55 protein-coding genes and 2 pseudogenes (1 of these 57 only partly in view) are annotated in these 56,648 nt (G+C 52.0%); 18 read left to right on the forward strand and 39 right to left on the reverse strand.

Annotation, left to right across the window (positions count from 1 at the left end; translation table 11 throughout):
• Positions 1–61: 61 nt before the first annotated feature.
• The 7 genes from nrtS to BJL95_RS06415 all read right to left on the reverse strand — a co-directional run bounded on the left by nrtS (position 62) and on the right by BJL95_RS06415 (position 4,751).
• A complete protein-coding gene (nrtS, locus tag BJL95_RS06385) occupies positions 62–361 on the reverse strand; it encodes a nitrate/nitrite transporter NrtS (RefSeq protein ID WP_071156396.1) in 300 nt (99 codons plus the stop codon).
• 229 nt (positions 362–590) lie between these two features.
• Positions 591–1,553 carry an arsenosugar biosynthesis radical SAM (seleno)protein ArsS gene (gene arsS, locus BJL95_RS06390; protein ID WP_071156398.1) on the reverse strand — a complete coding sequence of 321 codons (963 nt, stop codon included), beginning with the start codon at positions 1,551–1,553 and terminating at the stop codon, positions 591–593.
• Positions 1,554–1,555: 2 nt separating this feature from the next.
• Positions 1,556–2,203 carry a DUF3047 domain-containing protein gene (locus BJL95_RS06395; RefSeq protein WP_071156400.1) on the reverse strand — a complete coding sequence of 216 codons (648 nt, stop codon included), beginning with the start codon at positions 2,201–2,203 and terminating at the stop codon, positions 1,556–1,558.
• A 2-nt stretch (positions 2,204–2,205) separates the two neighbouring features.
• Positions 2,206–2,682, reverse strand: coding sequence for a DoxX family protein (locus BJL95_RS06400; RefSeq protein WP_083385715.1), 477 nt, complete (start codon positions 2,680–2,682; stop codon positions 2,206–2,208).
• Between the two features lie 95 nt (positions 2,683–2,777).
• Positions 2,778–3,539, reverse strand: a complete 762-nt coding sequence (locus tag BJL95_RS06405; protein WP_071156404.1) for a DUF2063 domain-containing protein — start codon at positions 3,537–3,539, stop codon at positions 2,778–2,780.
• The gene (locus BJL95_RS06410; RefSeq protein ID WP_071156406.1) at positions 3,536–4,408 is read right to left on the reverse strand and encodes a DUF692 domain-containing protein; all 873 of its coding nucleotides are present in this window, start codon (positions 4,406–4,408) and stop codon (positions 3,536–3,538) included. The genes BJL95_RS06405 and BJL95_RS06410 overlap by 4 nt, the downstream gene beginning before the upstream one ends.
• A gap of 16 nt (positions 4,409–4,424) precedes the next feature.
• A complete protein-coding gene (locus BJL95_RS06415; protein WP_071156408.1) occupies positions 4,425–4,751 on the reverse strand; it encodes a hypothetical protein in 327 nt (108 codons plus the stop codon).
• Between the two features lie 297 nt (positions 4,752–5,048).
• On the opposite strand from BJL95_RS06415, the gene tnpA reads away from it, so the two are divergent.
• Together tnpA and BJL95_RS06425 are read left to right on the forward strand one after the other, a co-directional pair.
• Complete coding sequence (tnpA, locus tag BJL95_RS06420) at positions 5,049–5,480, forward strand: IS200/IS605 family transposase (protein ID WP_071156410.1); 432 nt, start codon at positions 5,049–5,051, stop codon at positions 5,478–5,480.
• A 158-nt stretch (positions 5,481–5,638) separates the two neighbouring features.
• On the forward strand, positions 5,639–6,508 hold the full coding sequence (locus tag BJL95_RS06425) for an HD-GYP domain-containing protein (RefSeq protein ID WP_071156412.1): 870 nt from the start codon (positions 5,639–5,641) through the stop codon (positions 6,506–6,508).
• On the opposite strand, the pseudogene BJL95_RS25885 reads toward BJL95_RS06425, so the two are convergent.
• The 15 genes and pseudogenes from BJL95_RS25885 to mobH form a co-directional block, all read right to left on the reverse strand.
• Positions 6,505–6,675, reverse strand: a pseudogene (locus tag BJL95_RS25885) (GDCCVxC domain-containing (seleno)protein); the annotation flags it as partial. The gene BJL95_RS06425 and the pseudogene BJL95_RS25885 overlap by 4 nt on opposite strands.
• Positions 6,676–6,690: 15 nt before the next feature.
• A pseudogene (locus BJL95_RS25890) lies at positions 6,691–6,918 on the reverse strand (cation transporter); the annotation flags it as partial.
• 172 nt (positions 6,919–7,090) lie between these two features.
• Positions 7,091–8,440: a hypothetical protein gene (locus tag BJL95_RS06430; protein ID WP_139306153.1), complete on the reverse strand. Its 1,350-nt coding sequence runs from the start codon at positions 8,438–8,440 to the stop codon at positions 7,091–7,093.
• Positions 8,441–8,481: 41 nt separating this feature from the next.
• Positions 8,482–9,045, reverse strand: a complete 564-nt coding sequence (locus BJL95_RS06435) for a carboxymuconolactone decarboxylase family protein (protein ID WP_071156416.1) — start codon at positions 9,043–9,045, stop codon at positions 8,482–8,484.
• Positions 9,042–11,321, reverse strand: coding sequence for an FAD-dependent oxidoreductase (locus BJL95_RS06440; RefSeq protein ID WP_083385718.1), 2,280 nt, complete (start codon positions 11,319–11,321; stop codon positions 9,042–9,044). The genes BJL95_RS06435 and BJL95_RS06440 overlap by 4 nt, the downstream gene beginning before the upstream one ends.
• A 28-nt stretch (positions 11,322–11,349) precedes the next feature.
• Entirely contained in the window at positions 11,350–12,090 is a 741-nt protein-coding gene (locus BJL95_RS06445) for a glycosyltransferase family 2 protein (protein WP_071156418.1), read from the reverse strand.
• 12 nt (positions 12,091–12,102) lie between these two features.
• Positions 12,103–12,951, reverse strand: a complete 849-nt coding sequence (locus BJL95_RS06450; protein ID WP_139306154.1) for a transporter — start codon at positions 12,949–12,951, stop codon at positions 12,103–12,105.
• Positions 12,952–12,976: 25 nt separating this feature from the next.
• Positions 12,977–13,294, reverse strand: coding sequence for a hypothetical protein (locus BJL95_RS06455; protein WP_071156422.1), 318 nt, complete (start codon positions 13,292–13,294; stop codon positions 12,977–12,979).
• Positions 13,295–13,592: 298 nt separating this feature from the next.
• On the reverse strand, positions 13,593–13,793 hold the full coding sequence (locus BJL95_RS25895) for a zf-HC2 domain-containing protein (protein WP_083385720.1): 201 nt from the start codon (positions 13,791–13,793) through the stop codon (positions 13,593–13,595).
• Positions 13,786–14,388 carry a sigma-70 family RNA polymerase sigma factor gene (locus BJL95_RS06460; protein WP_071157018.1) on the reverse strand — a complete coding sequence of 201 codons (603 nt, stop codon included), beginning with the start codon at positions 14,386–14,388 and terminating at the stop codon, positions 13,786–13,788. Before BJL95_RS06460 ends, BJL95_RS25895 begins: the two co-directional genes overlap by 8 nt.
• An 8-nt stretch (positions 14,389–14,396) precedes the next feature.
• Positions 14,397–15,512: a methyltransferase domain-containing protein gene (locus BJL95_RS06465; protein WP_071156424.1), complete on the reverse strand. Its 1,116-nt coding sequence runs from the start codon at positions 15,510–15,512 to the stop codon at positions 14,397–14,399.
• A gap of 20 nt (positions 15,513–15,532) precedes the next feature.
• Complete coding sequence (locus BJL95_RS06470) at positions 15,533–16,657, reverse strand: inorganic phosphate transporter (RefSeq protein ID WP_071156426.1); 1,125 nt, start codon at positions 16,655–16,657, stop codon at positions 15,533–15,535.
• 156 nt (positions 16,658–16,813) lie between these two features.
• Positions 16,814–17,446, reverse strand: coding sequence for a DUF4400 domain-containing protein (locus BJL95_RS06475; RefSeq protein ID WP_071156428.1), 633 nt, complete (start codon positions 17,444–17,446; stop codon positions 16,814–16,816).
• Positions 17,443–19,287: a conjugative transfer system coupling protein TraD gene (gene traD, locus BJL95_RS06480; RefSeq protein WP_071156430.1), complete on the reverse strand. Its 1,845-nt coding sequence runs from the start codon at positions 19,285–19,287 to the stop codon at positions 17,443–17,445. Before traD ends, BJL95_RS06475 begins: the two co-directional genes overlap by 4 nt.
• Positions 19,284–21,710 carry a MobH family relaxase gene (gene mobH, locus BJL95_RS06485; protein WP_071156432.1) on the reverse strand — a complete coding sequence of 809 codons (2,427 nt, stop codon included), beginning with the start codon at positions 21,708–21,710 and terminating at the stop codon, positions 19,284–19,286. The genes traD and mobH overlap by 4 nt, the downstream gene beginning before the upstream one ends.
• Positions 21,711–21,841: 131 nt before the next feature.
• Here mobH and BJL95_RS06490 point away from each other — a divergent pair, with 131 nt between their 5' ends.
• Together BJL95_RS06490 and trfA are read left to right on the forward strand one after the other, a co-directional pair.
• Positions 21,842–22,306: a hypothetical protein gene (locus tag BJL95_RS06490; protein WP_071156434.1), complete on the forward strand. Its 465-nt coding sequence runs from the start codon at positions 21,842–21,844 to the stop codon at positions 22,304–22,306.
• 10 nt (positions 22,307–22,316) lie between these two features.
• Positions 22,317–23,186: a plasmid replication initiator TrfA gene (gene trfA / locus BJL95_RS06495; protein WP_071157020.1), complete on the forward strand. Its 870-nt coding sequence runs from the start codon at positions 22,317–22,319 to the stop codon at positions 23,184–23,186.
• A 537-nt stretch (positions 23,187–23,723) separates the two neighbouring features.
• On the opposite strand, the gene BJL95_RS06500 is transcribed toward trfA, so the two are convergent.
• The 7 genes from BJL95_RS06500 to mobI all read right to left on the reverse strand — a co-directional run bounded on the left by BJL95_RS06500 (position 23,724) and on the right by mobI (position 30,546).
• A complete protein-coding gene (locus BJL95_RS06500; RefSeq protein ID WP_071156435.1) occupies positions 23,724–25,082 on the reverse strand; it encodes an IS5/IS1182 family transposase in 1,359 nt (452 codons plus the stop codon).
• A gap of 190 nt (positions 25,083–25,272) precedes the next feature.
• Complete coding sequence (locus tag BJL95_RS06505; protein ID WP_083385724.1) at positions 25,273–26,592, reverse strand: ThiF family adenylyltransferase; 1,320 nt, start codon at positions 26,590–26,592, stop codon at positions 25,273–25,275.
• Positions 26,592–26,993, reverse strand: coding sequence for a hypothetical protein (locus tag BJL95_RS06510; RefSeq protein WP_139306155.1), 402 nt, complete (start codon positions 26,991–26,993; stop codon positions 26,592–26,594). The genes BJL95_RS06505 and BJL95_RS06510 overlap by 1 nt, the downstream gene beginning before the upstream one ends.
• A 253-nt stretch (positions 26,994–27,246) precedes the next feature.
• Positions 27,247–27,792, reverse strand: a complete 546-nt coding sequence (locus BJL95_RS06520) for an NYN domain-containing protein (RefSeq protein WP_071156442.1) — start codon at positions 27,790–27,792, stop codon at positions 27,247–27,249.
• A gap of 228 nt (positions 27,793–28,020) precedes the next feature.
• Complete coding sequence (locus BJL95_RS06525) at positions 28,021–28,623, reverse strand: hypothetical protein (protein ID WP_071156444.1); 603 nt, start codon at positions 28,621–28,623, stop codon at positions 28,021–28,023.
• A gap of 1,139 nt (positions 28,624–29,762) precedes the next feature.
• Positions 29,763–29,915, reverse strand: a complete 153-nt coding sequence (locus BJL95_RS23715; RefSeq protein ID WP_175463657.1) for a LexA family transcriptional regulator — start codon at positions 29,913–29,915, stop codon at positions 29,763–29,765.
• Positions 29,916–30,060: 145 nt separating this feature from the next.
• The gene (gene mobI / locus BJL95_RS06530) at positions 30,061–30,546 is read right to left on the reverse strand and encodes a conjugative transfer protein MobI(A/C) (RefSeq protein ID WP_071156446.1); all 486 of its coding nucleotides are present in this window, start codon (positions 30,544–30,546) and stop codon (positions 30,061–30,063) included.
• A gap of 487 nt (positions 30,547–31,033) precedes the next feature.
• Here mobI and BJL95_RS06535 point away from each other — a divergent pair, with 487 nt between their 5' ends.
• From BJL95_RS06535 to BJL95_RS06545, 3 genes are read left to right on the forward strand one after another with little or no spacing between them, the layout of a single operon-like run.
• Positions 31,034–32,044, forward strand: a complete 1,011-nt coding sequence (locus BJL95_RS06535; protein WP_071157022.1) for a conjugal transfer protein TraF — start codon at positions 31,034–31,036, stop codon at positions 32,042–32,044.
• A complete protein-coding gene (locus BJL95_RS06540; protein WP_071156448.1) occupies positions 32,041–33,492 on the forward strand; it encodes a conjugal transfer protein TraH in 1,452 nt (483 codons plus the stop codon). Before BJL95_RS06535 ends, BJL95_RS06540 begins: the two co-directional genes overlap by 4 nt.
• A gap of 30 nt (positions 33,493–33,522) precedes the next feature.
• Positions 33,523–36,720, forward strand: a complete 3,198-nt coding sequence (locus BJL95_RS06545) for a conjugal transfer protein TraG N-terminal domain-containing protein (RefSeq protein ID WP_071156450.1) — start codon at positions 33,523–33,525, stop codon at positions 36,718–36,720.
• Between the two features lie 10 nt (positions 36,721–36,730).
• On the opposite strand, the gene BJL95_RS24505 is transcribed toward BJL95_RS06545, so the two are convergent.
• The 4 genes from BJL95_RS24505 to BJL95_RS06565 form a co-directional block, all read right to left on the reverse strand.
• Entirely contained in the window at positions 36,731–37,306 is a 576-nt protein-coding gene (locus tag BJL95_RS24505) for a hypothetical protein (protein WP_071156452.1), read from the reverse strand.
• A gap of 625 nt (positions 37,307–37,931) precedes the next feature.
• A complete protein-coding gene (locus tag BJL95_RS06555; RefSeq protein WP_071156454.1) occupies positions 37,932–38,243 on the reverse strand; it encodes a flagellar transcriptional regulator FlhD in 312 nt (103 codons plus the stop codon).
• An 18-nt stretch (positions 38,244–38,261) separates the two neighbouring features.
• The gene (locus tag BJL95_RS06560; RefSeq protein WP_254786704.1) at positions 38,262–38,918 is read right to left on the reverse strand and encodes a transglycosylase SLT domain-containing protein; all 657 of its coding nucleotides are present in this window, start codon (positions 38,916–38,918) and stop codon (positions 38,262–38,264) included.
• Between the two features lie 409 nt (positions 38,919–39,327).
• Positions 39,328–40,740, reverse strand: a complete 1,413-nt coding sequence (locus BJL95_RS06565; RefSeq protein WP_071156457.1) for a PLP-dependent aminotransferase family protein — start codon at positions 40,738–40,740, stop codon at positions 39,328–39,330.
• A gap of 147 nt (positions 40,741–40,887) precedes the next feature.
• Here BJL95_RS06565 and BJL95_RS06570 point away from each other — a divergent pair, with 147 nt between their 5' ends.
• The 5 genes from BJL95_RS06570 (at position 40,888) to BJL95_RS06590 (ending at position 45,088) form a co-directional block, all read left to right on the forward strand.
• The gene (locus BJL95_RS06570) at positions 40,888–41,814 is read left to right on the forward strand and encodes a DMT family transporter (RefSeq protein ID WP_083385732.1); all 927 of its coding nucleotides are present in this window, start codon (positions 40,888–40,890) and stop codon (positions 41,812–41,814) included.
• A 29-nt stretch (positions 41,815–41,843) separates the two neighbouring features.
• Complete coding sequence (gene ilvE, locus BJL95_RS06575; RefSeq protein WP_071156459.1) at positions 41,844–42,722, forward strand: branched-chain-amino-acid transaminase; 879 nt, start codon at positions 41,844–41,846, stop codon at positions 42,720–42,722.
• Entirely contained in the window at positions 42,719–43,219 is a 501-nt protein-coding gene (locus BJL95_RS06580; RefSeq protein ID WP_071156461.1) for a DinB family protein, read from the forward strand. Before ilvE ends, BJL95_RS06580 begins: the two co-directional genes overlap by 4 nt.
• Before the next feature lie 32 nt (positions 43,220–43,251).
• The gene (locus BJL95_RS06585) at positions 43,252–43,743 is read left to right on the forward strand and encodes a cupin domain-containing protein (protein WP_071156463.1); all 492 of its coding nucleotides are present in this window, start codon (positions 43,252–43,254) and stop codon (positions 43,741–43,743) included.
• Positions 43,744–44,077: 334 nt separating this feature from the next.
• Positions 44,078–45,088: a hypothetical protein gene (locus BJL95_RS06590; RefSeq protein ID WP_071156465.1), complete on the forward strand. Its 1,011-nt coding sequence runs from the start codon at positions 44,078–44,080 to the stop codon at positions 45,086–45,088.
• 1,123 nt (positions 45,089–46,211) lie between these two features.
• Here the strand turns inward: BJL95_RS06590 and BJL95_RS06595 are convergent.
• Together BJL95_RS06595 and leuA are read right to left on the reverse strand one after the other, a co-directional pair.
• Entirely contained in the window at positions 46,212–47,024 is an 813-nt protein-coding gene (locus tag BJL95_RS06595) for a methyltransferase domain-containing protein (protein WP_071157028.1), read from the reverse strand.
• Positions 47,025–47,038: 14 nt separating this feature from the next.
• Entirely contained in the window at positions 47,039–48,769 is a 1,731-nt protein-coding gene (gene leuA, locus BJL95_RS06600; protein ID WP_083385736.1) for a 2-isopropylmalate synthase, read from the reverse strand.
• 162 nt (positions 48,770–48,931) lie between these two features.
• Here leuA and BJL95_RS06605 point away from each other — a divergent pair, with 162 nt between their 5' ends.
• From BJL95_RS06605 to BJL95_RS06615, 3 genes are all read left to right on the forward strand, one after another.
• Entirely contained in the window at positions 48,932–49,399 is a 468-nt protein-coding gene (locus tag BJL95_RS06605) for an Lrp/AsnC family transcriptional regulator (RefSeq protein ID WP_071156469.1), read from the forward strand.
• 198 nt (positions 49,400–49,597) lie between these two features.
• Positions 49,598–51,373: a serine hydrolase gene (locus BJL95_RS06610; protein ID WP_071156470.1), complete on the forward strand. Its 1,776-nt coding sequence runs from the start codon at positions 49,598–49,600 to the stop codon at positions 51,371–51,373.
• A gap of 160 nt (positions 51,374–51,533) precedes the next feature.
• Entirely contained in the window at positions 51,534–51,905 is a 372-nt protein-coding gene (locus BJL95_RS06615) for a TfoX/Sxy family protein (RefSeq protein ID WP_071156472.1), read from the forward strand.
• A gap of 10 nt (positions 51,906–51,915) precedes the next feature.
• On the opposite strand, the gene BJL95_RS06620 is transcribed toward BJL95_RS06615, so the two are convergent.
• The 3 genes from BJL95_RS06620 to BJL95_RS06630 form a co-directional block, all read right to left on the reverse strand.
• A complete protein-coding gene (locus BJL95_RS06620) occupies positions 51,916–52,401 on the reverse strand; it encodes an ATP-binding protein (RefSeq protein WP_071156474.1) in 486 nt (161 codons plus the stop codon).
• 1 nt (position 52,402) lies between these two features.
• Positions 52,403–52,801, reverse strand: coding sequence for a nuclear transport factor 2 family protein (locus tag BJL95_RS06625; protein ID WP_071157030.1), 399 nt, complete (start codon positions 52,799–52,801; stop codon positions 52,403–52,405).
• A 353-nt stretch (positions 52,802–53,154) separates the two neighbouring features.
• A complete protein-coding gene (locus BJL95_RS06630) occupies positions 53,155–53,592 on the reverse strand; it encodes a hypothetical protein (RefSeq protein ID WP_071156476.1) in 438 nt (145 codons plus the stop codon).
• 120 nt (positions 53,593–53,712) lie between these two features.
• Here BJL95_RS06630 and BJL95_RS06635 point away from each other — a divergent pair, with 120 nt between their 5' ends.
• Together BJL95_RS06635 and BJL95_RS06640 are read left to right on the forward strand one after the other, a co-directional pair.
• Positions 53,713–54,519: an AraC family transcriptional regulator gene (locus tag BJL95_RS06635; protein WP_071156478.1), complete on the forward strand. Its 807-nt coding sequence runs from the start codon at positions 53,713–53,715 to the stop codon at positions 54,517–54,519.
• A 281-nt stretch (positions 54,520–54,800) separates the two neighbouring features.
• Positions 54,801–55,721: an EamA family transporter gene (locus tag BJL95_RS06640; protein ID WP_071156480.1), complete on the forward strand. Its 921-nt coding sequence runs from the start codon at positions 54,801–54,803 to the stop codon at positions 55,719–55,721.
• Between the two features lie 287 nt (positions 55,722–56,008).
• On the opposite strand, the gene BJL95_RS06645 is transcribed toward BJL95_RS06640, so the two are convergent.
• On the reverse strand, positions 56,009–56,425 hold the full coding sequence (locus BJL95_RS06645; RefSeq protein WP_071156482.1) for a helix-turn-helix domain-containing protein: 417 nt from the start codon (positions 56,423–56,425) through the stop codon (positions 56,009–56,011).
• Between the two features lie 108 nt (positions 56,426–56,533).
• Here BJL95_RS06645 and BJL95_RS06650 point away from each other — a divergent pair, with 108 nt between their 5' ends.
• Positions 56,534–56,648, forward strand: partial view of an MAPEG family protein gene (locus tag BJL95_RS06650; protein ID WP_071156484.1) — the start only. Its footprint extends 434 nt past the window's final position; 115 of the gene's 549 nt are visible here — the first part of the coding sequence; it begins with the start codon at positions 56,534–56,536; its stop codon lies off the right edge, out of view.

A 56,648-nucleotide genomic window follows, 5' to 3' on the forward strand; every position in this document is an offset into this window, starting at 1 on the left:
CGTTCCTGTATGGCGTTAAGGGAATTTGATGCGGCGGTTTAGGTCAAGTGAATGGCTGGCTTTACGGGTCTGTCCGTTGATGAGCAATCGCGGTTAAGGCGCCGTAAGTGGCCACCAGAAAAGGCACGCTATAGGTTAAAAGCGCCTTGACCACATCGAGTCCTTGCATCGCCGGGTAATCCAAAGACAGCAGGCCGAACACTGCTTGCGGTTGGTTGATCAAATTCAACAGGGTGCCGACGACTAAGGCGACCTTGCCGGAGCGGCGGTATATGCCGAGCCGGATGGCGGTACGATGCAGATCGAGTAATTTTGCAAAGCAATTTCCTACTGCGCCTTTACATCCAATCCACTTAAACATCCAGGATCACCTCTAGCAAAAATGTAGATTTGGAGCGTGATGTACGGCAAAAGTCAATGCGCAAAGATCCATGCAATTAAGCGCTGACGATAAAAAGGATAAGTCACGCTCTTTGTTCAAAAGATACCATTAAGGTTAGATTATGTAAATTCTAGCGCGTTTAATTAATGCGCAGAATCTTCAAGCAAGCACTTTTACATTGCTTGTTTAAGCTCGGACAAGGCCAAACTCAGAGCAAAGCTCCGCCGCAGCTGCTGCCTTGGCCGGCGGTACAGCCGTAACAATGGGCGGCGGTGGATATCGATGCGTTTTGCAGTTGTTCCAGGTGCAATTCGCTGATGTGTAGTTTGGGCTTGGCTGTGGCACCCAACGGCAAATCCAGCATCTGATTGAAATCACAGTCGTAGACGTAGCCTTGCCAGTCGATACTGAGGGTATTTAGGCACATCAGATTTTCAAGGTTGTCGGCGCGAAAGCTGCTTTTCAGTAAAGTCAGATAAGATTCGAAGCGGCCATGGCTGACCAAGGTGCTGCCGAAACGCTGAATTGGCATGTTGGCGATGGCAAACAGGCGGTTGAAGACGATGCCGTAATGGTGTTGCAAGTGCTGTTTGTATGCTTGTTCCAGTTGCTGCTGGTCGGGCGGTAACACTGCGTCTTGCGGGTTGAAAACTAAATTCAACTCCAATCCGCTGTCCGGCTGGCCATAACCCAGCCGATTCAAGCGCTGCAAGGCTGCCAGACTGTCTTTGAACACGCCTTTGCCGCGTTGTTTGTCGACATTTTCTTCCAGATAACACGGCAGGGAGGCGACGATGTTGACCTGCTGCGCGGCCAGAAACTCCGCAAGATCGGCGTATGCCGGTTCTTCCAGAATAGTCAGATTGCAACGGTCAATTACCTCGATGCCACGATCACGCGCGGCTCGTACCAGATAGCGAAAATCGGCGTGCATTTCCGGTGCACCGCCGGTCAAATCCAGCGTGTGAATGTTTGCGGTTTCGGCCAACGCCAACACCTGATCAACGGTTTCCCGGCTCATCATCTCGGTGCGTTTGGGGCCGGCGTTGACATGACAATGCACGCAACTTAGATTGCACAAATAGCCCAGATTGATTTGCAACACTTGCAGAGGCTTGCGGAATAGAGCCGGAAAGTCACTATTAATCAACAGAGCTTTGGTATCGTGCATGCTTAGTCCTTGGAAAACCAGATGTCGCCGTAAACAGCAGACACCGAGCCATTGCTGTTGTCGGTATCTGTCATGATGGCGACGGCATCGATAGTGCTGATGTCTTCACCGAATAGTTGCTTGAAATCGGCCCGGACATTGCGTTTTTCATGTTGCCAAACGTTCAGCGATGTTTCCGGGCCGCGCAAGGCCAACATCATTGCATGATTCCCGGCAAAGGCATTCGGCCAGACGCTGTCCTGTTTAGTGTTACCGGCCCAGACATAATTGATGGCCTTGGTTTGCCAAAACGCCAGCCCGCCTTTGACCACCACATACACCCGCGCCGCGTAATCGTCGCCAGCCTTGCTTTGTTCATTCAATCCGGTCAAACGATTGCCGATGCGCCACGACCAGTTCAGGAACGGCGTTTGTTCCAGATCGATACGCTGTTCCTTGAACAAGCCGGAACCGGCGGCGCGGCTATCGGCACTCAGCACCGTCACGCCATCGATAGTTTGCAGACGGTATTGGGTTTCGCCTTTGAAGCTTTTATGTTCCCAACGCTCCAGGCGATTTTGGCTGAACTCGCCGATAGGCAGTTTGTTATCGGCAACCGCCGCGTGATTCATCGGTAGCATCGTTAAAAATATCCAGCAGAATTTTTTCATGTTTAAGCTGCTGTGCGTTGTTTCAACCAAGTATCAATAGCCAAGCCGCCACTGCCACTCAACAGCAGCGAACCGAGCATGAACAAATAAACCAACGGCAATTTGTAATTGCCATAACCTTGATCGGTGATGGCATAGCCTTTCCATAATTCGGCCAATGTGTGCCATTCGGCGGGCCAATGTACGACCGCGATGGCCACCACGGTCAACACCATTAGCGCCGCGCTAAAAAAGCGGGTCATAAATCCCAATATCAACGCAATCGGGGCGATGATCTCCAAGCCGGTGGCCAAGGTCCAGCTAAAATCCGTGGGCAATAAGCTGAACGGAAATGGGAAGCTCACATCGGCAAACCAGTTATCGCCATGGAGTTTTTCCAGGCCGGCTTCGCCGAACTCGTAAGCCAACAACAGACGTAGAAAAATTGGCGCCAAGCCCTGTAAGTTTCTGTCGAAACAGCGAGAAAGCAGGCTGGGCATAGTGCATAGCCGCTCGATGCAGGAAGGGGTCAGACAAGCTGTACAAGGATCTTGGGCGGATTTAGCGAGGTCGTTCATCAGTGAGGCTCCAAAGTTCAAACCGGGCGAATGTCGATAATCGCGCCCTGGCTATGTAGATCGGCCAGAATCTGTTGACCGAATTGGGTGAGTTCTAAAAATTGCGCGTCCTTGAGGTCGTCGCTTTTCATCGCCTGTAAGGCCTGTTGTCCGGTCAGGCCGTTATTTAACAGCAGGATCAGCTTGGCCGTAGCCAGATTCAGGTTTACAAACTGCACTTGATCCTCGCTATCGCGAAACCCAAGGACATGGGTAGCTGTTTCGGGCGGTTCACTCGGCAAAAAGTTTGGACCGATGTCCTGCACAGGCCAGTGGTAATGCTGCAATTGCATGACCGGTGCAAACACAGGCACATTGGCCAGTAAATCGGCATCAGACAACTGCTTTCGCGTTACCGGCTCGGCCTCGGCAATTGACAACTGTAATTCGATCCATTCGAAATGCGCCAGTTCGGCCAGAAACGGCCAATCATCGGGATGCTCACGTTCCTGTTGCAGATACTGCACAAACTCATCGGGAATCTGCCGGTAATACGGCGTCAGGCAGCGATGTTTTGCAATGAAATCCAGCAGCAACGCCCGCCAGTCATCATTGGATAAGATGCTGTGAATCACCGGAAAACAGGCCGTCAGGCTCTCGTCGAATTTGTTGTAGAGCAGATCGACATACACGGTCAGTCTCTCAGGGGCGAAGCCCGCAGGTAGCTGTGCTGTTTGCGGTTGTCGCAAGTAATTCAGAAACTGCCGTTGCTGTTGTTGAAATGCGGATGGCTGGCTCATGCCGCTACCTCGCTGATGCCTTGTGCGCTTCGGCCATGCCGATGGTTTTTTTGCAAGGCACGAATTCGTTCCACTTCGGTCAGTAACTCGGCCAATGGCGGAATGTTGCTGTCTCGTTCCACCAAGGTCGGAAATACGCCAAAGCTTCGATAGGCCTCGGCCAGCAAGTCCCATACCGGTTCGATGGTGTTCTGTCCGTGAGTATCGATGATCAAGCCCGAAGGTTCCAGGTCGTGGCCGGCAACGTGCCCATAAACGATGCGCTCGCCGGGCAGGCCGCGTAAAAACGCCACCGGGTCGTAGCCGTGATTGACGCTGTTGACATAGATGTTGTTGACATCCAGATGCAAATAACAGTCGGCTTCGCACAATACGGCATTGATAAAGCTTAGTTCGTCCATCTCCGCCTGCGGTGGCTGCACATAGTAGGAAGCGTTTTCCAAAGCAATCGGTCGTTCCAGAACGTCCTGAGTCTGACGAATACGACTGGCGACATGCTTGACCGCCTGCTCCGTAAAAGGGATCGGGTATAAGTCATAAAAATGTCCCTCATCGCTGCAAAAGCTCAAGTGCTCGGTGTACAGGGCAAAATCGTGATGATCGAGAAACTGTTTTAGATCGCCTAAAAACGCGGTATCGAGCGGCGCGGGGCCGCCCAACGACAAGGCCAAACCGTGCGCCACAAAACGATGGCGCTCGGTCAGGCTACGGAACTGCTTGCCGAGACGACCACCGACGCCTACCCAGTTTTCCGGCGAAACTTCGAAAAAGGCTATGCTGTCCGGTACGTAGGCTTGCAGGTCTGGCAACATCGCCCGACGCAAACCCAAGCCGGAACCCGCAAGACCGAAAGGATTGGCAGTAGTCATCAGCGGTCCCTCAGGCTTATTTCGTAGTTTTACCGCTGCAACCACCTTCAGGCATCTTGCCGCTACAGCCGGCTTCCGGCATTTTGGCACTGCATCCACCTTCGGCGCCTTTCATGTCTTTCATCTTGTTGGCACCGCATTTGCCTTCGCCGCATTTACCTTCCTTCATCTTGGCGCTGCAACCCGCTTCAGCGGATTTGCCGTCAGCGGCCGCCAATTGTTGAGAGAGGTTGATGCTGGACATCGCAAACGGATTTTCGCCGGCTTGAATGATGGGGGCCGCGCTCAGTAAAGTCGAAGCCAAAGCGCTGCTCAAAGTCAAAGATAAGGTTTTTTTGTTCATGATGTTCTCTCCGATAGATTATTAAATGATCAGGACAGGCAATATTGCCTTCCTGCCCCATCAGTCGGAGACGTTCGAAATTCCTTACAATTTTTTTGATGCGTAGACACGACACGTGAAGTCAGCGTTAAAAAATTTCTAAGCGTGCTGTAAGGAAAGGCGGCTATGTCGCGACTTAACAAATATTGAGAAATCCCCCGGCTCAGCCGGGGAGACAGCAACAGTTTGACATTTAGAGGAGTCCATCAAGAAACTCAAAAGCGTGAACCGCCAAGTACACGCTAGAGGAGTAACCTGATGGACGAAAAAGAAAGCTTAAGTCACTCGAAGTGGGAGTGCAAATATCATGTTGTGTTTATCCCGAAATGTCGGCGACGAACCTTGTATAAAGAGTTGCGTTCACATTTGGGAGAGGTTTTCCGAAGGCTAGCCAGCCAGAAGGAAAGTCGGATTTTAGAGGGGCATTTGATGCCTGATCATGTGCATATGTTGATTTCGATACCACCGAAGTATGCAGTGTCGCAGGTGATTGGCTACATCAAAGGCAAAAGCGCTATCCATATGGCGCGAGTTTATGGCGAGAAAAAGCGTAATTTTGTCGGGCAGCACTTTTGGGCACGAGGTTATTTTGTTTCGACGGTTGGTCGGGATGAGACGATGATTCGAGAATACATCCGCCACCAAGAGCAAGAAGACCAGCGAATTGAACAATTGAGTCTTTGGAACTGAACGCCACCTTTAGGTGGCTATTATATTGGGGCCGCGTTAGCGACCCCATTTACCGCTTTGAGCGGTTCACAACATAAAGCCCCCGGCTTTGCCGGGGGATATTTACTCAGCGGTCAGTCCCATCCATTCCCATTTATTTATCCCACAAGGAGCAAGTCATGAAAAATACCCATACTCAGGATTTATTACACACGCTTTACAGCATGGCGTTTTTGGTTGAAGCCCGCGATCCTTATACCGGTGGGCATTTATGGCGAGTGTCGCAGTATTCGACGCGATTGGCATTGGCGTGCGGGTTTTCAATGCAAGATGCTGTGGTTGCCGGGTTGGGTGGCTTTTTACATGATTTGGGCAAAGTCGGCGTGCCGGACAGCATTCTCAACAACCCCGGCAAACTCAGCGATGAGCAGTATGCAGTCATGAAAACCCATCCGGCATTGGGCGCGCAGGTGTTGGAAGGCCACCCCATGGCGCCATGGGCCACAGATGCGGTGCTAAGTCACCATGAGCGCATTGATGGCAAAGGTTACCCGAACGGCTTGGACGGTAGAAAAATCCCAGAAGCCGCGCGCATCGTGGGTATCGCCGATGCATTTGACGCGATGACCAGCACCCGGCCCTATCGCAAGGGCATGCCGGTGGCAGCGGCCATCGAACAAATCGAGATGAATCTGGACAGGCAATTCGATCTAAACTTCGGCCGCCGTTTCATCGAACTAGCCCACGCTAATGAGCTGGATGGCATTGTCGGACATAGCGATACCGGTATTCCTATGCGCGAATGTCCGATGTGCGGACCGGTTGTGGTCCTGCATAAACACCAGAAAGCCGGCGATAAGGTGTTTTGCCGGGTATGCGGCAACGGCTTTGCCCTGGAAGAACAGCAAAGCAAACTGGCACTGAAGCCAACGATGCAAAAAGGTAACGCGGCCGATTTACAAGCGCTGATCGATCATGATTTGCTGGAAAGATTGCTGGATGAGTCCTTGCCGTATTTACCGGTCGATAGTGGCAACGGCAAAAGCTAGCTGCCGCTGTTACGTGATCGGTTTTGAATGAGGTCAGGATTTGCCTGTTTGCCGTGCAACTGTATTGGCGGACAAGGGACACTGCCATATGAGCAGAACAGGCAACAATCACAGGGCTTGGAATTTAACAGGATATGGCAGCCCTGACATTCGTAAAACCACTGGCAGGTAGCGCGCAGCAGTGCATCGATAGTGGTTTTAGCCGCGTCAAAATGCACAGTGACCTGACGGCTATCGAGGTTAAACATCATGCCTTTGACGCCCGTGGTCGGATTCAGAGACATTTTTATCGTCAACGGACAGACTGCACAGCTCATGCCGGGTATGGTAATTACAGCGGTACGAGATTTGGCCGATGCCGGTTGAGCAACAGCGAAACTCATCATGAACAAAGCAAGGTATCGATTCATGATATTGACTTAATAAAACCAGGAAAGCAGATAAGGAAAAATCAGCGCCAACAGAAAAATCATCGATACCACCCAAAACCGAGTGACTCCCCGTTGACGTTATGGCGATGGTGAGTAGGATTCGCCGGGCTGGCAAGCGGGCACCGAACTCAAGATGTGTTGGGACTGCTCACTAATTCATTCGTTGGTTAAACTCTGGCAGCTCACTGGGCTGGAAATATTCGTCAAGCCTCCTGCTTTGCGAGGGTGTTCTGACCGATTGCCACTTGTCAAACGCCATCCCGAGGCCAATTATTCCGAATTCCAAAGGCCTAACCCACAATGGATGCTCATACGGGGCGAATACGAAATCTTGCAGGTTTAGGCCAGTCACATAAGACAAAAGTAGCGCAGCCGATGCAATCCAAACCCCTAAGCCTGAGTAAATACAGGCAAACGGCATTAGCCATAGCAAATACCAGGGATTAATAACCGGGGATATGATCAATAAGCCGCCAAATAACCAGTCTCCGCGAGGTAAACTTCGGCATCCACGCCGCCAATACCTGACAAAATAAACTGAGGTTATGCCGATAAAAGCCATGCCTAACAGCATTTTTGTCCAATGAACTGGTAACCCAAGTCTTATCAAGCCGTACAGCGCGGAATTGAATTCAAATTCCTGAGCAAAAACACGGAGTCCTGTCATGTCTGTGGCGCCTTGAACCCAAAAGGGTAGATAAAGCAGCAGATACCCGCCTATAAACGCACCTATGCCCAAGCACCCGATATTGATGGCAATAAAAGGTACGAATAGCCATGCAGAAGCCTTGGATGCTACAGCGGCGACCAGCAGTAGCCCAGCAATGATTGGTCTGCCTCGTGAGCTGAATAACCAACTACCGATAAGCAATGCCGGAATCAGGCCATCGGGATGAGCGGTAAAGGCAATTTCTTTAATTACCAGTGGATTCCAGGCATATAACAGCGTTTGCTTTGCGCCAGCGAAGCGAAATAGCCCCAGGATTAACAACAAGTCGGCGGCAATCAATAACAATTTTAAGGCCCACAATTGCCCAGGCGCTATCCAGTTGGCAATCAGAAAAAAATATTGGAAAGTGGGCGCATAGATAGTTGGAATATCCGGATGGTTAATCTGGCTCAGGATTGTCCGAAAAGCCTTAGGAACGCTGGGGTCGTTAAAAAATGATTCGGGAGGACGGCCAAAAGGTGTTCCGTCGCTGGCAAAGCGATAGCCATCCCACAAGTAACGGAAATAATCATCCTCAAATATGGGATCGCCCAACAAACCGGATAGGCGTAACAGCAGGGCCCAGAAAAATACTGTTCTTGCCATATGCGAACCAGATCGCTGAATCGTTCGGTATGAGAGAACATAAAAGGCAAACATTAGCCCCATAATTCCCGCAAATGTAGACAAATTCAAAAATTGCGGTGCACGCGATAACCACGCAAGAAAACCACAGCACCCTAAGAGACAAAAGCCGAAGCTATTTGGATGGATCAGGCGCGTCAATCGCATTGGACTTTCGGTGTTTAAAAGGCGGTAAATGGTTTTTTCCCTCAATCCGAAGGAAAGTATCCGTAATGGGTCATACATAATCCTTGAGGCGATGCGCCCAAGGCAGCATTGAATTTCGCAGACATGTTTTGGTGGGCGATGAGAGCGGTTAAGGCCACGATATCGTCATCATCGAAAGTGTGCCGCAGTTGTTCAATTAGGCTTGCATCAGCCACATTTCCAATGGTTGTGACAGTCTCCGCATAGGCTAAAGCTACTTTCTCGGCATCGCTATACAATGACGAGTCGGAAAACCAGGCGAGGGCTTCTAACTTTTCACGACTGAGACCGCAATCCAAGGCGTGGGCAGCGTTTAAATCGATGCAAAACCGGCAGCCATTGAGTTGAGAAACGCGCGTTCGGACTAAAGCGCGTAGCGTTTTGCTTAGTGACGGATTCCTATGATCCAATGCAAGGTTCATCAATAAAAATCCTAAAAATGCCATGGGCTGACGCGCCCACAAACGTACTGGCTCCGATAATCCGCTCCGGCGTCTGCTCATTAGGGCTAGTAACGGACGCATGTACCATGCATAGGAATAGCCGTTCGTGTCGATAATGCTCATGAATGCCCCGGTTGAGCTAACGCTTCTCGGATTTGTACCGGTGAGGCAGGTATCCGGTCAAGCATGATTCTGCCGTCGGACTGTAAACGGCCAAAACTCAATGTGCCGGTTGGACAACCACTCACACAGGCGGAACAGCGCACGCATTGCGGATCTGCCATCGGTAGGCCTTTATTGGCAAAATTCATTACATCGATGCCTTGGTGACATACCGAAGAACAGACATTGCAAGAAATGCATTTTTCTTTTTCGGCGAAGATCCTGAATTGGCTGAATCTGCCATAAATGTTCATCAAGGCCGCTAACGGACAAAAAAAGCGGCACCAGGTTCTGCCGCTAAAATGAAAATAAAGGCCAAGGCCAACTAGCCCAGACAAAAAATAATCCACCACAGCTGAATAATTCAGTGGAATACCAAGCAATGTATAGTCGAAAGTTAGTTGGGTGAACAATGCGCCGACAGCTTCACCTGTTGGTTGAGAGTGCAATAGCCAGGAAGCCACTCTAAGCCCCAGTAATACTAGCACTCCGCCTAAAATGACTTGCCCGGCCATATTTACTTTATTCCAAACCGGACCGTGAGGCATTTTAGCGCGCTGGGCGTCACCCAAGGTTTCCGCTAACGCTCCGCAGGAACAAATCCAGCCACAATAAACCCCTTTACCGTATCGGTGCACCAGCCAGGGAATTAACACAAAGGTTTGCAGAAAGGCAATCACCAGCCATAGCAGGTTGGGTTGCGGCGTAAATACATTCCAAATAAATAGCGGCCAGGCCAGAATAAAACCCACACTGCGCCAATATTCGCGGTCTCCACTGTCCCCGACAGGAAACAACTGGTCGGCTAACCATTCCCCAACGCCTGTTTCAAACAGCCCCAATTCACCGAATAATGGCAAAATAAAGTAAGGCAATATAAACAAGGGGATGGTTTGCACCAGAATCAAAGATGTAGTTTGCCAACGGACATAGGGTGTCGGTGTGCGGAGCATTCTTCGAATGCCAAAAACGATAATCACTAACGTGTAGAGCAGTTCGTAATAGAAACCTGGTGAGTTAACTTCATGTTGGAGGATTTTGACCAGCGGATTTTCGGTAGGCCCGATAGCCCCGTCAATGTTATTGGGGAACCAGTTTTTCTCCAGAAATAAATCGGCGACTGCGCTATTTTCAGTTTTCCAGCGGTAGATGAATACCACTGCTAATAGCGTGAAAGCAAAGCCTATTGTCTTCCGCAACGACCAATGGCCCCGGATACTGATGCCGGTACGATGAAAAAAATCCACCGGTGCTTCCCGGCCAATTAAGACAAAGACGGCATGATTTGGCAGTTCGATTTGGGTTTTTGCGGCGTCCTGTAAATAGACCTTGTCGGCTTCGATGCGGGTCACGCGGGTTTGGTACAGTATCCGGCTGCCCAGTAATGCTTGAGCGTGATCGATATTTTCCTGCTTGGGGCGAGTAAAGTTTGAGCCGCGATAACTCAATGTCACCTCTGCGCCGGCTTCACTTAGGCTGATAGCTGCTTCCAATGCAGAATCGCCACCGCCCACCACCATGACCTTTTTACCCGTATAGTCTTTGGGATCAAATAATCGATTGTGGACCTTGTCGAGATCTTCTCCGGAAACATCTAGCTTGTAGTGGTCACCGCTCCTGCCGGTGCAAATTAGGACTCTCCTTACGCGTATAGCGGTATGGGGCTCGGTGAACTGTACTTCCAACAGCTTGCCTTTACGAACAATACGGTCTACACGGCGAATTTCGAAAGGGACAGCGGCTTGTAGTGCCTGATTTTGCAATTCTGCCAGCAAGTCTTCTTTAACCGAAGCGGACAGCTTGACATCGCCTTGCGGCTGCATTTCTCGGGGATAGGTGAAAATCGGTTTGCCATTTGTAAAATTAGCAATGGTGGCAAATGGCTCGCTGGCTTCATAAACCACAAAGTTGAGTCCGGCTTTTTGAGCTTCCAAGGCGGCGGCAAGTCCGGCAACCCCGCCGCCAACTATGGCCAAATCTAAATTATCCGACGCTTGAGTTTTATCAATAAACGCGTTTTCCGCAATAAACGCCCGTACCGCTCTTGCCCCGGAGTCTGCGGCGAATTTTAGTAGCGGCACACCTAAAAGATCGCCGGCAATCCGAATACCCGGGATGGATGTCGCGCCATCCACACCTACCTCGGGTAGTGCTTCCGGTACTTCCGCCGGCCAGCGCAAATGCAGCCAGTTCGCATAGACAGTAAACGGGTTATTCAATTTATTGATGATATCCATGGTGATCCTTACTCGTTCAAAGATTGAATTAAATTGGCAATGTGGTTTTTTCCGCCTGTCTGCCTTGCCACCACAAACGTACTATCATGCCGAACATCCCAAATGCTGCGCCGACTACACCCCGCACGGTGCCGCTAACTTTCGAGCACCCGACTCTAACTAAACAATCGACTGGAATCTCGCGTACGGTTAAGCCTCGCTGCAGCGCCTTGACCTGCATTTCGACGGTCCAACCATAAGCACGATCTTGCATCGCCAGCTTTTGTAAGGCCGAGTAGCGAATTGCACGGAATGGTCCAATATCCGTTACCTGGACTTGCCAAAGTAAGGAAATAATCCTGGCAATCAATCCATTACCTATCAGTTGCGGTAAGCTCATCGAGCCGGGTTGGATGTAACCCAAGCAGCGCGAACCTATGGCTAGGTCGGCACCATCTGCCAAGGGCTCAAGCAAGAGGATTATCTGGGATGCTTGCACTGAACAATCGCCATCGACAAACAGCACCACATCGGTTTCAACCATGCTGTTAATAGCAGCTAAGCAAGCTGCGCCATAACCACGCTTTGGCTCGAAGACAACATTTGCGCCTGCAGCGTTAGCCTGTGTTGCCGTCAGGTCGATGGAGCCATTATCAGCGACAATGACTTGATCAATTATGGGCCGGCCATCATTGCTTTGCTGAGCAATCAAAGCACTAACAACTTGGCCAATTGCCTCTTGTTCATTCAATGCCGGGATAATAGCTGTGACATGTAGTTGGTTGTACATGGATCTGGCTTCCTAGAAAAAACTGTAGCCAAAATTGACCCCTACGATGTCCTGATTGCTTGTATTTCTTCCAGTGAGCGTGGTTCCATAATTGACCGATACAAACGCTTTCGGTGTTACTCGATAACTTAAATCAAGCCCAAATATCTGCGAGTCCTCGTTAAGCGCTGGAAAGCGGGCGAAGGTAAAGCCGGGGCCCCCTATATCGATGCCACCGAGAGACTCGGCAACTTGGTACGAAACACCAACACCCAGTTTGGAGGTAATTGCATACCCGCTCCGCAGGTTTGCAAAGAATTCATCCGGTACCGGTGAATTGCGTGTGCGATAACCTATTTCGGCTGAAAGCGAGAGACCATTTTCGAAATAACGGCCAATCAGTGTTGAAAACTCCCCCCCCGAAGCACCATCACCAATTGCATTGATGGCACCGGTCTTGTATGAGCCTTCTACAATCCCGGCGGCACGCAATGTAACTGTTGCCCAATCGCCGACCAGCTCATCCAATGCCCGCCACCGTATCCCTAAGTTGGTGTCGGTCAGGCCATCCAAACTATCTGCGAAAGGGCTGGGGCCATCAGCCCCTGTTTTAAGAAAATCGCTGGCTGCGTAACCTAGCCGTGCGTCAATGGCAATATTGTCGGTAAGCCCGTATTCCAGATATAAACTTGCCGTATGCTGATCAAGGTCTGTCGGCAGTTCGGCCTTCGTATTGCCAAAATAAAAGTCATCGGCGGTTTGGAACACATAAGAAAGAACAGTGTTTAGGGAACCTGGTTCAGGTAGCCAGGGGTTGCTTGCAGCATGAACAGAGCTGGACAACGTAAGAATAACGAGCTTAAGCGGGCGATGAATATTCATAGTTAACATTCCTTATTCCATTGGATTAGTCGAGTTCGTAACGACGTTTTAGATATACGGTCACCGCCTCGCGCTCGACTTCAGACAGCTTTTCAGCGAGTTCCGGATTATTAGCTAGGGATTGAATGATTTCTGTCGCTTTGGTGGCATCGATTTCCTGACCGGCCAAAGGGCAGCTTGAGCAGGCTAATTTTTTATAAACTGCTGACTTACCCAGGTTGTAAGCCTGGTTCGCATCACCGCCACCACCGCCGGTGCTATACGAGCCAGATGCAAATGCAAGATCATTGCTGACAACCAAAGTTATTAAGATAAAAATCGTGCGAAAAAAGAAGGATTGCATTTAATATCTCCCTATGTAGAACAATTACAGTGGATGAACGGTTAAATGGAGCGCGTACTTGCCGAATTGATACCAACCCTCGAAATGGACTTAGCGTGATTCGGAAATGCGGATATCAATACCTGCCAGACTCCGGAAGTTAGTCGCCGCAAATTTCTATTCCTTACAACAAAAATTAAATAATTTTTTCGATGCGACTTAAATCTGCGAAAGAGCAGATTTATTCAGATAAATGAATGGGTTGAAGTGGCAGAGTGATAGAGTTATCGAACCCTGCCATAGAGTAGTTGGCCTCGATTTATGATTTTTTTTCTGACTCGTCTTGGAGCCGTTCCAAGTAAGTATGAGCAGTTGTGCGGATGAAATGCGCTTGGCTTTGAAAGTTTCTGCAGCGAGAGCACATCATCACATGCACGCCAATCGCCAGGCGTTCTCCTAAACTGAGCTGCTTGTCCAAACCCTGTGACACCAGGGCGGTAATATCGCGACAACTACGCATGATTATTCTCCTTTTTTGCTTTCGATTGATTGAACCAACGGATTTCCAGGCATTCACGCAGTCTTAATCGGGCACGGTGCATGGTGACCCAATAATTGGCGTCGCTTAAATCGGTTTCCCTGCAGACTTCCTCTGCTTCCAGACCGACCAGTTCGCGCAGCATGAAGACCTTGGCCATTTTCGGCGGCAGGTTATTCTGGCAAATCTCGTAGATGGCCCAGAACTCCTGTTGCTTAAGGGCCGCTTCGGGATCGTTCCAGGAGGTTGGGCCGCCAATCCAATGCCCGTTGCTCGTGAAAAAATCGTCCTCTGATTCGTCCTCATCGTTATCGATTTGATCGAACTCATCGGTGACGACTTCACGCGTACTACGCCGCCAGTGGTCAGCGATCTTGTGTTTCAAAATACCGATGAGCCAGGTGCGTAAGCCGGCCTTGCCTTCAAAATTGGCGGACGCTTGCCACGCGGCCAGCAAGGTTTCTTGCACGGCGTCGTCAGCCAATTCAGTATCTTTTAGTTGCAGCAAGGCATAGCGAAATAGCACCGGCCGATGTTCGGCCAATAATGCTTCGCTCAATTGATGGGATGTGTTCATCGCGGGGTTCAGCAACATGCGCTATCAGCCTTAGCCGATTCGCTGCTTGGTCCTGGCGAGCAATCGAATAAACCGAAATGACGGGATTTATCGCCCAACACTTGGAAGTGATCGCCATAGCGGCTGCCTGCCAGCATGTCGGCGGTGTTGCCGCACACCCTTAGTGGCCGGCCGGTCTCGAAATGATGATGATCGTCCAGATCGAAGCTGTGCGGGTGTTGATCGATAGTGCCCAAATAGACGGCGACTTGACCGAAGTCCTCGCAACGATCCTCCAAAGGCATTTTGAAGGCGCGGACCGTGACCGAATCGAACTTGACCATGCCGATTTTGGCGAATACGTCGGGGTCGTCGATGCTGATGGGGTTTTGCTTGACCTTGCGGACATCTGGGCAGCCTAAGTCCTGCAAAATGCGCCGGAAGTCTTCCCAGTACAAGGCCCCGCCCAAACACTCGCCTAGCAATACCGGGTCTTGGCGCAATTCAATCGGGATGCGGCGGTCGGCGAATACGTCGGAAAAATACAGTTCGCCGCCCGGTTTCAACACTCGGAAGATTTCCGCCAGCACACGAGGTTTTTCCGGCGACAGGTTGATCACGCAATTGGAGACCACCACGTCGATGCTGTTATCGGCAATTGCTCCCTGCATTGCTCTACCTCTGTCCTTAGACCACCCTTTAGTGGTGGCATCCCTGCAGTCGTCGGCAATACCCACCGTGGCCAGATTTTCGATATGGCCATGCAGGAATTCAACATTAGAAAAACCAAAGCGTTCAGCATGCCATTCGCGATGGCGCACGGCGACTTCCAATTGCTCGGGTGTCATATCCACGCCGATTACCCGGCCTGTCGGTCCAACCAGTTTCGACAACAGGTAACAGTCGCGACCGGTGCCACAACCCAAATCCAGCACGGTCTTACCTTCCAGGGCCGGCGGTAACGGTGAGCCGCAGCCGTAGAAACGTTCCAGCACTTCCGGATGCAACCCGGTCAGTAGCGCTTTTAAATAGCTAGGCATGGCGTCGATGCTGCAACATGCGCTGGTTTTCAGGTCATCGCTGGATTGTAAAACCTGGCCATAATAATGGCGAACCGATTCACTGATTTCGATACTGGTAGTCATGAGAGCTCTCGTATTTTTTATTATTGAAGATAGGCGCTTAAGTAGTATGAGATTGCGGCGGAACAGATAGCCGCACACGGCAAGGTCAACAGCCAGGATAAGGCAATCGAAGTGATCACTTCTGAATTGGCCTTGCCGCTGACCAAACCAATGCCGAATAATGAACCTACCGAAACATGGGTAGTGGAGACTGGCATGCCAAGCTTGCTGGCAAAAATGACTAACAGTGCGGTGACCAGATTAGCCGATAAACCCTGTTCATGCGTGATGGTGGTAATTTTATGACTCATGGTTTCCGCCACCCGCCGGGCATTCAATACGCCACCCAGCAGCATGGCCGTGGCGACCGAGATAATAATCCAGTGCAAATCAAAACCGGGAGCCAGCAATAACAAGGCGGCAATTTTCGGCGTGTCGTTCAGGCCGCGCGCAAAGCAAACCGCGCCGGCACTGCAAAAATGCAGTCCATCGCGCAGGCGTTCAAGATTAAAGCCCAAAACCAGGCTAGATTGTCGCTCGGCGCAAGCCTCTTGACGATCAAGGCTTAAAGACGGAACGATTGCCGAATCGATTGCCAGGGTCATATTGACGTTACTGGCCAGCGCCAGACTTTCCGGCTTTTCAACGCACAAACACAGATCGTTCGTTAGTGGCCTATGTTTACGCCACATGCTCAGACCTCGATACATCAAGCCGGCGGATAATAACGCCACAAACGGACTCAATAGCAATGGCAGCACGAAGTTGCTCAGCAACGGTGCCAGACTGATATTGCCGGATGTCGCTAATAAAGTGCTACCGGCCATGGCGCCTAATAAAGCATGGGTCGTGGAAATCGGAAAGCCGTAACGCGTCGCCAGAATCACCGTCATTCCAGCACCACCCGCGACGGCAATCATGAACGGTAACGAATGAATCAATGCGTCCGGCGCCAAGCCTTTGCCGGAAAACTTGACCAGCAAAGCCTGAGCTAAAAACAGCGCGGTAAGCGAACCGGCCAACGTCGTTAACGTCGCCCAGGTCAGCGCCTGCCGAAAGTTCGCTGTGCCGCTGCCAAACAAACTCGCCACACCCTTGAAGTTATCATTGGCACCGTTGGCATAGGCCAGAAAACAAACGCCGAGGAATAGCAAAACTGTCAACATGTGTAAGGCTCCTTTAATGAGATCGACTCTATGGGCATTAAGTCGTCTGGGGAGCTTGAAACCTTACAAAAAATTTCGAGCTAATCAGAAAGAATTATCATGCAGTATCACTCAAAGCCACGTCCTAACCCAAAAAAGAACGGTAGGTAAGCATAGCTAAACCCGCTTTTGCGTATTGGCCAACAGCACGTTGACGGCGTAGGCGACGACAAAGATGCCGACCGGGACGGCTTGTGGCGGAATCGGAAACGGTAAGGTCAAACTGACCAGTAACAGATACAGCGCGCCCAGAATCAGGTAGAGGCTGTAGCGATGCGCCATGGGGCTGGGATAATCGAAATTGGTCTGGCTGATTTTGCGACGCACCAGTCCGTCGACGACAAACGGCAACAAGGCGGCCGCCAAGTAAGGAAACCAAATACACGCCGTAGTCAGGCGTTTGATCATTTGGAAAATCGTGTCCCACAGCACGTTGAGCCGGCTTTCGATAAAGGGAAACAAATCGTTGCGCCCCACATCCTCGAAGCCTTTGGACATCTGGCGCTCACGCTCGGTCGGGATGAAGTAGCGGAACACGCTGTCGCGGATGCCGGTGGTGAGGAACAAGCGATCAAACCAGCGTTGCGCGGTTTTACTGATCTGTGATTCTTTATCGGCACCAAAATAACCGATCATCATTTGATCTTCGGCGCGTTGTAGTTCACGCGTCCATCGGTCCGACACGAAACTGGCCACCAGGATCACTTCCAGTAGCCAGAGCATCAGGCTGAACAACAGATTGCGGGTCATGAGCTCGCACCTTGGCGGTCCCGTTGTCGCTCCAATTCCGACTGCAAAATCGGCAGGCGGCCTTTGACGATCCGGCCGCCGGATAACTTGGCGATGTAATGTAAGTCAGGCAGTTGACCCAACAACTGGGGCGCAAACAAATCACCTTCTTCTTCCATCAGGCGTTCGCCGATATTGCCGGAAAACACCGTGGGATTGGTCGCACTGGTGGCCACGCCTTGGGTACGCATGATGTATTTCAATCGCGTCTTCGGCAGGTTGTCGGTGATGTACTGCTGGGTTTCGCTGTCCATGATCCTCAGCGCGATCAGGTTGTTGACGTTGCCTAGCACTTGCCGGGCTTTGTCCTGGGAACCCGTGCGAGCCGCAAAATCGGCAAAGGTTTGCGTGGCGATGAACAGGCGAATCTTGGCGCCGCGGCCTTTGTTCAAGACCTGAATGAAGGGATCGTTGATGACTTCCGCCGCCTCATCGACGAATACATTTACCGGTCGGTCCGAGACGCCGTAGTTGTAGCGATCGCCGGCGACGGCCGCCAAGTCGGCCAACAGAATCGAGCCAATGGCGCTGCCCACCATGCCATCCGATAACGAGTCCAGGCCAATGTAAGCGACCTGGGCTTTTTCGATGATTTGGCCGGTATTGGTAATCGGCCGCAAGTCATCCACGTCGTGCGGGTTCGGTGACAGCAAAGGGCCCAAGGAACCGGAGGTCAGCATGTTCATGATTGGAATCAAGGATGCGACCATCTTGCTGAAGTGCGCTCGGTCATGTTCGAACAAAGACAACAGGCCTTCCAAATCCAAATTGGGCAATTGGTACTGCACGACCTCCCTGTAAAATCGCACCAATCCCGCCGCTTTGGAATCGATGTCCTTGGCATTTTTCAGGTAAGGCCTCGCCTCTTGCCGCCAATGTCCCAGGTTGTTGTCGAAATAGCGTTCCAAGGCCTGAATCACCAGTGTCGAAGGACCGCCTTCCAGGTAACGCCTCAATTTCACTAGCGTTGGTCGTTCCTCAATTACCATCAAGCCCTGAATCACGTTGTCCAGTGATTTTTGACCGAACGCCTTGAACGGATCGTTACTGCTTTCGCTGGGCGAAATGGCGCTGATGCGGCTGGCGATTTCCGAAGGCCGGTTGAAATTGTGCAAGGGGTCGAGTCGCACGCTGTCTTCCGGAAACGCCGGATGGAAATACACGAAACGATCTGGGCGCTTGGCCAAGGTGCAGGCGCGCTTGGCGCAGGCCATCAAGTCCTTATCGCCTTTGGGATCGATGATGATCACGGCCTCGCCGCGCAAGACGGCCTGAGTGACCAACACGTCAAAGGCCCGCGTTTTACCAGCACCGGTGGTACCAACTAGCAGCGTATGGCCTGCGGTATGCTGCAAGGGCTGACGAATGTCGTTTTCGGATACTTCCAGGCCATGAATCCAGGCCGAGCCCATGCGTCGATGATCGCTCGGTATTAATGTCGAGACATCCCGTTTCAAAATCTCGTAGGCCAATTGCGCATGCTTTTGCACCCAATCGAATCCCCAGCCGAACCACAAGGCTTCAGGGTTACGATTCACCAGGGTGACAAGCTTCTCGGCATCCAGGTATTGGAAACGAAACTGCCGTAACCGGCGTTTGCGGTCCCAGAGACTCAACGCCGGCGACAGCCGCCAACACGCCATCACTCCACACGCCGTCATCAACCAGTCGAAAGGTTCGCGCGGCAAGCCCGACCAGCGACTGGTCCAATATGCCAATCCGGCACCGCCCAACCAACCAGAGATGGCATACACCTCGAAGATCGGCCGCCAGGGAAACTGGTAGTCGTAATCGGATTTCATGAGCGTAACCGAACCTGGATGCCTTCCGTGGCGCTGACCGAGCGGCAATCCGGATGGTTGGCGATATCGAGCATCAGGCGAGTGCGTTTGATTGTCGGATGTTGCGTCAGAAATTGTTCCAGCTCGGTATTGGACACTGTGTGCCAGTTACCGTCTGGCGATGATTCATCTGGCATAATGTTTTGTTGCCGCACATGCGTGATCAGCAAATCGATCGTTCCGGCTTTTGCCGGTGGGGTTGTTTCGGGATCACTTGCCTTATCAGGCTCGGAATTGACCGAACTGTCTGATGCCTTGCCGCTGATTGATTTTTGCTTGCCGGTCGCTTTTGATTTGGGCTGGACAGGCTTAGTCTCCAGAGGCGTTGCGTCTTGAGACTGAGAAGCCTTAAGTTGATCTCCGGTCTTGTCAGTATTGCTACTTGGAGATTGCGGAGATGACGCTGTAAGCGTGGCTTTGGCTTGGAATTTCAACAATGCCTTCAAAGCCAAACTCGGTTCCAATGCCAGCAGGATGCCGCGAATCGATTGGATGGTTTGTACCTTGCGCATCGGCGATAGGATGTCGGTTACCAACCAACCGCTGTCTTCCAGGGTTTTGATGAACTGGGGCGGATCGACGGTGAGTTTTTCAGCAGTCGCTGGAAACTGGAGCAAGTATTGGCCTTGGACTTCCAACAAATCGCTGCCTAACTGCCATTGGCCTTGATTGAGCATAGAGGCGATGTCTATTAACCATTGACCGGCATCGCCGTGCCTTTTTAACCAGCACTTGGCGCTGTCGGCCGGATTAGCGATGCTTTTCGTATCAGTAGAGGAAGAATCACTCTTTGCCGCTGAATCTGTTTTATCTGTGTTGGTCGGTTTGGCTGGCGTTTCGTTTTTCGGTTGTTTTGTCTGACACAACGAAGGGGCGCCATCGGTTGATGTGGATTCAGACAGACCTTGATCGGGATCTGGTGGAAAGGTATTCATATCCTTCGCGCCTTGCGAATTTGAAATGCCAGGTGCCGATTGAGTTAACAGCTGGTCGGGTAGGGCACTTGGGTCATGTGCCGGTTCTGGTGGGTTTGCTTCTGGCACAACTGACGCCGGATTATCTGCGCGTTGGGGTTGCTTCATAACCGCGACGTTCTTGGCTTTTGCCGGTTTGCTGATTTTCGGTGCCGGATTGGTAACGGGTTCTGGGTTTACCGCAGTTGCATCCTGTTCGCTAATTTCGCGCGCTTCAACCACGAGCGGCGGCTCACCGCTGAAAATGAGTTCCGCGGATTTCAGGCGTAACAGATACAGCGAATTGTCTAAGCCTTCAGGCTGCATCTGCCAATAACGGTATTGCCGATCATCCGGCCAAGACTTTGGGATTGCCAAGCCGCGTTCGATCAGGATGTCTGCCAAGGTGTCTTCGTCGCGCGGAATGCCGGGTACTTTGTCCTTGGCCAACAGGGAGACGATGTCTTGCGCACCAGCACGCCACACGATATGCAGGCCATCCTCAAAACGCCATAGTCGAGCGCCTTTTTCGTTGACGGTCCATTGTCCGGACTTGACCAAGCGGCGCATGGCGTCGAACAGGTACTTTTCCACCGGCATGCCCAAGGCCGAGTCGATGTTTTGGTAGTGCGCTTTTAAATCCCGTTCCACACTTTTGCAGTCGGCGGTTATCACCAGTGCGTAAACTTTGGAGCCGCGGTCCAAACCGTTAATGGTTTCCAGCATGGCCTGCATGATGTCGGGGCCGGACTCCAGAATGAATGTGCGGGCTTCTCGGGTGAGGACGCGTTCGATTACCAAGGCTGAAAACTGTTCATGGCGTTTATGGCGGTTATCCCTCCAACGTAGAAAGTATCGGTCGATCTCATTTCGTACAGCCCAGTCGGTGATGTTTTCATCGCAAGGGTTCCAGGTATGTTGCCCTTGCGCATCGACTACGGCGATATCGGCGACCGGTTTGCCGATGTCATGCAATAGCCCGGCAAAACAGACCGCCAGACGCCAGCGTAATTCTTGTGCTTTTCGTTCCTTGGGTGATGCTGACGTGGCAAACAAACTGCCTTGAGAAGCCAAAGTGGCCCAATGTGCGACTTCCAATCCGTGCCGAAATAAGCCACCGGCGCCGCGATGGTGATGAGATTCCGAAGCCGGCAATAAGTGGCTGAAGGCAGCATAGCGGCGTATGACCGGCGCAGCTATGGTTTGATAAAGACTATCCGGCATGGCCAGCGCCTGTTCAATGGCCGCAATCAACTCCGTTTGACTGGACAGGATGCGTTCCACAGGCGCAGCCGGTAGACCCTTCATGAAGGGCGGGTAACGCGGCACGTCCTCATCAATCGTTGTTGCAACCGGACCGACAGGCGCGGACTCGACGCCAAACAGACGTTGGCGGATGCGGGCAATGAAAGTCGAAGGCGTATTTTCCATAACGCCGCATCTTGCCGGGAATTTTTCAATCGTTGCTTGCAGCTGACGACGAATTCGACGTCAGCTGCAAGCAGGCTTCGCAAAAGAGTGTTTAGTGTAACGAGCTCCCTTTAATTACCCCTGGAGCTCCCATGAAATCCAAATCGCTCGCAATCCATTGTCTTTTGTCCGCAGTGTGCGGCACAGCCTGTACTTCGCTGAATCGTCCTGATGCCGCCGTGAGCGAGACCATCATCGAATCGATTGTGCCGATTCAACCCGAACAACCCTGGCGCCTGGATAATGCTTGGCAGACAGGAGGATTGGGCGGTTCGGTATTGCGGTCTGCATCGATTGAACACGTTGTTAGGCAAGTCGATCAGCCGCTTGGCGTTTACGTGGCAAGCGACGACTCATCGGATCGCGTTCTCGATGTCAGCGCGTCGCACATTCCCGATCGCCAGGATGACGATGCACAGGTCATCGAACGCTCCTGGCGTAAATATTGCCATCACCAACTCGATATGACACCGGAGGAGCAGGCGTTAGTCAAAACCATGCCAATTCCGCACAACGTGCTGAGCCATGGCTGCAATCCTGGCAGCTTGAAGAAGTGAGGTGGTCGTCATGGACAGAAATACCACCAACCATTCGCTCGATAATCTCACCGAACGTTTTCAGTCTCTGACGGAACGGAAAAAGGCCAAATTGCGGGTCGTCGAACCCCTGACTTCACTACCCAATTGGCCGTCGGCGATACGCGGTACGCCCAATGCTTGTTTACGGAGCGCATTGTTCGCCGGAATCCAGGGTAAGGAACGCATTGCCTACAAAAAACGAACACTGTTGGCTGCGGTCGACGGGATCGAGGTTCGTTACCTCGGCATACAACTCAATCAATCGGACCTCGATGTCTGGATGCAGATCGTGCATTTGTCCCGGCAACAATTACCGGGATTTAGCGTGACCTTCAGCGCCCATGCCCTGTTGACGGCATTGGGGCGCGGTAGCGGCAAAAGCCAACATGAATGGTTGAAAGAATCGATGGCCCGGTTGGGCGGCGCTTTTGTTGAAATCACCTTTCACGGACGGGATGCCTTCGGTGAAAAAGGCTTCTTGCGCTATTACCGTGATGAACGGACCCAGCGCTACGTGGTGGAATTGACCGAATCCATGTTGCGCCTGTTCGAGGAGGGCTACACCTATATCGAATTCGAACAGCGGCAGAAATTGCGCAAACAACCCTTGGCATTATGGTTACACGGTTTCCTGACGTCCCATGCCGCGCCGTTCCCTATGAAAATTACCACCATTCACCGACTCAGCGGCAGTGGCTCGAAAACCCTGCGCGATTTCAAATATCGGCTGGGTAAAGCCTTGGAGGCCTTGGTGAGTATTGGCGCTTTGGCTAGCTTTGAATTCGCTGATGATATCGTGAAGATCAAACGCCAGCCGACGCCCTGTCAACAGCGCTTTCTGGACGACCAGCAGCACTAAAAAAGCACGGCATTAGACCGACGCTATTTTGGGTCGGTCGAAGCCTCTCGATACGGCATTAGGCCGACGCGGATACGGCATTAGACCGACGGAGGCACGGCATTCGGCCGACAAGGTAACGGCATTAGGCCGACGGGCACGGCATTCGACCGACAAAAAGCACGGCATTAGGCCGACGTTTGACACGGCATTAGACCGACGCTTCGGGCAAATCGTGAAATCGCTGCAGGCTATGTTATTCGTGGGCTGTGGCGATTCTTTTGCTTTGAAAATTTAGGGTGCTAATCTATATATAATCTTTATTTAATCTATATATAGGGACTGGTGATGGCAAGGAATCGCTCATAGTCGTCGTAGGTCGACCCCGAGTTGACATTCGACGCTTTGAGCGCAATGTCGGCAAACATTCAAATTCTGTTGAAAAAGTCGGTATTTTGAGAAGAGCAAGAAAGGCGTTTTAATCAATTGCCGAAGCGTTTTAGACGTGTGCGAATGAGTATTTTGATTTTTGCGGTTTGAATACGGCTTATATTGCCGTTATGCAGGTATCAATTGGGCTTCTTTTTCATTTATTGCCCATATCTTCGCCATTCGCCTGAGATTTTGGGCGGTTGCTGCCAATAGAAACTCATCTCGGGCACCGTTAAACCCTCTTAACCTCAGTTTATCCAATCGCAAGATCCTCTTGAGATGAGCAAACAGCATTTCCACCTTTTTGCGCTCTTTGCTGGATTGCTTATACGCATCGGTTTTGCCAATAGCCCTTGCGACGTCTCGAGCCGATTCGTGAGGGCTGCGGTCGATATTGCGCTGAGTCATATTGGGACAGCATTGCTCCTTGAGTCGACAGGTTTGGCAATCCAATTGGCTGGCACGATAGCGATAGGGATTTTTCTGTTTGCTGCGCCAAGCAGTTTTCAGGAGTTTTCCGGCAGGACAGATATAACGATTGTTCTCGGCATCAAAGGTGAATTCGGCGCGATTGAAGGTGCCGTCTTTACGTTCGCTTTTGTCCCAGACGGGCACATGCGGCGCAATCTGTTTCTCATCGACCAACCAGCCTAATATAGTGGCTGTACCATAGTTGGTATCGCCTACCAACCGCTCTGGTTTGAGGCCGAATGTGTCTTCGACGCGTTCGATCATGGTTTGAGTCGCTTCGGTTTCGGCGGTTTTATTGACTGCCGAAGCGTCCACATCGACGATGATACCGGCTTGAAGATCCACCAGATAGTTGACTGAATAAGCGAAAAAGGGAAAACCACCCGCCGCCGCTGTCCAGCTAGCCGCTGGATCGGTCAAGGAAATCTCTTTGGTGGGCTGGGGATCATTGGTTTCTTCCAGAGCCGCCAGGTACTCGCGGATGGGCCGTGTGGCTTGGTCGGGATCACCCCAGTCAATATCGCTGTCGCTGGCCACCCGGCGTTGCTGCTTCACATCGGCTTTAATGATACTGGCGTCCGTCGCGAAGCCTTCGCCACCCACTAACCCCTCGGTCATGCAGCGTCGGAGTACGTGTTCAAACACTTTTCGGAAGGCTTGGCTTTCACGAAAACGGCCATGGCGATTCTTGGAGAACGTGGAATGATCGGGGATGGCATCCTCTAAATCCAACTTACAGAACCAACGATAAGCCAAATTCAGATGGACTTCTTCACACAGACGGCGCTCGGAGCGAATTCCGAAGCAGTAGCCGAGAATCAACATGCGAATCATCAGTTCGGGATCAATCGATGGGCGTCCAATAGGGCTGTAATACTCCGCCAATTGCTGACGAAAATCGCCCAAATCGAGAAAACGGTTAATTCCTCTGAGCAAATGATCTTTCGGCACATGGTTTTCGAGACTGAAGCAGAAAAACAACTGCTCTTGTATTCCGGATTGCTGACCCATCATAGCGTCACCCCGCGATCAAATTGATTTCGCGCCTATTTTACTACTCTGGGCGATAACTATCAGAGGACTTTTTCAACAGAATTATTCAAATAGCTGCCATTCAACGCCAAGCTAAGGGGCGGTGTGACTACCATGCCAGTCACACCACTAATCGGAGCGGGCTCAACTTCTAAGAAAAACGCTGAGACGCCTAGCTTCTTCCGCAGACATAGCATTCGCCATTCATTGTTTCGTTAATGCGCTCAATCGCGTGAAGACTGCCGTTATTGAAATCGCACTGCCATAAGTCCCACGAGCCAAGTCCAGATATACGTCGTTGCAATTCGAGAACAAGCGTACCGGCGACCATACTGTTGATCGACATCACCGAAGGCGCTGGCACATCAGGCACATAGCCGTTTTGCTGTGCATGATCCCAAACCTCGCCGCCTACATAGCGTCTGGCATCCAACGAAGCTTGCCCAGGATGCAAACGACCTACGCAGATCGGGCAGTAACGTCCAAGTTCGGCGCCAGAGATTTCGGCCAACAGACGCTTTGGCTGTTCATCGAGCAGAATTTCAACGCCGCCTTGCAAAAAGACCACACCACTCTCCAGTGCCAACTGAAGGCATTCAATCCTTGATAAGTGGTTGTCTGTCAGCGCCAAAATCACATCGCAGGCTTGCAAAGCTCTTTTACAGCGGCTCGATGCGGTGTAGACATCCTCCGTAAATACTTTTACTTTGGTTGTCGATCCGACACTTCTCCCTGCCTGGGCAATCAAACGAGACGCGACATTGACTTTGAATCTGCCTATGTCGCGCCGATGAGTCGAAGGCAACCGGTTCAAATTGGTTTCTTCCACACGATCAAAATCTACCAAGGTGAAATTTTGAAATCCTGCTCTGACCAGTGGCTCAATGACGGCCATACCCACGCCTCCCAGGCCGACAATACCAATGTGCAGCTCATTGGTTGCTTGCCTGAGACCATGGCCAAAAGCCGCCTGGCGCAACAACGCCGGGTTTTCATGGTCATTCGATGCCACACCCAACGGACGTAACCCAGCTTGGAGCGCGCATGGGTGCGTGGCATCGTCAGACCATAATCGTGCTTGCGGTTGACCGCCGCAGGGTAAAACAAGGCTCAGAAAGAGCGGCTGATCTTGGGTTCTGAGCCATCTGCTGGTCTCTGACTCATGCGCGTCATCGCAAGCGCTGAAATCATTCGCCCCTGGCGGGTGAGAATGAATATGCAGAGGAACCAAACCATCCTTTACCGCATCGGCCGAAATCCGATTGAAACGCGCCGCCGCCGCTTGGGATAATGCCAGGCCACCACTGCTTTGCCGCATATAATCAGTTGCATCGGCAAAAACGACATGTTCAACCATATAATCAATCCGTTGTCCGCCGCGTTTTTGCGGGCGAGCCAGCCCGAACGCAAAGCGCTCGGGGGGATGCGGAAGCAATTGGTTTTGTAATGATTGCCAATGGTGTTCCGTGAAAACCAACTTGCGCATACTCATTAACTTCCCCCTTCATTGAATAGCGTCATGACCACATTCACATAGGAGAGCAAGTTGTGGCGTCCTGGCCGCCATCCTTCAGCAATGCCACAGAACCACCGCCAGCCAGGTATCGCCTGTGCGCCATGGTATGCGCGGCCCTCAAATAGATGGGAGCGATCTAGCGAGCCGAGTGTGGCGTTCTCCTTCAAATAAAATCCAATCGGCGAACTCAGCGGGTAATTTTTGGGCAACAGCACAAGCGCATCAGTGCGAGTGCCATCGGGAAGGATTAACTCTTTTAGCCGAAGACACCATCCCCAGTCGGTTTGCTCGGGGGGACGAATCCCCCCGAAACCGGCTGACTTCAAAATCTCGACCTCGCGCTTCAATGCGGCGGGTAGCGATGTTGATGTCAACATACCCATTACCTCGTTACAAACAAAGAAGCCGCCTTCACAATTGCCGGTCCCAACGATAGCGTGTCACCCGGTTTGAGGTCTACGGATTCATCGTCGCGCAAAGGACGGGACTGCTTCGCACCACCCGATTTACTGGATGTGTGGTAGATTGCCTCCCCTCCCTCAGGCTGTAGGGAGGCCGCGATCTCCTTATACGAACGCCGTTCAAAACTTCTCGGCCTCAAAAAGCCATTCTCTGCCGGTTCAAGCGCGCTCATGCGGCCTCCTCGGCGATCTTTTCCAGCAATTGTTCGAGGTCGACCACGTGGTAGGCGGCTTCTCGCAACTCGCCAGCGACATTGCGTCCGACCACTTCGGTTCGTATCCCCCATTCCCTCAGTTCCCAAACCATTGGGGCATAGTCGCCGTCCGACGCGAACAAGGTTAAAAAATCGGGTTTTAGTCGCAAGCACGATGACAGCGTTTTTATCATCAATCGTTGATCGTCCGACTGTTTAAAGTCACCGCTCGGCGTGCGTTTGGCAGGGCAGATGAACACGCGCGCTGCTGTTTGCCGCTGCAGCGCAGCACTGAGATTGCGCGACTGTGAAGTCACCGTCGCTAGCGCTTCGGCACTGTCGTTCTCGGGAACGCGTCCGGCAGTGAATATCAGCTGTTCGAGGACGTCCACGCCGTCATCGTTAACCTGCTGGATGACATTTTCCCAACGCGGTAATGCGGTGCCCTGCAATATGTTCTGGCACCCGCGATTAAAGTTCTGCCAATCAACGGCAACGACTTTTTTTAGAATTTGATGCATAATAATCACTCACAAAATGTGTATCAAAAATGCAACGTCTTGAGCACCAAGACGAAGCACGGTAAAAGTTGACCGTGATCAGACGGTCAACTGGGTGCTCGGTGGCTGCAACCGCCGGGCGTCCTTCCTTGCATTACAGGCGTCCGAGCCATCCAATCCAAAATTTGGGAACTAGCCGTTTCGCGGCGGTTGACCAATGCCTGACCAGCGATCAGTTCGCACCCTCAATCATTTTTTCGTGAGAAAAGTTGGGCCATCCGGTTTTATTAAAGCTTCCTCGATCCAACTTGCGGCTGTGCCACGTTGGTATAACTTCGCCCAGCCGATAAATTCATCAAAAATCCCCTCAATTGGCGACCCATCCTTGCACAGTCCTAAAATCCAAATGAGCGCATCGATTTCGTCGGCATGTAACCTATCGAAATATTTGTACATTAACGCAGCCACAATCGCTTGCATCTGGTCTAGTGGTTGCGCCCCTTTGTTTATAAGAGGTTTACCGTCATCTGAAAGGAGGCGCCGAGCATCTTTGGTCAAAAACATTCCTGGAAAATTAAGGGAGAAATCAAATCGCTTAAACGCTTCAGGCCCCAATAGAATCGAAGCTTTTTCCAAGCCTATGCTCTTGATATCGTTCAACGCCGACTGGATGTTTTTAAAAAGCTTACGGTTCCCTCGAGAAGTTTCCAGCCATCTCGAGTGGGATTTCTCAACCTCAATGGGGCAGGCGAATTCAACATAGTAGGTACCTTCTGAAACAGGGCCTTCGACTATAGTCGCAGCCGTTATTGAGCCCGAAGAGCAATAAGCCGTTGCCAGTGATAAATCCATAAAAACCTCTAAATATGATAACTGGTAAACAAGATAGCATAAATAACAATAAAGTCAATATATGGCAAAACATGCTTATTGTGTAACAAAATATAAAAATTGAGCATAACGTAGCCGCTGAAGCTGCAACCAACTTCGAGAAATAATTAGTCCAGAAAACGGTGCTTGATGATGCGGCTGGCCGGCCCGATTTTGTGACAGCCCTAAACATAAAAATCGGGGTCAAGACGGGCGATCGTAAGGATTCGTGCGAAAAAGGACAATAGCCATAGTTTCTGTATGACACACCATACCGACACCGTTTTTTGTACATTGTTGAGCTCGATTTGAGCAGTAATAGTTGTATATCATTTGAAACTATATGTTACGGCAAGCCTCTTGACTAATGCGTCAGGACGCGTCAAAATGCATCAGAACGCGTTTAACTGGTAATTTGAATGGCTTTTGATTTTAGTTCTGATGATGTTTTGTTGGACATTGACACGGTGTGCAAAAAACTCAGTATTTCTCGCTCAACATTGGAGCGGTTACGCCGGACACGACCGACCTCTATTCCAAGCGTAATAGGTGCGCTTGGGTCTGATGACGATTTTTCGGGTATGCCCCAATTCCCGGAACCGACGGTAATGCTTGGACGTAGCCCACGCTGGAGTTCGAAAGTCTTAAACGCCTGGATCTTAGGGGGGCGTTCTCTTCGTTAACCAGAATTTGGAGTATTTTAAAATGAGTGATTCATGGTGTCGGCCTGTAAGAGCCAAAAATGGTTCAGTGGTGAGCGGCGGTGCAGCTCGAAATGTTCGTATTGCAGCTCTTGGGGGGATGGAACCTATTCTTGAAAGTGTTGCCATAAATGCAGCGCGTGAAGCATTGAAGCAAGCGGATGAAGCCGTTCGATCAGCGAGGGTTAAGCCACGTTTACGACTGGTGTCGTAGTAAACGGTTAACCACAGCGTACACGCGGCCCATCCATCATTTCACCGGTTTGCACGAAAAGCCGCGTAGGCCGGTTAATTCGATCGCTAGGATTACCGGTCTGAATCCGCCATATTTTCAGTTGCATTTAATTCCCGTCGAAAATTGCGCTGATTTCTGGTTTGTGGGTTTTCGATTGCAAGCGGCTACAGCTAATAGCGGGGGCATTACACGGCATGAATGACATTGGTCACCACGCCCCATACCACCATGTCTAGGTCATCGTGCAAATCGATGTCTTGGTAGGTTGGATTCTCGGCTTTTAGCTTCCATTGTTCGTTTTCGCGTTCCAGGCGTTTGACCGTCAGCTCGCCGTTCAAGGAGCGATTTCAGGGTCAGGTCTTTCAATCAAGCATCCTTTATTTAAGCTGGAAGATAGGTACATTTTCCACTGCGATCACTAACGATGATAACGCAGTCTTCAGCAATTGGCCGATCCGGACCAATGCTTGTCTTTTAGCCACATCAACCGATGAATTTGTTATTGGCTTCGGCTTCAATTACCTTGCAATAACGCTGCAGAGCATCCCGAATTTTTCCCAGCCGATCGAGTTGTTGCCGAATATGGGCAAACTCGGTTTCCAGTTCTTCGACTAATTCCGCCTCCCAGGCGGGTTCGGCCTTCAGCAGGTTGCCGAGCGGATAACGATAGCCACGGCCTTTCTTAACGTACTGCGCAATGGGCTTGGTTTGACCGTTTTGTCGCAACGTGGCCATTCGGTACCACTCAATGCTGAAAGCGCGTTGGTTTTCCCGGCAGCGGATGCGGACGCCGATTCGGCCCGATTCGCTTTTGCTGTGTTTCTGGCGCTGGCTTTTCAATTGGCGCCAATAATCATCGACCAATACTTTGGCTTGCGCCTGGAGATGATCGCACCGGGTTTCGATCCAATAAAGCAGGTCTTGTTCAGTAAGATTGAGCTGACTGTTGACAGGTTGTTCGCTGGACATGAATTTTCCTAATACTTAACTGTAGGGATAGACATGGACAATGCCTAACGGGATTTTCTGTTAATCGCGAGCCTTGGAAAGCGCCTTAGTGCATAGGTTTTGCACCTTAAATGCCTACCGCAGTAGGCATATCACTGTCATTTTCTCGATGGTTCATTTAGGCATTGCCTTCGCAAAGCGGCGTGACTCATGCCTACCTAGGAAATTACTTCGGATTTCGGGCCGATTACCGTTGCCACGTTTCCCTACTAGCGTAGGCAAATCGAAAGTCGACTTCCTATTGGGATTTACGGGTCATCGCCCGTTTGCAATACCGCCAGCATTTTAGGCAAACGATATGGGATGCCGATTGCAGTTGACGCCGAATTCGCGATCATCTGCCGTTACGGTCGCGATCTGCGATCGCTTTTCGAACCATCTTGCAGCTGATGGCGTTTTCGTCGTCAGCTGCAAAAGTCGCTGGGAAGATCTGACGGACAATGGCGCGATGAACCGAAATGCCATTTCTTTACCGATCATCTTGAGCTTGTGTCTCAGAGCCTCTCTGGCGATGGGTAAGGACGACACGTCCGAAGTTTCCTATTTCGTCGACAAGCAGCGCGGCTGGTTTTGGTATGAGGTGTTGCCTGAGCCGGTTAAAAATGCCCAACCCGAAATTCAAGACGATCAGCAAAAGCCCAAACCTGACATCAAACCGCCCAGTGACTTTCAGGCTGAAATTGAACCCAAAACACAAGCCAAGCCCTCTGCAGAGCCCCAACCACTGTCCTCGGCCTGGTTGAAGCAAAACCTGGAGCATTACCTGAACCAGGCGATCGACGATCCGAGTCCCGAGAATGTGGCGGTGTTTTACTACCTGCAGCGGGTGATGATGGACAAAGCCGAGCGTTTCACCAACGCCGCCCGCTACGTGGTGATGTCCGATCCACAACTCGACGAAACCGTGCGTCGACCGGTCGCCACTTATGCGGCCAATGAAGCGAATCATCAAGCCAGTGTGGTGGCTGAGCAGGCCTTGAAAGCAATTGCAGCGCAAGCCGGCATTTTGTTTTTCTTCCGATCCGATTGCCCTTATTGCCATGTGCAGGCGCCAATTCTGGCCATGCTGGAAAACGCCTACGGTTTCAAGATTTATCCCGTGTCGCTCGATGGATTGCCGATGCCGAACGGCTTTTTCAGTCAGTTCAAACGGGATAACGGTCAGGCGGCGATGTTGGGCGTCGAACAAACCCCGGCGCTGTTTTTGATGAAACCACCGAAGCAAATTGTGCCCTTGGCGCAAGGCGCCTTGTCGCTGGAAGAAATCACCGGTCGGATTCTGCTGGCGGCCAAGGAAGCCGGTTGGATCGATGCCTCGCAATATCAAACCACCCAGGGCATTCGTAACACGCCCATGTTGTTACCGGCCGCCGGTAGCATCAGCTCTGCGGTCACTCAAGATCCACTGTCACTGATCCGGGCATTGCAACGCAGTGCGCAAATGGGGAGTACACCATGATTTCGCTTTCATTGTCTCTGCGCTATCGCCAGGTGCTGGTGTTGATTCTGTTGGTCGAGAGCGCTGTTCCAGCCTATGCCGACCTGCAGCAGGAAATGGACAGCATGTTCGGCACCATGACCAACTTTACCGCACCGACCGCTCATCTGGGGCAACGCCGCGGCGTGATTACCGGCGGCAGCCTAGTGGCGCGCAATGGCATCACTAATACCAACCTAGTCTCGTTTGTACCACCGTCGTTCAGTGCCGGCTGCGGTGGTATCGATTTATTCGCCGGCAGTTTCAGTTTCATCAACTTCAACCAGTTTGTGCAATTGATGCGTAACGTGGCCGGCAATGCCGCAGGCTATGCGTTTCAGCTGGCGGTCGGCGCCATGTGCCCCTGGTGTGCCTCGGTGATGACGGACCTGCAAAAGAAAATCCAGGAGATGAACCAAATGTTCAGCAATTCCTGCAGGTTGGCTCAGGGTTTGGTCAACGACACGGTCAAAGCCTTCGATCTGCAGAGCAAAACCAATCTATCCAATGCCTCGTTTACCCATGGCATTTCGGATGTCTTTTCCAGTTGGACCAATACCAGCACGCTGGGCGATCCGGTACAGCAGATCAAACAGAACGACCCCGCCGACATGACCAAGATCATTCAAGGCAATTTGGTGTGGCGGGCCTTGGTCAATCAGAACGCTGGGGGATGGTTTCGCTTCGGCGGTAACAGTTTGCTGGAAGCGGCGATGAGTATATCCGGCACCGTAATCGTCGACGCCCCACAAGCGGCCCCCGACGGCAAGGGCGAGAATAATGCCATCAGCGCGCCGCCGCCGGTGTTGCGGATCAAGGATTTGATGTACGGAAATGACGCCGGCAACAGCTATCAAACCGTTCGAATGTATACCTGCAGTGACGGTCACGATGCCGATCAGTGTCTGAAACCCATTGTCCAAAACGTCAATCTGGTTGGCTTAAAACAGCGGGTGATGGAGATTTTGTTGGGTTCGGCCAATAGCGGCAACGGTTTGATTTACAAATTTTCCACCAACAATGGTCAAATCACCGACAGCGAAAAAGCCTTCATGCAAACGGTGCCGGATGCCATCGGCGGCATGATCCATAACCTGGCGCGGGAAGACGCCGGCATTGCCAAATTGTGGGCCGAAGAAGCGGCGCCGGTAATTGCCCTGGAACTGGCGCAATTGATTGTTAACGATTTGCTCGCCGCAGTACAAACCGCCGCGCACATGAACGACCATGCTTATGCCAAATTGCTGATGGATGCCTTGAAGGATGCTAGAGCGCAAATCCAGGACGAATACGTCACCATCGCCGGCCGTTACGGTAGTCCGCAAACCTTGATGGCGTTTTATCAGCAATTGATGAATACCGTAAAGCCAAAACATTACGGTACCGTGGCGCAATTGCCGGCTTCCGGTACCGCCTGGCCGACGCCTTAGTCCTTATCTTTTCTCTACAGGCCATCTCCTATGTTTGAAATCTTTTCCGTAGGCGATTCCGCCTATCTGCAAGCTGTACTGAATGCCGTGGCGATGATCTCTGGCACCGGCGATTACCGTACCGCGGCTGCCGTCGGCGGCTTGATCGGTGTCATCATCGTCATGCTTCGGGCTTTGTTGCAATGGGACGGCCGTGGCATTCGCTATCAGGATTTATTGTTGGCTTATGTGTTGTGGCTGATGCTGTATGCGCCGTCGGTGCGGGTGTCGATTGAGGATGCCTATACCGGTAGCGTGGTGGTAGTCGACAACGTACCACTGGGGCCAGCCGTGGTGGGTAGTGTGATGTCGAACATGGGCTATCGCACCACGCGCTTGTTCGAACAAGGCTTTGGCACACCGTCGATGACCGGCAACGGCTTTGCCGACAGTTTGCAGACCTTGATGGCGGTAAGGAAGAATTTGTTGTCGCGGGTGAGTTTAGGCGCTGCGAATGTGCCCAATGCCGGCAGCGATATGGAAACTTCGTTTGCCAATTACGTGCGGGAATGTACATTGACCGGTGTCGATTTGAATCAAAAATCGGTGGATGCCATCTTACGCGATGCCGATCCCTTGAATGCCATCCGCTTCGATTCCGACATCTACATGACCCAAATCTATGTCGGCGGTCAACCGCAAACCAAAACCTGCACGGATGCCTGGGCCGATTTGAGTGTGGTGGCCAATGGCAATTTTGCGACAGCGCTGGAAGGGTTGTTGCAGCCGACCTTAGGCGTACCGGCGGCGGGGGATACAGTGCCGAAAATCCAGGATGCCTTCGATGCGTTGGCCGGCCCCGGTGTGGTCGATGCCGCCGATTACATGCTGATGTCGGCGATCATGCCGATGTTCGAAAAAGGCGTGATCGGTCGGCATGAAGACGGCTTACATTGGAACAAAGCGGCTATGGTCGAGCAAGCCATCCAGCAACGCAATACCCAATGGGCCGCAGAGCAAACCCTGTTTGCCAAGATCGTCCGGCCGATGATGGCCTTCATTGAAGGCTTGAGTTACGCCATTGCGCCGATCATGGCCTTTGTGGTGATGCTGGGCAATGTCGGTATCCGGATGAATATCGGCTATTTCTCGATGTTGTTGTGGATCCAATTGTGGATGCCGATTCTGGCAGTGATCAATCTATTCATCCAGATGTCGGCCGCCGGCAAAATGGCGGCGCTGACCACGGCCACCTACAACCTACCGTCGATGATGGGTATCTACCAACTGGACATGGAGTTGCAGCAATGGCTGTCGATTGGCGGCATGTTGGCCGCATCGACGCCGGCCATTACCTTGATGCTGATTTATCGCGGGGCAGTGACTGCCACCCATTTCCTGGGACGAATGGATGGCGGCGACACCATTAGCGAAAAAATCGCCACGCCGGATGTGATCAGCCCGGCGCCAGTCTTGAATGCCCAGGCGCAACATCAATACAGTCCGTTGTCGGCGGTCACCCAAACTGGCGTCGACAAGGTGCTACCCACATTTACCGCCGGCAAGGACATGAGTTCGGCGGTATCGTCGGCTTACAGCGCTTCGGAACAGGCGACCAGCAGCTTCATGCACAGTGTGTCGTCTACGGCTTCGAAATCGGCCAGCATCACTAGCGATGCGTTTGATAGTCGTTCCTTGGGTAATCAGATTGCCAGCAGTTCCAGTTATACCGATGCCTACAACCGCCAGTTCGGTGAAGCCTTCGCCAAAAAACATGCCGATACCGGTATTTCCGCCGATCAGTTCTCGGCGTTGGTGGCCGGCAGTGCCAACGCCGGGGCCAAGCTCGGTAACGACCAACTCAGCGGTGCGATCTCCGGCCGCTTGCAGAACGACTTCAAAGTCAGTCAAGACAAATCCGATGCCATTGCCGCCGACATCAGTCAGACCGTCAATGACAGTCAGGGCTATCAGGCCGGTTTAGCTAAAAGCCTGGCACTGGATGCGCAAACCGGCACCCGAAACGTTGCCTCAATGGGACTGCAAAATCAATCGCTGTCTTCGTTGCAACACAGCGCAACCGATGCAGTATCCGCCAGTGAATCCTATCAACAATTTTTATCGGCTCAGCAACGCTTCGGGACACAAGCTAGCTTCGGTGCCGCAGAAACGGGTTACAAAATCGCCCATGACCCTGGCTTGATGGAACGCCTGGATCGCACGCTGGATCAATACGGCTTGCGCGGAGATACGCAACGGCTAGCCTCGCAATGGAAAGCAGCGGGTTGGATCAGCGATGCCGATCAGGCCTATGCCGCCGCTGGTATGTCGTTATTGACCGGCTTCTCGTCACCCAGTTACCGCACACTGGATGATCAACAATCGCACCAGGCGCAAATCTCGGGTTACCAACTGCTCGGCGATGCGTTTAATGCGCCGCAAGCGGATCAAACCTGGGATGCTAGCCGGAATGAATCCCTGAAAGCCCATGCACCGGAAGCTGGCAGGGTTCAAGCCGCCGTCGAACAGGCCAATCTCAAAGACCCACGCGCTGAAACCGAATCATTGGGTCAGCGTGCACAGGCAAAGATTCATTCAGCAACAGGAAAAATTGCCGGTGGCGAAGCCCGTGTCGAAGCACAGCACGATCGTAACTTAGCTGAGCGTGAACAAAATTCAAGAGAAGGCTTCGGTCAATTGGCGAATGTCAAAGCGGAGCACTTTAGGAAATCGATTGCAACTGCGGCCAATGACACGCCTTCTGCGGCAGAGGCAACATACGATTATCTGGGTGGGAGTATTTACAATACCGCCAAAAATATCGAAGCCGTGGGTTCTTCTGGTGCTGAAAGCATTAAAGAATTTACTTCAAATGCTACGGAAGCTTATTCGAACGGAGCAAGCTTTTGGGATTCAGTAAAATACGGTGCCTCTAAATCTTACTCCGGTTTTATTCAAACTACCCAGGCTTGGGCAGACCAAAGAATCAATGAAATCGGTGACAAATTAACGCCAAGTCAAAAAGCATATTACCGAGCAGCAATGTTTGAAGCTTTCGCTGGAATATCAGTTGGTGGAGGATATAGCGGAAATTTGGCCGCAGCAAAACAACAATTGATCAAAGATGAAGGAGATATTGATGGCAACAATATTTCAAAGTTATTGATGAGTGCAGCCGGCCAAAACCGCATGGATCTTATAGATCAGATTAGTAGTTTTAATCGAGCTAGAGGACTGATTAATTATTAAGAATCATGAATTATTTGTTGCTAATAATTTGTCCAAAACCAACAATAAGCCCTCGCAGAATAATGGCAAATGAGAGCATGATAATTGGTACGGTAAATTCATTGTTAATACTCCCTAGTACCCAAGCTACAAACACTAAGGTAGCCCAATAGTAATTACTTTCATGGGAAAGACGATTTGCCAATTGTTCAATACACTGAAAAACCAATTCTGCTAATGCTAGAGCAGTAAAAGTAACGAAACCAAATAGGGCAAATGTAGAAAGTGTTTCAGGCAGCATACCTTTTGAACTGCCCATGAATGTTAATCCAAAAAATCCAGCTGCCAAGCTAAAAAATCGAAAGTGTTTTATAGTTAATGTGCGGGTATGAAAACGCTGCAAAAACTTCTGCAATCCGCTCGGAAACCGCGTAAACGTTGCACCGCAGAAAGGGCAAACTGACTTGACTGGTCGGCCATAGTAAACGACCACTCTCGGCACCATGGATCGGTTGCATTCGTTGCAAATCACCGTAGCATGATGTCCAGCAAAGACTGAGGGTTTTCGGGTATCTTTTGGGCTTAATCGGGAAGAAAATGTCGCCATTGTTGGACTCCACTTCGAATATTCGGCTGATCCTATGTTCTAGTGGCTACTATCCCAAGATTTTTGGAAAGAATCAATTAGTCAATGATGTATCTGGATCTATGCATTTGGTTTAGCACGCACATTTGACAGACCTGTTGGTATTTACAGCCATGAATGACCAGATAGGGCGTATGGCAGGTCGTGCAGTAAGGTAGTTCAGCGAGTCCATCTTTCAAGGCTTCAGTGATAATCCAAGCTTCATCGAAATTTGCAGGCCGTATGCGGCCAAACGGTCGGCGTTCCTGAATATGGTTTGGATAGAGGGTACAAAAATAATCCCAAGCAAAGACAATGGCGTTCAGGTCTATTTCCGCTCTGATGTCGCCCCGACAAGCGCATCGATAGATCGAAGCAAATAGGGCCATATACAGAAACGATTCGCGTGCTTGCGGTATCGCCGTAATGCAGGGGACTAGACCCGATACCGGGCTTTCTCGGTGCAATGAAAAATAAAGGTTACACAATTCTTTAGGGCGAAGGGTTTTTATGACCCGGCATGCCAATACCGTACGAAGCTTTCGCTTCAGTAATTGATAGGCCCAATACTGATCTTTAAGCCGAGTAGCATAGGCGCAATGGTTGCTCATGACTCGGGAGGGTGGGTGGACAAAAGCATCAGGAGCTCAATGGCCCGTGCGTCGAGTACATTCGGGGCTTCGGGTTTTTGGATGTTTAGGAATTCGCTCCATTTGTGGGGATTGAATCGGGGAATAAAGGTCAGGCAATCGCTTCGAGCCAGGAGCTTCAACTGTTCGAGCGGCATCTTTCTGAGCAATGAAACCGCGTCTGCCGTTAAACCCAGGCAGAACATGGCTTTCTGTTCGCTTTCGGAAAAAATTAAGGATTGAGCGACGATGAGGTAGTCGATATTCAGTTTGTAGAGATTCTCATCCATTCTGGAATCCTCTATTGGCTAAAGAATCGCTCGGATTTGATCGGCCAAGGCAATCACTTTTTGCCCGTACTGGATGGCTGCCGGCTCGTTCTTCCAACTGTAATATCGCCCTATGCCATGAGCGAGATTGCCAGGTACCGATTGGATAGCCACTGAGAGTACACTCGCACCGATTTCGAGATTGGTGCTCGGGATCAAGAGTAGCTCGGGTTTCGCAACGCGGTGGCCATGCCATCGCAGATTCACTTGCATGATGCCGACGTCGATATTGCGTTTGCCTTGATCCAGCATTTGATTGAGCAAAGCTTCTGCCTCCTGCTGACTGTTAGGAATAAAGGAGTTGCCAGCGTTATTGATGGCCCAGGGCCAGGGCATGACACGATTCTGTTCACCGTTTTTTCGCGACTCCATGAGCGCAACGGCATACAGAATATAGGGATCAATGCGATATCTACGGGCAACTTGTCCCCACTGCGTGTTTTGTAATTTAGTGTTTGATGCCAGGGACTGTTGGCTGTTGCCATTCGCTTGAATGGAATCAGCAGCCATTGATTCCATGGGTTGGCTGATGATGCAAAGGCCACTGAACAATCCAATCCAGAGATGCTTAATAGGGTTTTGGATTGAAACCCCAGGGTGCTTAACCCTCTGTTTTTTTATATGAATAATTAACATCGCGAGCTCACCGTTATGGTCTTGAAGCGAGTTTACGACGTTGCCAGAAATTCTATATGTTCGAAAAACCTCTCTTTAAGCTGTTTTTCGCCGATCCTCTGAGTTTGGCCTTGCTTTTTTACTTGATCTTATGAACGGAAGGAATGTGACTTGGGTGTGCAGATGGTGGCTGAGGATTATGTGTACCACCAAGAGCATTTTTATGGCGCGACTTTTAGTTTAGTGACAAATTAAATGGCGCTATATAGTCAATAGCGACACAAAGCCTTGAATGGCTTCTAGGTCTTGACCAAAATCGACAATGAGGTGTTACTTCAATTTGATAAAACCGCTCGTTGGCTAGCTGAGCTATGTTGACTCGAAGGCTTGATTTTGGATGACTCAGGGCATTTGGGAATTACAATACGGACTATTTATCGCCGACCATTTGCCCCAACCTGACCAACGCTTGATTGACCCGCTCGTCCCAATCGACAGCACAGTTGAGACGGATGAAATTGCGGTATTTTTGCGTCGCCGAGAACATTGGGCCGGGCGCGATGCTGATGCCTTGCTGTAACGCTCGCCGGCTCAGCGCCGTCGCATCGACACTTTCCGGAAGTTCCACCCAGATCACGAAGCCGCCCTCCGGCTGGGTAACGCGGGTGCCCGGCGGAAAATAAGCGCCGATGGCCGCCGTCATTCTGTCCACAGCTTGCCGGTATTGATTGCGCGCCTGACGTAGATGGCGTTCGTAGCCGCCCTTGGTCAGCATTTCCGCGACTGTCAATTGCGCGTGGGTCGGCGTCGCCAGATTGCCGACGTATTTCAAATATTCGGTTTGTTCCAGGTATGGCCCCGCCACCAGCCAACCCACCCGTAAACCGGGACACAAGGATTTGGAAAACGACGAGCAATACAACACTCGTCCCTCGCTGTCCCAGCTTTTCGCCATCGACGGGCGCTGAACGCCGAACCCAAGATCGCCGTAAATGTCGTCCTCGATCAACGCGATCCGGTAGCGGTTGACCAACTCCACCAGCGCGCGTTTACGTTCGTCGCTCATGCAATAACCCAAGGGATTGCTGTAGTTGGGCACCGCGATGCAGGCCTTGATCGGCCATTGCTCGCAGGCCAGTTGCAGCGCGTCCAGCGCGATGCCGTCGCGTGGATGAGTCGGAATTTCGATCGCGCGTAGCGACAACGATTCGATGACTTGCAACAGTCCGTAAAAGGTCGGCGATTCGACGGCGACGATGTCGCCCGGCTTGGTAACCGTTCTCAAGGCCAGCGACATTGCTTCCTGGCAACCGTTGGTGATCAGGATGTCGTTGGGATCGACCGGGCAACCCTGTTCCGACATCCGTCGAGCGATTTGCCGGCGCAATTCCGGCGCACCCGGCGGGAATTCGTAATTGGCGATGCGTTGGCCGTATCGGCGGGCCACGCTGGCCGAGATTTGCGCCATTTTTTGCGTCGGCAGAAACGCCGCCGCCGGCACCGCCGCGCCCAATTGTACGATTCTCGGATCGTTGGCGGCCTTGACCAGACGCAATACCAGTTCCTGACCCGTCACCAGCGTCGGTTCCCGCGGCGGGGCGGAAATCGCCGGTTCCTGCAGCGAACAGCGCGGACGCGGCCTGACGTAATAACCCGAGCGCTGGCGGGCTTCGAGATGGCCCTGGTCCTCCAAAAGCCGCAATGCGCTGACCGCCGTTGCGGTGCTGACCTGATGTTGCTGACTGAGCTGACGAACGCTGGGCAGGCGTTCCCCTGGTCGGTACAGATTCTGCGCGATGGCGTTGAGCAAATGTTCGGCGAGGTTTTCGTAACGAAGATTCATGGCAGTTGCAATACAGTTCCGGCGTTTAGGTATCGATACAATTCATCATCAGTCAAAATTGTATCGATGTAATTTACAGAATTTGCATCTGTATCGATAGTCTGATCTTAGTCTAAAGTAGCCCCTCCAATCAAACAGGGCAAGACTATGAAATTCCGCTTGTTGAACCGCGCCAAGTTTGCCGTTGGCGGCCGAAACCCTACGACACTTCCCCAACCTTCCGAGCTGACGCGCGGTTATTGGTTCGGCTGCGCCGGCATTCTCGGGTTCAGCCTGACCTTGCCGGCGACCCGGCTGGCGGTGGCGGAACTCGATCCGGTATTCGTCGGCCTTGGCCGAGCGGTCGCCGCTTCATTGCTGGCGGCATTGGCGTTGTGGTGGTGGGGTGGCCGCTTGCCCAAAGGTAGTCAATGGCTGAGGTTGGCCGCAACCGCCGGCGGTGTGGTGATTGGCTTTCCGCTACTGTCGGCATTGGCCTTGCAACAAGTTTCGGCGGTGCATAGTGCCGTGGTGGTCGGCTTGACACCGTTGTTGACCGCCGGTTTCGGCGTGCTGTTATCGGGCGAGCGGCCGGCATGGCGATTCTGGCTGGCAACGGCATTGGGTAGTACGGCCATCCTGGTCTTCGTCTATCCGTCCGGTTCGGCAGGGCTGCAGCAAGCGGATCTGTATTTACTGGCGGCCATTGCCTGCGTCGCCTACGGTTATGCCGAAGGCGCGAGGCTGGCGAAACAGCTAGGCGCTTGGCAAACCATCAGCTGGGCCTTATTGATAAGTGCACCGCTGTTGCTGCCGTGGGTGGTGCAAACCGCGCCGCCACGCTTCGAGCTGGTCAGCTGGCCTAGCTTGTTAGGCTTTGCCTACGTCAGCGTGGTCAGCATGTATCTGGCTTTTTTTGCCTGGTATCGCGGTTTGGCGCTGGGTGGTACCGCGCGGATCGGCCAACTGCAATTGCTGCAGCCGTTTCTAAGCATGGCAGCCGGTTCGGGGTTGATCGGTGAAAGTGTCGAGATTGAACAATTGGCAACCGCGTTGGCGGTTCTGGCTTGTGTTGTGATCAGCCGAAAATCGTAAAAACAAAATCTATTTTTCAGGAGAAATCGATGAAATCCCTCTCAATGTGTTGGTTGAACGGTGAACTGAAGCCAGCCGAACAAGCTTTCATTCCGGTCAACGACCACGGACTGCTTTACGGCGACGGCGTGTTCGAAGGCATACGCTTTTACAAGCGCCGTGCCTTCCGTCTGCAACGGCATTTGCAGCGGCTACAGCTGTCGGCGCGGGCGATTGCGCTGGCAATACCACTCTCTGTCGAAGAATTGACGGCTGTCATCGAACGGCTGATCGAAGCGTTTGCCGACGACGACGGCTATATCCGCCTGATGGTTACGCGCGGCGCCGGAGCGCTGGGCTTGAATCCCAAAAGCTGTTCTCAGCCCAACGTCATCGCCATCTCCGACCAATTGACGATGATAGCCCTTGACGAACAACAGGCCGGTGCGAGGCTAATCGTGTCCTCGATACGCCGCTTGACGGCCGACGGCCTGGATCCGCGCATCAAAAGCCTGAATTATTTGAACCACATTCTCGCCAAAATCGAGGCCAATCATGCCGGCGCCGACGAGGCGATACTGCTCAACGCCCAAGGCCGGGTCGCGGAGGGCACCGCCGACAACGTATTCATCGTGCGCAATGGCCGCTTGCTGACGCCGCCTTGCAGCGAGGGCGCGTTGGAAGGCATCACCCGCGAATTGGTGCTACAGTTGGCGCTGGATCACGGCATCGAAATCAGGGAGCAGCCGTTGGGCGTGTACGACCTGTACGCCGCCGACGAATGTTTCTTGACCGGCACCGGCGCGGAACTGATTCCGGTCGCCAGTATCGACTGCCGATCATTGCCTAGCTGCCCAGGACCTGTATTCCAAAGCTTGCAACAGGCATTTCGGCGGACCATAGACCAAGAGTGCGGAGGCATCTTATGAATTTGTTGGAAAATTTGCAGTTGCAGGCGCGTTACAGCCAATGGGTGAATCAACGTCTGTACGACGCTTGTGCCAACTTGACAGACGACGAGCGCAAACAGGATAGGGGCGTATTTTTTCATTCCATCCACGGCACCTGGAACCATTTGCTGCTGGGCGATCGCGTCTGGCTGGCTCGCTTACAAGATCAACCGGTGCCATACCAACGCCTGGACTTGGAGCTTTACGCCGATTTCGACGAACTGCGGGCAGCGCAAGCCGATTGCGACCAAGTTTTGCTGGATTGGATTCAAGGTTTGCAAACCGACGATTTACAAAGGCGCATCGCCTTCCGCAGTCTGTCCACCGGGCAAGATAAAGTGTTGGCCGTGGCCACTATGCTGACTACCTTGTTAATCCACAAGACCCACCATCGTGGCCAAATCACCGCGCTGTTGAGCCAGTGCGGTTGCGACTACGGCGCCATCGATTTTATCTGTGCGCCGTTTGTCGACTAATCTTGCACTTTTAAATCTTAGGATCATTCCCAATGACTGAATCAGCGTTCCCAATTGCTGCCGTGGCGGATCAAGTGACGCCGCGCGCAAGAAAATCGTTGTATCCGCAAGCCATTTTGGACGTGCATGGCGCCCGGCTGGAAGGTCGGGAAAAGCGGGCGTTAGGCGATTTGTTCGGCCTGCAAAACTTCGGTGTCAATCTGACCAAGTTGGAACCCGGCGCGATTTCCGCGTTGCGCCATGCCCATGCCAAACAGGACGAGTTCATCTACATCTTGCAAGGTTGCCCTACCTTGTACACCGACGCAGGCCCGACACCGTTGTCACCCGGCATGTGCGCCGGCTTCAAAGCCGGCAGCGGAGATGCCCACCGGTTGGTCAACGAAACAGAGAGCGACGTCGTCTATCTGGAAATCGGCGACCGCACTGCGGGAGATCAAGTCGTCTACCCCGATGACGATTTGCAGGCGGCGTTTGTCGATAATACCTTTCGGTTTGCCCATAAGGATGGGACGCAGTATTGAGTGCTTTGAAATTTTCCGCCGCCAGTACGGACTGCGTGAGTAGGTAAAACGCTAATCGCGTAGAATGGCCTAATTTCACAATGGTGGTGATTGAGTAAAACCGACCCACAAGCGACATTCACTCTAGTTTTGGAAGTGTCTGCAAATTGATAATAAGCGGAAGTTGGGTTTGCAGTAATAGGCTAAGTTGAATGATAATGAAACCCAGCCTACAAAGCATCTGCTGGGTTTCGCGTTGCCCCACCTAGCCTATGGCCCTTTTTATGTGATTGCAAGACCTGCTCCTGAGTGTTCGTTAAAAAAGTTAGTGGCGATTATCCCGAAAGGAGGTTGCATGTTTAAAAAAGCGTACCAGTTTCTGATGGCTACTATTCTGGTCAGCCTTAAGAAGAATGCTGCATCAGTATTGTTCTGGTTGGGGATCGTTTTGATTCTCACAGGCTCTTTATTTGGAGACATCATCGACAGTTGGCACTATGCCCCTAAGGGCACAGGAGAAGCTATCTTGAAAATTGGCGCTGCAGTTTTGGGAGCAGGGGTTTTTGCCGTCATAATGAAGTCAGCACAATTCACTGACTTATTTCAACAGCATGTATTTGATGTATTTTATCGCCCCGAAAATCTTCCGCATGAAAAAATAACCGACCGTTGGGAGTTACTGGCAGACTCGCTGTTAAAGGAAGTACTATTTTCAAACCACTACCAAGCAGCCATCACGATAAAAAACCAGTTCTTTAGTAATGAATTACAGTACCATTTTGAAGATCTTTCGATAACTTACGATATTGAAGTTGTCGATAACACTGCTTCTTGCACAAACTCTTTAACTGCAAAACTCGCATTATCACCGTGTCATGAAAATCCAATTTTTACGCAAGCTCTTGAAGTTGGTGGCAGTTGCGACTTGGTTAGCTTATTTATCAATGATGAAATGCAAGATGTCAGCCAGTTATTGAGCGCCGATTCCTTAAATCCAAAATTACGAAAGATAGATATTGAACTCAAGAATTTTGCCAAAAGTTTGAATCAGACTGATAGTAGGACTGTCAAACTTGAAAGAGTGCTTAAATTCACTCAAAGCTTGGACGAAGAACCGTATATTGTTGCAACAATAAGTAGATATATTTCAGGGGGAGCCGTCATAAAGGCGCAAATTTCCCCTGGATATCGTATGTATTTTAAGAAGACAGGATTTGGCGTTTCTCCTCCCAATGTCTATTCAAATGATGGCCACGGCTATACCCGTTGGCAATTAGCGAGAGCAAATGACTTGCTACTTCCAGGACAGGGATATATGATAATGATCATTCCTAGCAAAAACATTAGCGGAACAAATCAATCATGAAACAATCATCGACAGAAACTATATAAATTTCAATTGGTTACTACCATTAACCCTAGTCAAGAGGTTTTTGGGTAAGCGAGTGCCGGCTTCCGGCCGTAAAGATCGTCGCGCATCCTTGGGCTCCGATCGCGCCTCCACCGTCACTGTGATGGCCTTCGGCGGCCCAGCCGTCCTCACTCGCGCGCCGGCGAAGCGGCTAACTCACAAATGACTCGCGGCTTCCGTTCCTGCTCCCGCCAAGTACTTACATCTCTGCAGGTAACTCCCGGTCGGGGAGCATTGCAGTTTCTCTGTTCGAGAAACCGCCCGGCCCAGGGGCTTCCGGGGCTACTCGGCCAACGCTCGCTAGCGCATCACTCTCAAGGCCTCGCAGCGTATGCCTGAAAAACCGCCAAGGGGGTAGTGTTATGCCAACAAGTGACGTAAACATCCCCCAGCAAAGCCGAGAGTCTATATTGTGAACAGTTCAAAGCGGCAATTGGGATCGCTAACGCAGCAGGTGAATGCTTGCGGCAAATAGGCAACAACTTATTACCAAAAGTTATTTGTTCAATTCGCTGATTTTCCTTCTTAATGTCGGATGTAGTCTCGAACCATTGTTTCATCCCACCCCACGGTCGGCACAAAACAGCTGAGCGCCCTTAAAAAATACTGATCGATAAAGCTCGTTTCTTTTCACCATAAACCGAGGCTAATTGAATCGCACACAGTCCCTTTAACGCACTCAATAACCTGAAACACTGCATATTTGGGAAGGATCGAAATCAGGACATAGATATGGCCGACATCAAATGACCTTCCAATATCCAGCTTTCCTTTTGGCCTGCAAGCCTTCGAACAACCTTGAGTAAATACTTACGCAACGCTTTAACAAGGGAGGGCAGCGGAGCCTCTTGTAGACTCTGGATGCATTACGTTATCGCTTGTATCCGTCAATTGGGGGCAGATCATATGACAGCAAACGAATAGTTAGCGGTAATTGAGTTTGCTTAGTCATAAGACCGTTTTTGGCCGTACTGACACAATCAGGTAAGCACTTGAGTATGAAGGCCGCGCGAATTGCGAAGTGCATTCGCAAAAATGAAAGTCTTCCATTCGCCCGAATGCGTTTCGCTATTCCCTACTACGCGGGCTTCAGATTAGCCGATTTCACCGCCTCAACCTCCAACAAGACCATCGCCACATGGGCTTTGCCATCCACGCTCAAAGGCACTTGATCCAGATAACTCGAACAAACCGCTTCGATAAACGATTCTCTAAGGTCTACCGGAAGCCGTTGCGTGTAAGGCAGCCAGGTGGTTCGAATCCAGCTCGCTAGACCCTCCAGGCCGTCGTGGGTCATATCCTTGGCGACGAGTTCGAGCCGTTTGACGGTAAATCCGGCGACTTCCAGCATCACCCGGTATTCATCGACCCCTGGAAAGGTATACGGAAACTCGAAGCCGATAAAATACTGCGACCATGGAGCGGTATCCTTGACCCGGTCAATCGTCGCCCGCATGCCGGCTGCATCGCCTCTTCCGCCCATGCGCAGCAGGATTTTGCCGCCGCTTTTCAGGCTTCGGTATAAGCCGTCAATCACCGGTTGATGCTGCTTGACCCAGTGCAGCACCGCGTTGGAGAAAACCACGTCAAAACACTCGGTAAAGCTCAAACTCCCGGCATCCATGACCCGGAACGACAGGTTGGGATGTTGCTGTTCCGGGTATTGGCGTTTGGCCAGCGCTATCATAGCTGCCGAGTTATCGATGCCGACCACCGCGCCGCGATCGACGATTCCGGCGATCTCCGCCGTGACTTTGCCGTCGCCGCAACCCAAGTCCAGTACGGTTTCGTGGCCGCTTAGCTGCAACAGTGCTATCAGTTCTTTAGCCCATTGCTGTTGGGCTTGCGAGTTTTGGGCATAATCCTGGGCATTCCAGCGGTAAGCATTCAATGTTGTCTCCTGTTTCACGTTATAAGGTTTGCGGCTGGCGCGTTGTCTGACTTAAACCCGCCGTTTTCAATGGCGCGGTGTTGCAGAATGCCGGTATCGTTGGCCAGACGATTGCAGCCGCTGAGCATTGCCTTGATCGATGCGCTGACGATGTTGCCGTCCATGCCGACGCCATAAGCGGTTTGGCCGTTCGAAGCCGCCAGTTCGACAAAGGCGCAGGCCTGGGCATCGCCGCCGCTGCCGGTCGAGCGTTCCTCGTAGCTGCACACTGTGACTGTGCCGAGCGAGCTCAAAGCCTGGACGGCCGCGGCTATCGGCCCGTTACCCACGCCGGTTAAATCGCGCGGTTCACCGTCCCATTCGATTTGCAGTTGTATGCCTTGTCCTTGCGCATGCTCGTACAATTTATGGCCGAGGTAACGCAACGGCCCTGCCACATCGAGATAAGTCTGGGCAAATAGCTGCCACAGCCGTACCGCGCCGATTTCGCCGCCTTGGCGGTCGGCATGGCGTTGCACCACTTGCGAAAACTCCACCTGCAAACGGCGCGGCAGTACCAGACCATAATGGCTTTCCAGCAAATGGGTGATGCCGCCCTTGCCGGACTGGCTGTTGATGCGGATCACCGCGTCGTAACCGCGGCCGACATCAGCCGGATCGAACGGCAGATAGGGCACATTCCAGACAGTATCAGGCTGCCGCGCGGCAAAGCCTTTCTTGATCGCATCCTGGTGCGAGCCGGAAAACGCGGTGAACACCAACTCGCCGGCATAGGGTTGGCGCGGCGGCACGGCCAAACCGGTGCAAGCTTCGAAATCGCCTACTACTGCATTGATGTCGGAAAAATCCAAGCCCGGCGCTACGCCCTGGGTATACAGATTCAACGCCAGCGTTACCAAATCCACGTTGCCGGTGCGTTCGCCGTTGCCGAACAAACAACCCTCGACGCGCTCGGCGCCGGCCATCAACGCCAGTTCGGCGGCGGCTACCGCCGTGCCGCGGTCGTTGTGCGGATGCACGCTGAGAATGACGCTGTCGCGGCGGGCGATATGACTATGCATCCATTCGATCTGGTCGGCGTAGACGTTCGGCGTCGCCGTTTCCACCGACGACGGCAAATTCAGGATGATCTTGTTGTCCGGCGTCGCGCCCCAGGCGTCGCTGACCGCATCGCAAACCTCGACGGCAAAATCCGGCTCGGTGGCGGTGAAGGTTTCCAGGCTGTATTGCAAGCGCCATCGGGTTTCCGGCTGGTCGGCGGTCAATTGTTTGACCAGCCGTACCGCATCGACAGCCATCGCCAATACATCGGTCCGGCTCATGCCCAATACCAGTTCGCGAAACGCTGGGGAGGTCGCGTTGACGATATGGACGATGGCCGAGCGCGCACCGTGCAAGGCTTCTACAGTGCGGCGCAACAGCGGCTCGCGGGCGTGGCTGAGCACTTCGATGGTCACGTCGCTGGGTATCAACGCGCCGTCTATCAAGCGGCGCACGAAATCGAAGTCGGTTTGCGAGGCCGACGGAAACGCCACTTCGATTTCCTTGAAACCGATGCCGCATAAGGTTTGGAACAGGCGCAGTTTGCGTTCGGCGTTCATCGGTTCGAACAAGGCCTGGTTGCCGTCGCGTAAATCGGTGCTCATCCAGATAGGTGCTTGAGTAATCGTGCGGTTTGGCCATTGTCGGTTGGCAAGCGCCACCGGTGGGAATGGGCGGTATTTGCGGGAAGGATCGGTCAACATGGCTGCTTACTCTCGGTAAATGGGATGCCGATAAGATAAGCCAAACCGTCCGCTAGGCGATTGCGTTTATGCCCTCTAAAATACTAATTATTGATAGAACATTGCCGTATTATTGGAATATATTTTATTTAATTGTTTTAATGAGTGGATAACAGGCATTTTATGGAACTGGATCGATACGACAGTCAAATCTTGACCATCCTGCAAGCCGACGGCCGCATCAGCAATCAGGAACTGGCCGATCGCATCGGCCTGTCGCCGTCGCCTTGCCTGCGGCGGGTGAGAGCGTTGGAGGAGGGCGGCTTGATCGTCGGCTATCGGGCGCTGCTGGATGCTAAAGCCTTGGGATTGACGCTGATGGCCTTGATCCACATTTCGATGGACCAACACACGCCGGAACGTTTCAGCACCTTCGAAGCGGCGATTGCCGGCATTCCGGAAGTGATGGAATGCCTGTTGATCACCGGCCAGACCGCCGATTATCAGCTCAAAGTTATGGTCAAGGACTTGGACGCCTACCAGGAATTGCTGTTGAAACGCATCACCGGCATTCCCGGCGTCAGCGGGGTACATACCAGCTTCGTGTTGCGGCGAGTGATCGATAAGACGGCGTTTCCGGTAGGGGCATGATCGTTCCGAACTCATTACTGGCAGAGTCTGCCTTCGCGCAGACCAAAAGCCGCACTGTTAAAACGTTTGACTGTAATTGGCTCGCCTAATACTATCCATCCACCCAAAACCGCCATGATTAAAGCCCAAAAAGCCTCTACCGCTTGGGTTTGAAATCTTGCCGGCCAACAACTCGATGATTACCCCTTCAAGGAACAGATGAAAAGCTATTTTATTTATCTAAGCGCGATATTGCTTTTGCTCAGCGGTTGCGCGGGTTCGCCGCCGCTAAAAGCGGATGCCGTGCAACGCGGCGATTACAGTTACCTCAAGGCCCATCTTTCCTGGCTGATCGAGCAGGAAATGTCCGAACAGGATGTGGAAGGCTTGAGCATCGCCGTGGTGGATGATCAGCAGATCGTCTGGTCGCAAGGTTTCGGCTATGCCGATCAAGCCAGGCAGATTGCCGCGACACCGGAAACGGTTTATCGAACCGGCTCCATCTCCAAGCTCTTTACCGATACTTTAGTGATGCAACTGGCGGAGCAAAGCAAACTGGATATCGATCGGCCGTTGCAAACTTATCTGCCGAATTTCGCCATCAAAAGCCGTTTTCCTGATGCCGGACCGATAACTCCGCGTAACATCATGACCCATCATTCCGGTTTGCCGGGCGATAGAGGCAATGGCATGTGGACTAAGAATCCCGTACCGTTCAGTCAGCTTGTCGACCCGCTGAAAGACGAGTACGCCGCCTATCCTCCCAATCGCATCTTTGCCTATTCGAATCTGGGCATTACCTTATTAGGGACGATGCTGGAACGGCTTACCGGCCAGGATTTCAGCAGTTATGCCGACCGGCAGCTGTTAAAACCGCTCGGTATGACGAATGCGGCATTTTCGCTCGGCATCGAGGGAAAACTGGCCTCGAAAGCCTATAAGAATGATCAGGAAAAGACCGAAGTGGCCCTGCGCGATATGCCGGCCGGCGGATTGAACGCCAATGTATTGGATTTGAGTCGTTTTATCGCCATGGTCTTGGCGGACGGCAATGCGAATGGCCGGCAAATCCTCAAGCCAGAAACCCTGCATGAAATGCTGCGCCAGCAAAACCAGGACGTGGCGCTGGATGTAGGCACCAAAACCGGTTTGGGCTGGTTCTTGACCAACAAGCCAGATATCGGCGAAGTGGCCGCACACGGCGGAGCCACGCTGTTTCACCGTAGCCTGCTGACCGTGGCGCCGGAACACAAGCTGGGCGTGGTCGTGCTGGCTAACTCCCCGCCCACCGGCGACTTGATCGACAAAGTCACCGATAAGGCGCTAAAACTGGCGATTGCGATAAAAACCGGCCAGCCGCTGCCGGAGGACGCCGAAACACCCGTGATAGACACCCGTGGCTTAACTCTGCAAGAACAGCAATTGGCAGCCGGACAATACGCAACCGCGCTCGGCTACATCAAGCTAACCGCGGACGGCGACACCCTGGCCACCGAACTGAACGGCAGCAGCATGGATTTGGTCGGCAGGGACGACGGCAAATTCGGTATCCGCTACAAGCTGTTGGGCTTGATACCGCTACAACCCAAGAAACTGTCCGAAGCCGGCGTTTCTGTGCGCCAGGTCGACGGACATGATCTGGCGCTGGCCCATTGGCAAGGCCAAACCTTTGTGTTGGGCGAAAAAATTCAACCCGTAGCGATTCCTCCCTCCATGCGTAACCGTCTGGGCGAATACGAGATTGTGAATCTTGCCGAAGGCGAGGCGATGGTCCCGGAAAAATGCGCGCTACGCGAACGGGACGGTTTTTTGATGCTGGAGTATTCCATTCCCACATTCGACATGAATAATCTGACTTTCCCCATTGCACCGGTATCGGAAAATGCCGCCGTTATTCTCGGGCTGGGGCGCGGCATGCAGGAAACCGTTCGGCTGGAGACGATCAATGGACAAGAGTTTGTCGCCTATTCCGGGTATTTATTGCGGAAGAAATGAGCAAAACCTTTAGGTCTCCCAAGCATTTGGCATTCTTCAACACTTTCACACGCATGGACGTTTTATCATCGCGTAAGCTTTGCCATTACCGGCGACTGCCAGTCAAAACGAGTTTTATCAGTGTTCCCAATCTTGCAATCATTTATCAAGAGGCCTTCCGGTGAGTGAATTTATCGCCTATCTGCCTGAAGTGTTCGAACTGTTCGGCAGCATTCAGATCCGCAAGATGTTCGGGGGCTATGGCGTCTACCACGATGGCTTGATGTTTGCCCTGGTGGCCGACGAGACCCTTTATCTCAAGGCGGATGCTGAAAATGTCAGGTTTTTCGAGGAACAGGGGCTTGCGCCATTCGAATATCAGCGGGAAGGTAAGATGGCGAAAATGTCCTATTACCAAGCGCCGGCCGAGTTTATGGAAGACCGCGAGCAGGCCGAACTCTGGGCGCGGCGCTCGTACGATGCCGCGCGGCGAGCCCAACCTAAAAAACGCAAAATCAAAACGGACACGGCAGTGATACATCATTTAGACTGATTCAGAACACCTAATATCGAATAATGTTGAAACCCTCTTCCTGCTGAGGGGCTACGAAGTAACTCGTGATTAGGTCAAATTCGGTATCAGTCACTACAAAAGCGTGAGTGTCAGACCTGTTTCTCGCACGTAAACGTGTCAAGCATTTGTCGTCCGACACATCAAGAAAATGCAGTACATGCGCCGATTCGACTCTGTCGATAAGATATCTCATCCATTTTCGGTTTGCGATGGTGTTGGCTGGAAAATCCAATACCACAGATACACCTATACGAAGTAAATCGGTCACATGCGGCCCGATCGCGCCACGTAAATTCGAAGCACACCGAACATAGTCCGTCACAGTCTTGATGCCTTCTGGATAAAGATGTGCAAGCCAAGTGTCCTCGCTGAGGATCACCGTGTCCGGAGTCTTGGCCAGTTCCCTAGCCAATGTCGATTTGCCAGAGGCGATTTTTCCGCAGAGCAAATGCAGTGTTGGCAGTAATTTTGACATTTTACATGGCTCCTAGTAAGTCAGTGCCATAGGAATTATCGATAACACAAAGCCACATGCCGGCAGGGTCCTCCCGGAATATATAGGTGGCGCGTCGTGAGATGCAACTCGTCACACCGCTGTTATCTGTCGTTTCCAGAACGGTTTCCATAATCACTAGAGCCGTATTCCCACCCTGAATGACGTGCATCGCGCCTTGTTTGACCACAAGGCTATGATTGAAATATTCGGCAATTGCGAGGAACGCCTTATGGATTTGTTCCTTGCCTGTTGCAACCAAGCCTGGCTTGATGACAAGCGTTGCATCGTCTGCGTAGAAAGCCATCAATGAATCGAAGTCCTCTTCAGTGATTGCTTTGTCAGCAGCTTCGATTATTTGTTTGAGCGGATGGTATGCCATATCGATCTCCTTGGTGGGGTAAGTTCCCAAGAGACAGGCAATAAAAAACCCGCCTCAGGGCGGGTTGCAGTAGAAAGTAAACGTGCTAACCCACCATTGGTTTAATGGTGGTAATAATAGCCAGTAGGGTTGGGAGCACGTTAATCATAGGGAGTATCATAACAGAGGTCATAGTGCCGATCAAAGGATAAACTGGCAGTGCTTGATTTTTTTGAAACTCAACACCGGACCCCTAAAGCTGCCGATCAATAAAATCCGTGCGGGTAGATTCGCCGCGGCGAATCCCGCCCTTTGCATGCCAGCTTGGTTCGGCTGTTGATAGCGGCGTTTCAATTCCTCGCCAAATGTGCCATTCACGCCGCCCGCGCTATCAGCACAATAGCCCCAAGAAAACCGATCGTGGTCAACGAAAAACTCAGTGCCGCCTGGAGCGGAAAGTGCGGTTCGACCGGGACTGTCGCACCGGCCTTGGGTGTCAGGCCTCTTAGCAAAAACGCCAGCGGATTGAAAAATGCGCCAAAGCAACAGGCCGCGATCAACCAATACGGAGGATCGATGGCATATTGGCGGAAGCCCAGGAAAAAGATCAACAGAAACTGCGCCATCATCAGATAATCGACATGGGCGCGGATGACGTCGTCGCGTTCCACCAATTGGCCGGCCAAGGCGCCGTCCGGGAAAAACAGGGTGACGCCCAGCACCCAGGCGATGACCAATGCTGTAAGCAGATATAGTCCGCCAAAGCTCACCAAAATTAGATTGGCGGTGGAGACAGGGTTTTGTGCGGTCATGGTTTTCCTTGTCGGATTGTTTATGGATAAGCGCTGGCGGAACGCAGATTGTCCGCGCTACCGGCTTTGGGCTAGACTGCGCCTAAAAACGGTGACTGACAGCGACCAGGAGTGTAAACAATGAAGGAAACACCTCGCTCGTACAAACGTGCTGCACTCTGCGATAACCCGTTCGACGCACTATGGGATATTCGCGACGGCCGTACGTATTTCACCGGTCCTTTGTACTACAACGCCAGCCACCAGCACGGCGCGCCGGTATTTCTGGCTAGCCTCTACGGCAAGTTCCGCTTGCGTCTCCACTGCGGCGATTGGCTGTGGTGCCGCACTGCCGTAATTCCGGCCGGAGTGTTGCATGAACTGGATGTCGGCGGCGAGCCGATTACCGTACTATATATCGAGCCTACCGTCGCCGGCGCTGATGCTTTCAAGCCGCTGATCAACAATAGCCGGGCGCTCGACGGCGCTTTAATCGGCAACGGCGGCGAAATTCATTTCATGCGCGACTTGTACGAAGACCGCTACAAGCCGGACTGGACGACGGAACCGCTGCTGGATTTATTGGGCTACGCCAAGCGGCGCGCGCACTCCGCCGTCATCGATCCGCGCCTGACCCGCGTCGTCGATTATTTATCCGAACACGCCGACGACCTGACGCCGGTGGCAACCTGGGCCAGGCAAGCCGGTCTGTCGCCGTCGCGTTTTCAGCACTTGTTTACCGAACAAATCGGCGTGCCGTTCCGGCGTTATCGTGCCTGGAACCGGATGCGCCAGGCGATTCGTAAAATCATACGCGGCCAAAACTTTACCACAGCGGCACACGCCTCCGGCTTTACCGACTCCGCGCATTTCAGCCACGAATTTCGCAAAACCTTCGGCGCACCGGCTACGATAGGCCTGCACCGATTGGCGAGGTTGCAGCTTTAAGTCTTGCAAAGCCTGTTGCGGCAAGGAGCGGTTTGTCTGACGATTTGTTATGACGAATGCGCGGTATAGTTGCGGCCCAACGCCCGGTTTTGCTGAAAAGTGCAGTAGTCAGCAACTAATTTCATAGCAAAGCTTCGATAACGTTTGACCAGTTTTCCACCTATTAGGATGTCCATGGCGCTAACCTTAATCATCGGCAACAAAAATTATTCGCCCTGGCCCTTACGCCCTTGGCTAGCAGAGGCGCAAGTAGAAACTGAAATTAGTCAGGCGTTCGAAGAATGAATGCGAAGATTTGGGCCGCGTTGTTGGCCGTTTATCTGGTGTGGGGATCGACTTATTTGATGATCCGCTTCGTGGTCGAGACGCTGCCGCCATTTTTGTCGGCCGGATTGCGTTTTGTCGTTTCCGGCGTCATTTTGCTGGCTTGGCGGCGTCTGGCCGGTGATGCCGCACCGACTTTGCGGCAATGGCGTTCGGCCGCCATTGTCGGCACTTTGTTATTGCTCGGCGGCAACGGTTTGGTCTGTTGGGCCGAACAAACCGTTCCGTCCGGCGTCGCCGCGCTGATCATCGGTGCTGTGCCTATGTTTCTGGTGATTGCCGACGCACTCAGACCTAACGGCGCCAGACCGACGCTACGCGTATTGATCGGCCTGGTCATCGGTTTTATCGGAATTTACCTGCTGGTCGGTCCGTCGGTGTTTTCGGACGATATGCCGTTAAACATGTCCGGTGTGGCGGCGCTATTGCTCGCCAGTTTGCTTTGGGCCGTTGGTTCTATCTATAGCAAGACCGCGGATTTGCCGAAGACGGCGCTGATGACAACCGGCGCGGAAATGCTGGCCGGGGGATTTGCGTTGTTGGTTGTCAGTGTTCTAAGCGAACAATGGAGCATCTTCAGTCTTACCCAGGTATCGACCGACTCATGGCTGGCCTTGGTGTATCTGATAGTGTTTGGCTCGATGATCGGTTTCGCATCTTATGCTTGGTTGCTGCAGAATGCGCCGATTTCGCTGGTTGCGACCTATGCCTATGTTAATCCGCTGGTGGCGGTGTTTTTAGGTAACTGGTTCGCGCAAGAACCGCTCACGCCGCGCATTCTGAGTGCATCGACTGTCATCATCGGGGCTATCATATTCATGAACAGCTCTCAAGCTTCCAGGGCCAAGCTGGTAGCGGAACGTGGAGCGAGCAAATGATGCACCTCGACACAAGTGAACCCACTTGAGTCTCGGCGCTGAATGCAAAAGACGAAATACCATGAGGTTGTGTGCCCATAATCGAACGGTCGATGTGGCAGGTTTTAACGGCATGAAGAGTCGAATTGACGTGCTGTTCCGGCTGTTGCCGGTCTTGTTGATGACTGGTATCTGCGATCAGTCCAAAATTTCCGGGGGATGGGCGTTGTAAAAATGCCTTACAAAATTTTGATCTGGCAAAGGAGTAGAAAGCCACATCCAAATTTTCGTTTTTGTTGCAAACACGATCAGGTTTGCCGGACCCGTGCCGCTTCCTGCAAATCTGCTATTAGCTGCTGCGGCTCTTCTTGATAGCGGCGCATGAGTTCCGGTGGTGCTGCCGTATGTTTGTCGTAAATCACGCTCCAGCGGCTAATTTCGAGTAGCACAGGGACCAGATCTAGTGCTTTGTCCGTTAGTTCATAAAACACTTGGCGTTTGTCTTCGGGCTTGTGTCTGCGGATAACGAGTCCGTCCGCTTCCATTTTCTTCAATCGCGAAGCCAGAATGTTAGTTGCGATTCCTTCTTTCGACGTCATCAGCTCTCGGTAGTGCCGTTTGCCACTTAGCATCAGATCGCGGAGTACGAGCAGCGTCCATCGGTCTCCGAACACTTCGAGGGCATAATCAATTGGGCATCTATTTTCGAGCTTCAAGTCGGACATCTGGCTTATTTACTTGCGTTTTGCAATTGAAATGGGATAATTAGTTGCATATTGCAAGTATATCAACCAGGGCTTATTCCGCAAACCACGTTCATAAGGAAATCGTATATGTCGCCAATAAATTCTACTGCCACCAATATCTCGTTGCTGCGGATTTACACAGCTCCTTGCATCATTGTCGGCTCGGTCGTAGCTTGGTTATTCTGGCTATTAGCCGGTGAAC

It is taken from the genome of Methylomonas sp. LWB (assembly GCF_001856095.1).
In the GTDB taxonomy this organism is placed as follows: domain Bacteria; phylum Pseudomonadota; class Gammaproteobacteria; order Methylococcales; family Methylomonadaceae; genus Methylomonas; species Methylomonas koyamae_A.

Excerpts from the sequence above, each read along its gene's own strand:
- ilvE (WP_071156459.1), top strand. The coding sequence starts at position 41,844 with ATGAAATCCCTCTCAATGTGTTGGTTGAACGGTGAACTGAAGCCAGCC.
- BJL95_RS06640 (WP_071156480.1), top strand. The coding sequence starts at position 54,801 with ATGAATGCGAAGATTTGGGCCGCGTTGTTGGCCGTTTATCTGGTGTGG.
- BJL95_RS06395 (WP_071156400.1), bottom strand. The coding sequence starts at position 2,203 with ATGAAAAAATTCTGCTGGATATTTTTAACGATGCTACCGATGAATCAC.
- BJL95_RS06645 (WP_071156482.1), bottom strand. The coding sequence starts at position 56,425 with ATGTCCGACTTGAAGCTCGAAAATAGATGCCCAATTGATTATGCCCTC.
- arsS (WP_071156398.1), bottom strand. The coding sequence starts at position 1,553 with ATGCACGATACCAAAGCTCTGTTGATTAATAGTGACTTTCCGGCTCTA.
- BJL95_RS06410 (WP_071156406.1), bottom strand. The coding sequence starts at position 4,408 with ATGACTACTGCCAATCCTTTCGGTCTTGCGGGTTCCGGCTTGGGTTTG.
- BJL95_RS06500 (WP_071156435.1), bottom strand. The coding sequence starts at position 25,082 with ATGATGGGTCAGCAATCCGGAATACAAGAGCAGTTGTTTTTCTGCTTC.
- BJL95_RS06435 (WP_071156416.1), bottom strand. The coding sequence starts at position 9,045 with ATGAGCATTATCGACACGAACGGCTATTCCTATGCATGGTACATGCGT.
- trfA (WP_071157020.1), top strand. The coding sequence starts at position 22,317 with ATGGACAGAAATACCACCAACCATTCGCTCGATAATCTCACCGAACGT.
- tnpA (WP_071156410.1), top strand. The coding sequence starts at position 5,049 with ATGGACGAAAAAGAAAGCTTAAGTCACTCGAAGTGGGAGTGCAAATAT.
- BJL95_RS06555 (WP_071156454.1), bottom strand. The coding sequence starts at position 38,243 with ATGGATGAGAATCTCTACAAACTGAATATCGACTACCTCATCGTCGCT.
- BJL95_RS06630 (WP_071156476.1), bottom strand. The coding sequence starts at position 53,592 with ATGACCGCACAAAACCCTGTCTCCACCGCCAATCTAATTTTGGTGAGC.
- BJL95_RS06460 (WP_071157018.1), bottom strand. The coding sequence starts at position 14,388 with ATGAACACATCCCATCAATTGAGCGAAGCATTATTGGCCGAACATCGG.
- traD (WP_071156430.1), bottom strand. The coding sequence starts at position 19,287 with ATGAAATCCGATTACGACTACCAGTTTCCCTGGCGGCCGATCTTCGAG.
- BJL95_RS06440 (WP_083385718.1), bottom strand. The coding sequence starts at position 11,321 with ATGGATATCATCAATAAATTGAATAACCCGTTTACTGTCTATGCGAAC.
- BJL95_RS06430 (WP_139306153.1), bottom strand. The coding sequence starts at position 8,440 with ATGCGATTGACGCGCCTGATCCATCCAAATAGCTTCGGCTTTTGTCTC.
- BJL95_RS06400 (WP_083385715.1), bottom strand. The coding sequence starts at position 2,682 with ATGCCCAGCCTGCTTTCTCGCTGTTTCGACAGAAACTTACAGGGCTTG.
- BJL95_RS06490 (WP_071156434.1), top strand. The coding sequence starts at position 21,842 with ATGAAATCCAAATCGCTCGCAATCCATTGTCTTTTGTCCGCAGTGTGC.
- BJL95_RS06585 (WP_071156463.1), top strand. The coding sequence starts at position 43,252 with ATGACTGAATCAGCGTTCCCAATTGCTGCCGTGGCGGATCAAGTGACG.
- mobI (WP_071156446.1), bottom strand. The coding sequence starts at position 30,546 with ATGTCCAGCGAACAACCTGTCAACAGTCAGCTCAATCTTACTGAACAA.
- BJL95_RS06535 (WP_071157022.1), top strand. The coding sequence starts at position 31,034 with ATGAACCGAAATGCCATTTCTTTACCGATCATCTTGAGCTTGTGTCTC.
- BJL95_RS06525 (WP_071156444.1), bottom strand. The coding sequence starts at position 28,623 with ATGGATTTATCACTGGCAACGGCTTATTGCTCTTCGGGCTCAATAACG.
- BJL95_RS06590 (WP_071156465.1), top strand. The coding sequence starts at position 44,078 with ATGTTTAAAAAAGCGTACCAGTTTCTGATGGCTACTATTCTGGTCAGC.
- BJL95_RS06455 (WP_071156422.1), bottom strand. The coding sequence starts at position 13,294 with ATGCAATCCTTCTTTTTTCGCACGATTTTTATCTTAATAACTTTGGTT.
- BJL95_RS06505 (WP_083385724.1), bottom strand. The coding sequence starts at position 26,592 with ATGAGTATGCGCAAGTTGGTTTTCACGGAACACCATTGGCAATCATTA.
- BJL95_RS24505 (WP_071156452.1), bottom strand. The coding sequence starts at position 37,306 with ATGGCGACATTTTCTTCCCGATTAAGCCCAAAAGATACCCGAAAACCC.
- BJL95_RS06635 (WP_071156478.1), top strand. The coding sequence starts at position 53,713 with ATGAAGGAAACACCTCGCTCGTACAAACGTGCTGCACTCTGCGATAAC.
- nrtS (WP_071156396.1), bottom strand. The coding sequence starts at position 361 with ATGTTTAAGTGGATTGGATGTAAAGGCGCAGTAGGAAATTGCTTTGCA.
- BJL95_RS06610 (WP_071156470.1), top strand. The coding sequence starts at position 49,598 with ATGAAAAGCTATTTTATTTATCTAAGCGCGATATTGCTTTTGCTCAGC.
- BJL95_RS06510 (WP_139306155.1), bottom strand. The coding sequence starts at position 26,993 with ATGTTGACATCAACATCGCTACCCGCCGCATTGAAGCGCGAGGTCGAG.
- BJL95_RS06450 (WP_139306154.1), bottom strand. The coding sequence starts at position 12,951 with ATGAATATTCATCGCCCGCTTAAGCTCGTTATTCTTACGTTGTCCAGC.
- BJL95_RS06570 (WP_083385732.1), top strand. The coding sequence starts at position 40,888 with ATGAAATTCCGCTTGTTGAACCGCGCCAAGTTTGCCGTTGGCGGCCGA.
- BJL95_RS06620 (WP_071156474.1), bottom strand. The coding sequence starts at position 52,401 with ATGTCAAAATTACTGCCAACACTGCATTTGCTCTGCGGAAAAATCGCC.
- BJL95_RS06560 (WP_254786704.1), bottom strand. The coding sequence starts at position 38,918 with ATGTTAATTATTCATATAAAAAAACAGAGGGTTAAGCACCCTGGGGTT.
- mobH (WP_071156432.1), bottom strand. The coding sequence starts at position 21,710 with ATGGAAAATACGCCTTCGACTTTCATTGCCCGCATCCGCCAACGTCTG.
- BJL95_RS06540 (WP_071156448.1), top strand. The coding sequence starts at position 32,041 with ATGATTTCGCTTTCATTGTCTCTGCGCTATCGCCAGGTGCTGGTGTTG.
- BJL95_RS06580 (WP_071156461.1), top strand. The coding sequence starts at position 42,719 with ATGAATTTGTTGGAAAATTTGCAGTTGCAGGCGCGTTACAGCCAATGG.
- BJL95_RS06475 (WP_071156428.1), bottom strand. The coding sequence starts at position 17,446 with ATGACCCGCAATCTGTTGTTCAGCCTGATGCTCTGGCTACTGGAAGTG.
- BJL95_RS06445 (WP_071156418.1), bottom strand. The coding sequence starts at position 12,090 with ATGTACAACCAACTACATGTCACAGCTATTATCCCGGCATTGAATGAA.
- BJL95_RS06565 (WP_071156457.1), bottom strand. The coding sequence starts at position 40,740 with ATGAATCTTCGTTACGAAAACCTCGCCGAACATTTGCTCAACGCCATC.
- BJL95_RS06625 (WP_071157030.1), bottom strand. The coding sequence starts at position 52,801 with ATGGCATACCATCCGCTCAAACAAATAATCGAAGCTGCTGACAAAGCA.
- BJL95_RS06405 (WP_071156404.1), bottom strand. The coding sequence starts at position 3,539 with ATGAGCCAGCCATCCGCATTTCAACAACAGCAACGGCAGTTTCTGAAT.
- BJL95_RS06465 (WP_071156424.1), bottom strand. The coding sequence starts at position 15,512 with ATGACTACCAGTATCGAAATCAGTGAATCGGTTCGCCATTATTATGGC.
- BJL95_RS06415 (WP_071156408.1), bottom strand. The coding sequence starts at position 4,751 with ATGAACAAAAAAACCTTATCTTTGACTTTGAGCAGCGCTTTGGCTTCG.
- leuA (WP_083385736.1), bottom strand. The coding sequence starts at position 48,769 with ATGTTGACCGATCCTTCCCGCAAATACCGCCCATTCCCACCGGTGGCG.
- BJL95_RS06605 (WP_071156469.1), top strand. The coding sequence starts at position 48,932 with ATGGAACTGGATCGATACGACAGTCAAATCTTGACCATCCTGCAAGCC.
- BJL95_RS06520 (WP_071156442.1), bottom strand. The coding sequence starts at position 27,792 with ATGCATCAAATTCTAAAAAAAGTCGTTGCCGTTGATTGGCAGAACTTT.
- BJL95_RS06470 (WP_071156426.1), bottom strand. The coding sequence starts at position 16,657 with ATGTTGACAGTTTTGCTATTCCTCGGCGTTTGTTTTCTGGCCTATGCC.
- BJL95_RS25895 (WP_083385720.1), bottom strand. The coding sequence starts at position 13,793 with ATGCGTAGTTGTCGCGATATTACCGCCCTGGTGTCACAGGGTTTGGAC.
- BJL95_RS06425 (WP_071156412.1), top strand. The coding sequence starts at position 5,639 with ATGAAAAATACCCATACTCAGGATTTATTACACACGCTTTACAGCATG.
- BJL95_RS06545 (WP_071156450.1), top strand. The coding sequence starts at position 33,523 with ATGTTTGAAATCTTTTCCGTAGGCGATTCCGCCTATCTGCAAGCTGTA.